A 57,671-nucleotide genomic window follows, 5' to 3' on the forward strand; every position below is an offset into this window, starting at 1 on the left:
GCCGGGAGCTATTGCAAAAGCAATTGCGCTAGGGAAAGAAGTGGAAAACAGCTTTATTCCACAGCAATTTGAGAACAAAGCGAACCCTGACATTCACCGCACTACGACAGCTCTTGAAATTATGGAGCAAATGGAAGGGAAGCTGGACGTTTTCGTTGCTTCTTCGGGAACAGGTGGTACGATAACTGGAACTGGGGAAGTGTTGCGTGAGCAGCTTCCAGATATTCGTATTCTAGTTGTTGAGCCGCTGGGCTCACCAGTGTTATCCGGTGGAAAGCCTGGACCGCATAAGCTGGTTGGAACCAGTCCGGGCTTTATACCCGCCATTCTGAATACAAAGGTCTACGATGAAATTGTTCAAGTTTCGGATGAAGATGCACTGAATACCGTGAGAATGCTGGCAGCACAGGAAGGGATTCTGCTTGGCCCATCAGGTGGAGCCGCAGTATGGACAGCATTGCAGGAAGCACGGCGCCTCGGGGCCGGCAAGCGAGTGCTATGTATTGCACCTGATGCGGGGGAACGTTACCTGAGCATGGGAATATTCTAACTTCGTTTGGAGGAAAAAGAATGAATAAGCTTAGGGTAATTTTCTTTATTGTTCTTATGTTGGTGGGTTGTTCCAGCAACAACTCTTTGACCAGTGATGGCGATCACGTTGAGTCTACACCGGAAAAAAGTGCGGAAACTGTACTGCCTTCACCAACTCTTCCTCCAAGCGCAGAGCCATTACCAACTCCAAGCAAGCAGAAGACTGAAGCATATCTAGATACTGAGAAGCTGAAGACGAATTTTGGCTTTGCGGATGCAGAGGGGCGGAATATTCTAGTCACTGGGCATGAAAAAGGGCTGGATCAGGAGATGGCACAATTAAATGAGGCTATTGGTGATCAGGGGAATGTGTTAAAGATTAAATTTAATAAATGGCAGGATGGAACAGAGAACAGCAATGGCCGGGAGATGGCACATAATTTTGTAAATCTGGCGGGTTATCTTTTTACGGTGGAAGAAGCAAGTGCGACTCCGGATGAAACCTACTATTTGACGGATCAAACAGACTTTAAGGTTGATGCGCTTTTGCCTATTGAATCCTTAGAGGGTCAAGAAGCTTTATCTACTGTGGAGGAAAGTGTTCGACAGCGTATTGTAGATACGAAAAAACGTGAAATTCAGAAAATATGGAAGCTGGCAGACCTATCTACAGATCGACAGCTGTATCTCGTTCAATTCGTAAGGCTGGATCAGGATATGTTATTTAGTCTCGTTTGGAAAGAAAAAGATGAATTTACCTTCATGGACTATCCAGCGGTGATTCAAGGAGATGAATATTCGGTCTGGCGGGTGGATGATGGCGGAGAGGTTATGCCTGAAATGTTCTCCATCCTTTTTGCTGCTGAAACCTCAGAGGGCCCACTACTGGGGCTGAATTGGTGGGGCTCAGAGGGAGTAAATACGTTTTTTCTGAAAAAAGAGGGAGATTCGTTTAAAGAAATGGATATCCAATATGGACGTTATACTTCACCACTTTAGGTAGGATTTCGCAGTAAAAGTAGAAATGATTGGGTGCATCGTAAGATGTATCTTTTTTTTGCTACAATATAAGAATATTGCTTATGATATTATAAATGTCGGTAATCTCCTTTTAAAATACTTAAATTTGTAACATTAATGGGTCTATATAGCCCGATCGAGTCATGTAGCTTAGATGAGACGGTGATATTGTTAAGCATAAGATGTGCAGGAGGGGACGGCAACGTATAAACAAATAAAGTATATGATCCTGTTACTGCCAACGCTAATGGTGGGGATCTGGGAGATTGTGCGTCACCAGTTTCTAATGCCTTATATTTCTATGGATTTGGGGAACTATTTGACGCCAGTCCTGGTGTTTTTAGTCAGTCTTGTGTTGCTCGTCCCTTTGTTCTCTCTTATGGAGCGGAATCAGCGGGAGCTGGAGCAGGAACGTGCGCTTAAAGATGCAATGAAGGCTCGGGAAGGACTTGCCAAAGAACTGCATGATGGAATGGCGCAATCCTTATTTCTCTTATCTGTCAAAATCGACCGGCTAGAAGCAAGCCGCAAGAATGGTGAGGTCAGTGAGGAAAATGTGGATCAGATCAAAAAGACGGTCCATGAGGTGAACCGTTATGTACGGCAGGCCATTGCCAATCTGAAGATTCCGGTCTCAGAGCAGAGTTCTTTTTCATTGGAACAGTCGGTAAAAGATCAGCTAGCTCAGATGGCGAACGAGATTATGATCGAAGCCTCTCTCGAATGGAGCCTGCAAGATGATGCGCTCTCCCCTTCGGAAAAATCAGAATTGTTATCCTGTATTCGCGAAGCGATCATTAATGTTCGTAAGCATACACGAGCTGGACTGGTTTCAATTACTGGCGCTGGCGATGAGAAGAACTGGAGGGTAGTTGTTACAGACAATGGAGAAGGATTTCAGCATGATCCATTTGAAGTGAGTGGCAGCTACGGACTTCAGATCATGAAGGAACGTGTCGAGGGGATGGGCTGGAAGCTTAGGCTGACTTCTGGTGACACAGGCACCCAGGTTGAAATTACGAAAGGGGAAGTCAGTCCATGAGCCGATACCGGGTTTTAGTTGTAGATGACCATGCGCATGCACGTGAGGCGATGTGCGAGATTTTGTCCATGGATGATAGTTTTGAGGTCATTGGAGTAGTGGAGAGTGGTGCTGAAGCGATCGCTTTTACAGCCCAGTGGATGCCTGATCTCATCCTAATCGATATTCAGATGCCGGAAATGGACGGGCTGGAGACTACTCGCCGGATCAAGCAGGAATATCCTTATGTCAAAATCGTTATCGTTACCGTATCGGACGAAATTTCCCACCTCCTCGAAGCGCTAAAGCAAGGAGCACAGGGGTATTTGCTAAAGAATCTGGCACCTTCCACCTGGATTCAATATTTGCAGGCCATTGTTAATGAAGAAGCACCACTTAGTCGGGAGCTGGCTTTTCAAATCTTGAAGGAGTTCACCGTACCCTCTGTAACGGATGAAGGGGAGTCGTTGACGGCTAGAGAGAAAGAAATTTTAAGCTGTGTATCTTCTGGATCAAAAAACAAGGAGATTGCAGTGAGCTTGGGGATTTCGGAGCATACCGTAAAAAACCATTTGAAGAACATCCTCCAAAAGCTGCAACTCCAAAACCGAACGCAGCTGACGCGTTATGCCTTGGAGCAAGGGCTTGCTTCGCGTAAACGAGATTTTTCAAAGGATATATAGTGGGTTGTTAAATGACAAAATTTATATGATTACTTATGAGAAGAGGCTAACCATGAACAGATTATCTCGCAAAATAATGACGCTATTCGCACCAGCTGCAGCAACACTGTTATTGTTCGCAGCAGTGGCTAGCGCGCACGTAACCGTGGCACCAGCACAATCTAGCACGGGGGCATGGGAGACTTATACATTAAAGGTTCCTTCGGAAAAAGACGTGGCAACTGTACAAGTTGATCTACGAGTTCCAGCAGGTGCCGAGTTTAAACAATACGAGGCTACACCCGGATGGGATGTTACCATTGAGGGGAATAAGGTTAGCTGGATAGCTAATGGTGAGGGCATTCAGAAGGGGCAATTCCAACGCTTCTACTTTACGGCCAAGAACCCTGATGCCGCTGGCGACATTGCATGGGATGCTTATCAGCACTACGCCGATGGAAGCTTGGTGCAATGGTCCGGTGAGGCTGGAACTGAGAATCCGCATTCGATTACTACAATTGTACAAGCTTCCGGTGGGGATGAACATTCTCACGGTTCCAATGTGAAGAGCGATTCCATGAGCATGGAAGAGCATAATGCTATTATGAAAGATGAGGAAAAATCAAACAGTGTCAATCCAATGGTCTACATCGCAGTCGGGATATCTTTACTTGCCTTTTTAATAGCGGCTATAAGTATATTGCGCGGGCGGAAAGAGTAAGCGGAGATCGTTGGATTCCGTGATCTGAGTTGGATACTTTGATAAGAAAAAAGTTTGAATTTATAACTGTGAACAGTCTCAAGTGAAGTTTGAGACTGTTCACAGTTTTTTTGTGGAGATTTGGCAATATGATCTTTAGGACATGAAAGAAGCCCCAGCCGATAAATGACGGGAGCTTCTTTTATGTTTTTTTGTTTTGAATTACTTTTACTTATCTACAGCCGTTTCCGCTTATAGAAGGTCACAAAGACTGCAGTCAGCAGTAAGAGAAGTATCGCGACCCCAGTAGTGATGGCTTCACTCGTGCTGCCTTTTTGCTGCATAGCGCCAGCACCGCCGCCAAAGTTACCACCCATGCCAGCACCCATTCCGCCACCGCCAGGGCCATTTCCACCTTCAGGGATAGCTGGTCCACCCATGGCACCCGGTGCACCGCCAGGCCCTCCAGTGAATCCACCTTGAGCGGCTTGCCCATCGGTGTTGGTCTGCGCACCCTGAGCGGCTTGCTCGTCGGTGTTGGTTTGACCACCTTGAGCAACTTGCCCGTCAGTGTTGGTCTGAGCAGCTTGCCCGTCAGCTGTTGCTTGCGTGTTACTGCCGGGACCCGCGCCGGCATCAGGGATAGCCGGTCCGCCCATGGCACCGGGCTCACCGCCTGCACCGCCCTGAGGAGCCTGCCCATCCGTGGCAGCTTGCCCGCTTTCGGCGTTCGGTGCAGCACCACCCGCGCTCTGTTCCGCCCCCGCGCCAGTCTGCTTGTTACCCGCGCCGTTCGTGCCTTGTCCAGCACCAGAAGCACCAGCACCAGTGCCATTCCTAGCGCCACCACCAAAGCCGCCGCCCATGCCACCACCCATACCGCTTCCCGATCCGTCACCGGAGGAAGGGATGGTTCCGTCGAGCTGTTGCTGGATATTTTTAGCCATGTTCGACATGAAGGTCTTAACAGACTTAATCCCTTCTTCATATTGCTCGAAGGTGTAGAAAGCTGAAGGATCTGCTTTGACATAGCTGGAAATCATCATGTCCAGCTGATCCATTCTAGTTTGGAACGTATCATCAGCTAGATAGCCATTAATCATTTCGCTGACGATTTCGTGATATTTCGCTTTGTATTCGTCGTTAGCAAGTAGCTTCGCAATCAGAGGACGTTCAGCCAGCGCGCCTTGTGTAGGCTCGTCAATCAGTACGTCTGCGCTGCCCATGCCGCCAAAAGCCATATTATAATCCCACGGCAGGATCGAGAAGACGCCTTCGTCTTCATATAAGTAATAATTTTGTTTATTACCACCTAAATAACTGTCCATATTTGCCGTGACCGCATTTAGAGCGATATATTTCAGCGATTCCTCTACGTCGATGTATTTTTCATAATCGGTGCCGTTATTAAGCTCATTCAGCATATCGATCAGAATATCATCGTTAGATTTATCCGACTTCATTACTAATCCGGTATAGAGGGAAGGGTCCTCACCAAGCCAAGTTAAGTCACTGCCCTGACCAGTCATTTCCCCTTTATAAAGTGCACCATAAGAGTTTCCGAAGTTACGTTCCAGATAAGCATCGCCAATCTGTTCTACCGCGAGGTAGAAGCCCTTCAGTTCATCGTTGACGTATACATTAACGAAGGAATATTTCGGCGTCGGAAGTCCGACACTTTCAGCGAGCTCGTAGGTCAGAAATTCACGCATATAAGAAGCATCGCTGTAATTGTTATTCAGGTTGATCTTAGTGATGCCAAATAAGTTCTGGTTCACATATTCATCAAAAGAAATTTTAAAGCTGTACCGATCAGAGTCTGTCATCTGTACTACACTTCTGAGACTAAGATTTCCTTTGGTCCGCACGGCAACGTTATCGAATTTAACGCCGTTGTACTCAACCGATGCGGTTTTATATTCTTCCGCGCTGGCATTATCCAGCATATCCTGAAAATCATCCGGGTCCAAAGTGATTTTGACATCGACGACCTTATCTTTTGGAAAGACCTGCTCGTCTAGATTTTTCTCGTCGCTCGAGACTACCTTATCCTTAGAATCTGTTGCAGTTTCGTTTGTTGCCGATGGACTTGCGTTCTGGCACCCAGCTACAGCGATGACCAGCAGCAGGCAACAAAGACTCAGCAGGATAGATTTACCTCTTGCTTTCATCTGGGGCACCGCCTTTCATCTTATTATGTTTAGGATACATAGTCACCGCTGTAGCTGATCAGAAGTGCGTTTTTAACGCCCTTTAAGTCGGAAACAGTATTGACAAAGCCACCTACTTTATCATCCAGACGAAGCTCCAGTGTTAATTCGATATTGTTTGCAGATACTGTTTTTTGCTTCACGTTGTAGCGTTTCACGGATTTGGTGATATGGTTGTGGACTTCACGTTCACTCTCATCGCCATCACAGTTAATGACCAGCAAGTATGGTGTTTCGATAGAAGAATGCTTGATGAACAGAAACAGAATTAGACCAATGATGATTGAACCCACAATAGCCAAAGTGAAGAAGCCTGCGCCAGTTACAATCCCTGCGACTGCTGCCCAGAACAAGAAGATCAGATCTGTTGGATCTTTGATCGGCGTTCTGAAACGAACGATGGACAATGCGCCGACCATACCGAGGGACAGAACCAGGTTAGAGTTGATGGCGATAATGACAGTGGCTGTAATCATGGTCATGCCCATTAGCGAGACGTTGAAGCTTTTGGAGTATAACACTCCGCTAAACACACGTTTATAGAGCAGATAAATAAAGTATCCGATCAGAAAAGCCACACCTAAGGTGATGAGCATTTTCGAGATGCTTATATCGGAGACGAAGTTGTCTATCACCGAGTTTTTAATGATATCTGAAAAAGTATTTGTGGTTGTATCTGTTGTTGCGGTTGCTGCCATTGTTGCTAGTGATGAATTCATAATCAATAATCCTCCCAAGTGTTGGTTTTTAAGAATTTGCGGCAGATCACATATTTGGATGCGGACTGTCTGTTCAGCCCCTCTAACTGCAGTGCGATTTTAATGTATTCCGGAATGTACTCATCGAATTTCACCTCAAAAATAATGAAGTTCTCATCAATCGCCCGAATCGGATGCAAATCCTTATCAAAAATATCCGTCGAATGCAGACCGGTACGTAATTCTTTGTCAAACGTGATCCGCACGTTGCCGTTGTGGCAAACATAGGGCTCGCGAACATAATCCACGATGACCTTCGGCCGAAGAAGGTTATGGCGCATCTGATTGTATAATTCCATGAACAGTGGACTGTCCGGGACATTCAGGACCTCATAGTTACCTGCCATGATCTCGTCGTACATTTGACGGGTCAGTGGCTCTTTAATTTTGGCGATATAATCGTCCATTTTGATTTTTTTCTCAAAGTGAATGATGTTGTCTTGAATGTTGTAGATACGAATACGATATTTGGCGCGTTCTCTGAGACCTCCGAGTTTGTCGGCAAGTGCCGAGTTGTTGATGTCGTCAAAATACAAACTGCGGATATGATATTCGCCACTTTCATTGGCATGCTGGTCTGTATCAATCAAACTCTGTAATCGTTGGCGTAATACAAGGTATTGATGATAGTTAATGAAGAATTTTAGCTCATGCCGGAATTGAAGCTTGTTACTCATTTTCCCACCTCGTTTCTATCTCTATCTCTGTCGTTGGCTAACCTTCTTGCACAACTAATTCTAGGAGACAGACCTTATGCTTAACTTAAAATAGACTGAATGTTAGCTGAATGTTTTACACTGCGTTAACAAAAGTATAGATCTATAGATTTGACTTCTGACTTTCTGGAAGGCTATCTTAGTTAGAAGACTAGAGAGAAAAATGAAGGAGGAGCCGTGATGAAAGACTATAAATTCGCCATCATCCTAGGGATTGTAGTGATTGTTCTGATCTTGGTGGCTGTTGGGATGGAGTGGTCCAAATCCGGGAGCTCCAAGAAATCATCAGCCCCGTATGATCTTGTTACCACCTTTAAGGGAGATGCGGGAACGAGTCGTGCGTTTACTTGGTATACTAGCGATTCCAATGCCGCAGGAGTTCTGGAGTTAGTAAAGGGACAGATGTCCTCTTTTGTAGAATCGGATGTACTAAGGATAGAAGCAAATAGTAGCATCATAAAAACGGACCATGGTACCAGAGGTGTTCACAAAGCGGAGGTTACAGGACTTGAACCTGGGACGTTATATTCTTACAGAGTGGGCAGCGGGCTTGAGGGAGGATGGAGTTCAGTTGCGGAATTCACCACGGAAGAGGTTGGACTAGATAGTGTTACGTTTATCAACGTCGCGGATTCTCAAGGGGAGACAACGAATGATTTTAAGCTGTGGGGGAAGACATTGAGCAAGGCCGTTCAGACCTTTCCAGAGGCGAAATTTATTGTGCATAATGGTGACTTAACGGAGAACCCGGAGGATTCGGCGGGCTGGGATCAATTTTTTGGTAACGTGCAAGGCTTGCTTTCGGGGATACCCTTAATGCCTGTTACGGGAAATCATGATCAGGTTGATGACGATGCGACGGACTTTACTTCTCATTTCAACCTGCCAGATAACGGGGCAAAAGGTTCTATTGCGGGCACCTCGTATTCCTTCGATTACGGTCCTGTACATGTGTCTGTATTGAATACGGAGAGCAATTTGAAAAAGCAAGCTGAGTGGCTGAAGCAAGATTTGAAGAGCACGAATAAGGAATGGAAGATTGTTGCGATGCACCGTCCGGCATACGGGGGCAATTCATATAAGAAGGTTGAAGATTGGACGAATATTTTTGATGCATATGAGGTCGATCTGGTGCTGCAGGGTCATAATCATGAGTACTCCAGATCCTACCCTTTGCGGGCTGGAAAAATCGTTCCTGAAGGTGAGAATCCGGTAGGTGCTAAAAAAGGTACGGTATATGTGGTGACCAATGCTTCCGGAGCGAAATTTAACGAGAAAAAAGAGGATCAGTTCTATCATGCGGTGCATTTTCAAAACTACAAGCAAATGTTCGCAGGGATTAGTGTTACCAAGGATAGTTTGACTTATCAGGCTTATGATGTGGATGGTAAGATGCTGGATGAATTTGTGCTTACGCATTAACCAGTAGTAGCTTTCTTCACCGTTAGGGTGGAGAGGGCTTTTTTGGGATTCTTCTGGATTTTTGATTTGACACTCCTCTTAGGGGAGGCATTAATACTTGTGAAATGTAATCTAAGGTGTGAAAATGGTACGATTTTCAGAGACAAACTTCATGAAAATACAACCATTTTCTCTCGATAATGAAAAACATTGCCATTATAATGAAAGCGTTATCAGAAAAATTTAAATAGTCGAGTTTAAGGGGGGAGGGAAAAAGCAGGGATACAGAGTAGGAGGAAAACAAAAGCAAACCAATAAAATTGTAGGAGGCGTAAAACGTGATTCGTAATCGTATCCGAAAAACTGGATTGTTAATCCTGCTTGGCGCGATGATAGGCTCTTTATTCTCTGCATTCCCAGCTACTACTCATGCGGCTGCAAGTGAACCTTACAATTGGAAGAGTGTTGTAACGGGAGCCGGCGGTGGTTTTGTACCCGGAATTATTTTTAATCAGTCCGAACCCAATTTAATTTATGCCAGAACAGATATTGGTGGTGCGTATCGATGGAATCAGGCTACCTCTAGTTGGACTTCGATTAGTGACTCCGTAGGCTGGGTCGATTGGAATAAGAATGGTGTAGATGCCCTTGCTACAGATCCTATTGATCCGAACAAAGTCTATATGGCAACAGGTACTTATACTAACTCCTGGGATAATAACGGTCAGATCATGCGCTCTAGTGACCGGGGAAACACCTGGCAAACCACTCCACTGCCTTTTAAAGTAGGTGGCAATATGCCGGGCCGCTCTGCGGGTGAACGCCTCGTCATCGACCCGAATAAGAATAATATTTTATTCTTCGGAGCCAGAAGTGGCAATGGGCTCTGGAAAAGTACGGACTCCGGTGTTACTTGGTCGAAGGTAACCTCCTTTACGAATGTAGGAACATATATTCAGAATCCGACACTGGATTATGGAAATGATCTCGTTGGCTTATCCTGGATTACATTTGATAAAAGCACAGGAACACTTGGCAATGCGACTCAAACGATATATGTAGGGGTTGCCGACACAGCAAGTAGCGTGTATCGCAGTACAGATGGAGGCGTGACTTGGACAGCTCTGGCAGGACAACCTACAGGCTACTTGCCACATCATGGCGTGCTTTCATCTACAGGCGATCTGTATATTACTTATAGCAATGGTGTAGGTCCTTATGACGGAAGTAAAGGTGAGGTTTGGAAATACAATAAAACAAGCGGTGCTTGGACGAATATCAGTCCTTCAACCGGAACGGATAATTGGTATGGCTTCGGTGGTTTAGCTGTGGATGCTCAGAATCCTAACACAGTTATGGTATCCAGTTTAAACGCTTGGTGGCCTGATGAAGTGATTTTCCGCAGTACTAACGGTGGTGCAACATGGAGCCGAATTTGGGACTGGGGCAACTATCCAGAACGAACTTATAAGTTCAGTATGGATATCACAGCAGCACCTTGGCTCGATCATGGAACGACTTCGACCTCGCTTGATCCTTCACCGAAACTGGGCTGGATGATGGGCGATCTGGAAATTGACCCTTTCAACTCTAACCGGATGATGTATGGTACGGGGGCCACCATTTATGGCTCGAACAATTTGACCTCATGGGATACCGGAGGCAAGGTGAATATCTCGGTTATGGCCAAGGGTGTGGAGGAAACGGCTGTGCTCGGACTGATAAGCCCGCCAACGGGAACCTCCCATTTGATCACTGCACTTGGTGACGTTTCTGGTTTCCGTCATGAGGATTTGTCGGTAGCTCCAACTAAATTCCAGACCAGTCCTTCATGGGCAACAACAATGAGTATCGATTATGCAGAGTTGAGTCCATCTTATATGGTACGGGTAGGCAGTGCAGATAAAGAGAAGACACCAAGTATGAAATCCATTGGTATCTCTAACGATGGTGGTGTGAACTGGTACATGCCAAATTCAGAACCGTCAAATGGCACCAAAACAACAGTAGGGCATGGACAAGTAGCTGTGTCTGCAAGTGGGAACTCTATTTTGTGGAGCACCTCGGATATTGGTGTGTACTACTCCAAAACAACAGGTAACTCTTGGACAGCAAGCGCCGGATTACCTGCAGGAGCAAAAGTAGCATCTGACCGAGTGAATGCTAACAAATTTTATGGTTTTTTTGCTGGGGTCTTCTATGTTAGTGTGGATGGCGGAGCTACATTTACTGCCACTTCAGCTTCAGGTTTCCCAACCAATAATGTAGCTGGATTACAGCCGAATGAAGCTCAGATCAGCATGAAGGCAGTACCAGGTATTGAAGGTGACATCTGGTTTGCAGGAGGAAATACGACTGAGAATAAGTATGGTTTGTGGCACTCCACGAACTCTGGTGCGAGCTTCACGAAGTTAACCAACGTACAAGAAGCTGATCTCATTGGTTATGGAAAGGCTGCGCCGGGTCAAACTTACATGGCACTGTACACGGTAGCGAAGATTGATGGCGTGCGGGGTGTCTTCCGTTCCGATGATGTTGGCGCAACTTGGGTTCGTATTAATGACGATGCCCACCAATACGCCAAGATTAATATGGCGATTACTGGTGACCCAAGAATTTACGGACGTGTATATCTCGGAACGAATGGCCGAGGCACATTGTATGCTGATCCTGTCAATCTACCAGCTACAGGCTCAACCATTACTCCAACAACTGCAAGCTTCGATAAGAAAACAGAGAATCAGGCCGACGTTGCAGTAACGCTGACACTGAATGGAAATACGCTCAGCACGATCAAGAACGGAACGGCGACATTGGTTGCAGGGACAGATTATACGGTCAGTGGATCTACTGTGACCATTAAAAAAGCGTATCTAGCGACGCAAGCGGTAGGAACAACCACGCTGACGTTTAGCTTTAGCGCAGGGGTCAATCAATCATTGGCGGTTGCGGTGACGGATACGACAACACCAGTAACTAACTCCACGATAACACCAACAACCGCAAGCTTTGATAAGAAAACAGCGAATCAGGCCGACGTCGCAGTAACGCTGACACTGAATGGAAATACGCTCAGCACGATCAAGAACGGAACGGCGACATTGGTTAGTGGTACAGATTACACGGTCAGTGGATCTACTGTGACCCTTAAAAAGGCGTATCTAGCGACGCAAGCGGTAGGAACGACCACGCTGACATTCAGCTTTAGCGCAGGAGCGACGCAATCCTTAGCGGTTGCGGTGACGGATACGACAACACCAGTATCCAACTCCACAATAACCCCAACAATAGCAGGCTTTGATAAGAAAACTGCGAATCAGGCCGACGTCGCAGTAACCATGACGCTGAACGGAAACACGCTAAGCACGATCAAGAACGGAACGGCAACATTGGTTGAAGGGACAGATTACACTGTCAGCGGATCAACAGTAACCATTAAAAAGGCGTATCTAGCGACGCAAGCGGTAGGAACGACCACACTGACATTCAGCTTTAGCGCAGGAGCGACGCAATCCTTAGCGGTTGCGGTGACGGATACGACAACACCAGTATCCAACTCCACGATAACACCAACAACCACAAGCTTTGATAAGAAAACGGCAAATCAAGCAGATGTAGCAGTAACGCTGACACTGAATGGAAATACGCTCAGCACGATCAAAAACGGAACAGCCACCCTCGTAGCAAGCACAGATTATACAGTGAGTGGTTCTACAGTAACGATCAAGAAAGAGTATCTGGCAACCCAAGCGTTGGGAAACACTACGCTGACCTTTGAGTTTAGCGCAGGAACCACACAATCCTTGGTTGTCACGATTGCGGATACGACAGTAGCTCCTACTGCAGCATTGAAAGTACAGATGTATAATAGTTCATTGTCTGCTTCCGGAAATACGTTGAATCCAAAGTTCAAGCTGGTGAATACGAGCACAAGTGCTGTGACACTCTCCGATGTGAAATTAAGATACTATTACACGATTGATGGAGAGAAGCCACAAAGCTTCTTCTGCGATTGGTCACAGGTGGGAAGTGCGAATGTAACAGGAACATTTATAAAATTGCCAACAGCTAAAGCGAATGCGGATTATTATCTAGAGGTTGGCTTCTCGAGTGCAGCGGGTTCACTTGCTGCGGGTGCGAGCATCGACATCCAGGTGCGGGTGGCTAAAGAGGACTGGACGAATTACACTCAAACCGGAGATTATTCCTTTAATGGAGTAGATACCAACTATGTGGACTGGAGCAAAGCACCAGCATACGTGTCAGGAAATTTGATTTGGGGTAGTGAACCTAACTAAAGACATCACCAATATTTATGCAATAGAGGCTGTCCTAGAAGTAGAGAATTCTACTTTGGGGGCAGCTTCTATCTTTATAAAATAGCCCACACGACGATCGAGCGGGCTAGAGAGGAATTAGGGAAAAACTCCCTGAAAATAGCCGAGTTTAGCCTTAAATGAACGAAAACAAGGAATTCCTCCCTAAAAATCAGGGGGATTTCTTTATTTTCCAGCAAATCAGCTAAATTATAGGGAGGTTTTCCGTAATTACTATTTGGATGAGTAGATATGTCAGAATTACAGGGAGAAATGCCCTAATTATTCTATCGGCGCTTCAATTGATATGCTATTTGTTTAGTTGTTACAACGTTTGTCCACTATCTACCGTAATGATCTGTCCGGTCATTGCTTCCTGTTCGAGTGTTGCGCAGACGAATTGAGCGATATCCTCAGTGGATGATAGACGCTGGAGCAGCAGATTAGGTGCTAATTTATGCATCTGTTCTTCTCGCCCAGACCACCATCTAGTAGCAACAGCTCCCGGTGCGACACAGTTCACTCTAATAGTTGGAGCTAGCGCATGGGCTAGAGATTTCGTGAGGCCATGAACAGCAGCTTTGGAGACCGCATAAGGAAGGGAAGAGCCTAAGCCAGTTTGTCCGGCGATGCTGCCGAGATTGACGATGGTGCCTGAACCGCTCAGGTTCATATATGGTGCAACTGCTCTGGCGCAGAAAAACATTCCTTTCACATTTACATCATAGAGTTCATCCCAGACTTCCTCCGTTGCTTTTTCCAGATCACCCAGCGCAATATGTTTAGTAATACTGGCGTTATTCACCAGCAGATCTACCGTTCCAAAATGCTGAATAATCGAATGGACCATACTTCGCACTTCCTGATCCTTAGAAACATCGGCTTGTACTGCTATCGCTTGCCCACCTTGATTTATAATCGTATTCACGGTTTCATTAGCTTCTGCCTCGGATCTAGAAAAGTTCACTGCAACAAGGGCTCCGCGTCGGGCTAATTCCAGACTTACAGCCTTGCCAATTCCAGTACCTCCACCAGTTACTAAGGCTACTTTATTGTTAAGCTCCATCCTTATTCACTCCTTTGGTTGGCGTATGTTGTTGATATAGAGTATTCTATAGTCATTATTGGATTTCGTATAATTGAATTAATTGAAGGTTTGGTTCAATTTATTTGAATTAAGTAGTGGAGGGCTCAGGAATGGATCTAAAAACAATAAAAACCTTTCAAACCATTGTGAGTTCAGGAAGCTTTAACCGTGCAGCAGAGGAATTGAATTATGCCCAATCCACGGTCACGATGCAAATGCAGAGGCTTGAATCCGACTTAGGATGTCAACTGCTTGAGCGGGGAAAACAAATCAGCTTAACTGAAGCTGGCAGATTGTTTTATGAAGAGAGCTTACATATTGTTAAGGATATGGAGCGGCTACAGAGCCGTTTGGCTGATTTAAAAATAGGCGAAGCTGGCAACATCCGCATAGGGGTAACGGATCCGACGGCGAGCTATCGTTTGCCGCAGCTGTTAAGCAGCTTTATGACGCAGTTTCCGAAAGTGAAAGTCTCCGTGGAGATCGCGGGAACCGCTGCACTCAGTGAACTGCTTTTGCGAGGCGAAATTGATATGGCTGTATGTTCAGCGCCAGAGCTGGGTAAGGAGCTTTATTTTGAACCCTTATTTACGGAGGAATTTGTGTTACTTATGCCAGAAGAGCATCCACTAGCTTCCAAGGAGAATATCACGCCAGAGGATTTACAGGATCATCGGTTACTTATTACGGCAGCAAACTGTCCTTATCGCAAAAAATTAGAAAGTGTGCTACAGGAATCAGGTGGTGCACCGTTCGATACTATGGAGATTGGAAGCATGTCGGCTCTAAAATATTTTGTGGAAAGTGGCTTAGGCGTCGCTCTTGTCCCTGAGATAGTCTTGAATCCGGTCCCTGCAGGAACGATAGTGCGAAAACTGGAGGGAAAGGTTATCGATATGACCTGCGGTATCCTATGTAAACTTTCGGATTATCCCTTGAAGCTGGCGAGCTCCAGATTGTATCATTTTTTAAAGCAGGAGCTATCCGCGACAAGGATATTTTGAATTTTAAACGAATTGTATGTATTAGGAAAAAAAAGAGAGGGCGGTGCTTGATGTTTTTAAGGAGAAAATTCAGTTTCTGGTTTTCGATTATTAGTATCATCATCTGTCTGGGTGATTATTTGGGGATTGAGATCGCAAACATCATTCTTGTACGACTTAATCCAATTATAGATACGCTGATTTTCATGAAGCCCTTTGCAAACTGGATGGTTGATGTTAATAATACGGAATGGGCTGCAAGCAGTATATTAATCAGCGTCAGATTTCCCACGTATGTAATTCATTTTGGGTCGTTCCTGATTCTAGGACTTCTTATAGATTATCTTATACATATATTTAAACAGAAGTAAAAAGCGAGCAGTATTAGCCGAGATGAGGAAAGGTGAGATGAGATGAGCGGAGCAGAGGGAAAGCTTGAGTTGGAGAGGATTGTTTTTATAGGAAGGACCTTTGAGGAATATTTACAGATGTTCAAATTGAAAGAAGCGGATCTTGTAGGCAGGCGGATTTTGGATTGTCCTGCAGGTGCCTGCTCTTTTACAGCGATATCGAATCAGTTAGGGAGTGACGTGACTGCTGCGGATATCGCTTATTATTACTCTGCGGATGAGCTTGAAGATAAAGGTGTTCAAGATATTGAGCATGCTATGTCTGAACTGGTTAAGGTACAGGGCAATTTTGTATGGGACTACTTCAAGTCTATAGAGGATTTGACACAAGCGAGGAGTAGGGCTTTAAACGATAACATCAGGGATCAGAGACAAACCCCGGAGCGATATGTTCCTGTGATTTTACCTAATCTGCCGTTCAATGATGAGGATTTTGATCTGACTTTGTCTGCGCATTTTCTATTTATGTATAGTGATCGGCTGGACTATGATTTTCATCTAAGGACTGTTAATGAACTTATGCGGGTGACTAGAGGAGAGCTTCGTATTTTCCCTTTAGTTGATCTGTCTTGCAAAAGATATGAGCATCTAGATCGCCTTATAGATGAGATGGTTCAACAAGGTTTCGCTGTGGAGGAGATGGAGGTTCCTTATGAATTTCAAAAAGGGGCAAATCAGATGCTGAGCATTAGAAGAATGAAGCCATAAGATAGTAGATAGCTATAGTTTGTAAAATGAAAAACGAGGGTGTCCCTAAGCCGTTTTCATCGCTTTGGAGACACCCTCGTTTTTTAATATAAGCCTATAAAAAATTACGCCACTTTCTCTTTACGTTCTGCTACATAACAAGCAATCCCCAGAACCAGACCGAGTCCTACCAGAACGGCACCGACCCATGGCAGCGAAGTAATCGCAAGATGAGAAATGACCCATCCGCCGATGAAGGCACCTGTTGCGTTTCCGAGATTACCTGCAGAATGACTGGTTGTAGAAGCGAGGGCAGGAGCGGCCTGAGCCAGACTCATGATCCGTATTTGTAGTCCTGGCATGACCGCAAAGGATACCAAACCCCAGAAGAATATTGTGATGACCGCAGCTACTGGACTATGCATTGTGAAGGAAAAGATCGTAAGAATGACACTAACCGCGAAATAAAGTCCCACGATAGAAGGCATCAGCTTCCAATCTGCAAGCTTCCCGCCAACGATATTCCCGATGGTAACACCACAGCCGAAGAGAACTAGAATCCATGTCACACTATGCTCGGCAAAGCCGGTAACTTCCATTAGCAGTGGCGCTATATAAGTGAACACTGTGAACAAGCTGGCGTTACCAAGCGCACCGATCAGTAAGAATAGAAGCAGTTTAGGATTAGCTAGCGCAGAAATTTGCTGGATTACACTAGCAGGTTTGTCTTGTTTAATCTTTGGAATGAAAATAAGAATGCCGATTAGTGCAGCGACTCCCATGACTGCTATCGCAGCAAATGAGGCGCGCCAGCCCATGTTTTGCCCAATAAATGTTCCTAAAGGAACACCGATGATATTAGCAATCGTTAGACCAGCCATCATAATGGATACGGCTCCGGCCCGCCTATTGGGCTTGACCAGATTAGAAGCGATCACTGCACCAACGCCAAAGAAAGTCCCGTGTGTTAAAGCTGTGATGATACGAGCAACCATAAGAATGGTATAGTTTGGAGCAAATACAGAGATTCCGTTGCCCAGAATAAATAATACCATGAGCAGGCATAACAGTTTCTTTTGCGGAATTCGTTGTGTAAGGATGGTTAGAATAGGAGCACCGACAGCTACCCCAAGGGCATACATCGTGATGAGCTGACCTGCAGTAGAAATACTAACCTGTAAATCTTTGGCGACATTTGGTAAAATACCCATGATGACAAATTCAGTCATTCCAATGGCAAAAGCGCCTACCGTAAGCGATAGAATAGAGATGGGGAAAGGTTCTTTGCGTGTTTTTTCCACACTGGCTGGTTCCTTGTTGAGGTTTGGAATTGCGTTCATGGTGCCGATGTTCAACCTTTCTTCTGTCTGTAATGAAGCTCCACCCTTATTAAGATGATAGATCCGACATGTAGTACTGCTTTATATTATTTAGTTTTCTGAAATTATTTTCAAGAGAAATATTTATTTCAAATATTTTCATTTTAAATAATCATAGAAGGGATGAATTATTCATGATGGATGAAGGTGTAGTCCAATTGCTAGAATTACCGGAAATGAAGCTAATAGGCTTGAGTATTACTTCTTCCTTTGTAGGGCACGAGACGGAAAGGGTAGAAGCGATGAAGCGAGAGCAGTATGTTCATGTAAAATCCAAAGGTGATCCCTATGAGGTTCTTAATAGTTATTTAAGGGAAAACGAATTGCAAAGTAATGATCGTGCACTGGCTATTGAAGTTTATCAGTTTGCTAATCCTACGTGGCCTGATGAGGTTGATGTGTACATTCCATTGCGATGAGAAATAATTATAAGCAAGCAGCTTTAATGGCGCTCCAGCACTTTGACCTCGATTGGACACAGATTCGTTTTAACCAACGATCGGACACCTGCACTTTTGTAATAGAGACTAATAAAGAGGGGACTTTTTTGCTGCGTCTTCACTCGGGGAGATCTAAAGAAGAAATTAACTCCGAAATCGCTTGGCTGGAGCTTTTGAAGAGCAAAATCGATGTCCCCCTGCCGAAAGGCGTTCATGATCGAACGGGTTCTGTTACGTTCAAAGTGGAGCAAGGTAATGAGGATGGTATATATGCATCGTTAATGCGCTGGGTTGAAGGCGAACATGCGAACGAAAGACTTACCGAAGAACAAATTTACAAAGAAGGCGTTCTATTAGCCAAGCTACATAAAGCGGCACAGCAGCTTGAGTTACCTCCAGGCTTTAATCGTCCTGTGTGGGATGAACATAGCTTTAGAAAAGCAATGCTCCGATTAAAGCTGCACTACCATAGTTTTCTTTCGGATGATGAGTTCGTGCTGTATCAGTCTGCGGCTGAGAAATTATACGGCTGGTTAAGCAAGCAGCATAAAAATAAGAACAGAAGGACTTATGGGGTTATCCATGGTGATTTACATCAAGGGAACATCATATTTAAAGAGGGTGAACCTCGACCGATTGATTTCGGAAGATGTGGCTGGGGATATTATCTTTATGATGTGGCACATACCATTCTAGGGTTGTATCCTTTACAAAGAGAACTGGTCATTAAGGGTTACGAAAGTGTGGCCAAGCTTGATGGGGAGTGGGTTCAGACTTTAGAGAATTTTACGGTCATGGTTATGATCGAAAATTATTGCCACCACGCACCTGACCCTAGAGAAACCGAGGGACTGAAAGCAGAACAGCCTTATGCACAAGCGATTCTAAGGAATTATCTTAGGGGAGATCCCTTTCTTTTTAACACAATTGAGATTTAGCGTATAAAAATAGGGCCTCATTGGGGAATTTATAAAAAGTTCCCTAAGGAGGCTATTTTGATGAAAAAAAGCTGGATTGCTCCTCTTCTTATCGCAGTTATGTTCTTGTTGGGGCAACAACCTTGCTCCGCTAATGGGTTAGTTCAACCGGTAGCCGAGGCACCGTCCAGAGCTGATTCGGAACCGAAGCTTCCAGATCAGGATTCCCGCGAGCTCATGTACAAAGACACTATGATGCTCTTTCTTTTACCCCATATTGAGAAAAAAATGGCTGAGATTTATGCGCCACTTCTGACGGTAACTCCGACAGTGTATCCTTATTTAGTAGATGTTACAGACATAAAGCGAGTGAATGGATTTCGTCGGTTTGATTTCTTAATTACACTCAATATACACCCTACAGTGGGTCCACATCTTTCCGTTGGAGAGGATACTATGACTTTTAGAATCACGCCTGGTCCTAAGGTGAAGTTAGAATCATTCAAGCATTTGAGAGACCCGCGAAGGTCTGACCTTACACCAAATTACCAGAATATCTTGAGATAGTGCGGTAATTAACTCTTTCAATCACAATTTCGAACGCTTAGCCAGTTAACCACACACTCCGATCTATGGGGTGTTTTTTTTGTGTCTAGAATGGTGGTGGATTATTGGCATGTATGGTATTATGAAAATAGTGGATTTATTGATTTTAGTTACTAAATTCAAATTATGAGGTGTGAGGATTGAGTGATCATAAATTCGAAGACGAACACAGAGATGTAATTTCAAGTGAATTCAATTCTAAAATCACAAGCGATATCACAAGTAGCTCTAAGGATAAAGTTAAGGTAGGCGTAGCTACTAAAGACGGGCAGTTAGGGTTTCTTTTTACGAGGGGAGGTCTTCGGGAAGGGGCTGGCAGAAAAAGCACCGGTATAACTAAAAAGGTATCTTTGACGTTACCAGAAAACATCTGGCAGGAGATAGAGCAGGCTTGTGAGGAACAGGACGTATCTCGCTCCCAGGTATTTCGGAACATTATTGAGGCACATTTTGCAAAGGAATCTAAGGAGAGTTAGGTGAGGTCTTTGCTAATCCATGTGTCAAAAGATTCTCTTAGCACTGCACTACAAGCAGCCTTAAAAGCTATATCCGCGAATAGTTCCTCCCGTGTTCTTTCCGGAATACATATTCAGGCGCAAGCGGAGGGTCTGACTTTAACAGCCAGCAATATAAGTATGACCATTGAATATAAGCTTCCTGTGAAGATGGATTCGATGATTGTACACAAACCAGGTGAGATCGTAGTGCCCGCACGTTATTTTTATGAGATCATCCGCAAGCTTGACCCTGGATTAATTAGGCTGGAAATCGCAGAGACATTGATTCTAAATATCCAATCGGGCAATACTCAGTTTCGTTTATGCGGGATGGACACTGCAGAATTTCCGAGAATCCATTACGTGGATCATCCAAACACCCAAAAGATACGCATGAAGAACACACTTTTGAAGCAAATATTTAAACATGTGGTTTTTGCGGTCTCTTCGTTGGAAACAAGACCTGTGCTCACAGGTGTTTCACTTCAAATAGATAATCAAAATATTCGCGTAGTCGCCACTGATGGCATACGCCTCGCTCAGCATGTTGTTGAAAACGTAGAAGATTACGGAGCAAGTCCTTTAAATGTTATTATACCGGGCAGCACCCTTGAGGATCTTTTAAAAATAATAAACGATGATGAGGGCAGCAGCACCCAAATCGAGATAGGTCAGAAACAAATCAGATTTATTTCTGATGGCTTGAGGGTTCAGTCTGCGCTACTTGAGGGCACTTATCCCTATGTTGATAATTTAATTCCACAAGTATATATATCCGAAGTGATCGTTAAGACAGAGCGTTTGTTGCGTGTGGTTGAACGTATTGCTATATTGGCTGGTGAAAGTGTAACGCTCGGTGTATATCCCTCCGGTATACTTCATTTAATATCCAGGGCCGCCGACGTGGGTGAGGCAAAAGAGGAAATTCCATTGGAGTATCTAGAAGGTGAATATTTTCGAGTAGCTTTTAACGGAAAATATTTCAGAGACATCCTTCGGGCGATCGATAGTGAGACGCTTAGAATAAGGTTTGCTGGAAAAGAAAGACCACTGGTGATACAGCCTGTAGACATGACTTCGTCCACACTTTTTTTAATTACACCAATGAGGACGCAGGATGGAGGATAGGTATATGAGCTTGCTAAGAAGAGTTCTCTTTGCTGAAAAATATTATATTAATTACTTGGAGGAATGATCTATGAATCTGTTTCAGATGGGATCAAAGCCGCTTGGGACCGAACGAATCACAACATTTTTAGAGGATAATTATGTGAGTATCGGATATCCCGGAATAGGGGATTTGGAGAACATCAGTAAAGTGGAGCTCCGTGATCGGATGATTCATACATACCAATACAGTGAGTTGGAGCTTACAGAACATTTACAAGCCATTCATCTGTTCGTACATACGATGCAGGATGGCGATTATGTGCTGGTGTGTGATGGAGATTGGGTACATTTAGGTGATCTAGGCGATTATTTTTACAATGAATTATTTGACGCACCAGACATCGGTACATGCCATCGACGTGGTGTAACTTGGCTGAAAAGTCTTCCTATAACCGATCTAAACGCAGGGATAAAAGAGTTTCTTAGCAGTAGTGGAGTGGTCAAACAGTATAAGGGGCCGATGCCTAGTGCTCGTGTGGATCTGTGGATTACAGGTACTTCTGATTCAGAGCAAGCGGTGAGTAATCGAATGCATGTGGATGAAGAGACATTATCAATGGCGCTCGATATTTTGAAGGAAGCTCTTGTTAGTGAGAACGCCGAACGACGGGAACGAGCAGCAATTGCAATTCTTCAGTATGCTAAGTAGTGAAGAAAGATTTAAGCTCCATACCCTTAGTAAAAAAGCGTTCCATCCGAACTTCAAATATCGGATGAAACGCTTTTGTTATATCTATCGATATCTTCCAATAACCCTCAGATAAATTCAACGAATTCATTGACCGGTTTACGATAGCCACGTGGTCTGATTTTATGTTTCTTGTCTTTGCCGATAGTGATCAGCATAACCGGTACCATATGATCGGGTAGATTTAGAGTGGATTGAATCGCTTCCGGATCAAAGCCGATCATCGGGCAGGTATCCCAGCCTTTATCTTTGGCAATCAGCATGAAGTGCATGGCAGAGAGTGAAGCATTCCGAATAGCCTCATCTCTTTGGAAAGCATCATTTCCTTTGTATGCATTGTTAATCGTTTCTATTTCTGCATCATAATCCTCTTGACTCATAGCCCCTAAAGCTTTAAGTCCTCCGAAGATTTCTGGGGCTTTCAGATAAGCATTCTTATCCCCAAGTACCACTATTACCGCTGAGGCGGAGTGGATTTTATATTGACCGTAAGCCGCTTTACGAATCTCTTCTTTTAAATTCTCATCAGAAACCACTTTATAATTGGCATGTTGAAGATTATATGCAGATGGAGCCAATCTGGCGTAAGAGAACATTTCCTCTAGTTCATGCTGAGGGATCTTCACCCCTTCAACAAAATTCATAGCAGACCTGCGGGATTCAATCAAATCTGTAAAAGAGCTCATGAGTTATTCCTCCATATGTTATGTATTTGCTTGTTAATTATAAATAAGTGATATTTATAAATGAACTAACTATTAGTTACTAACTCAAAATAGCACAGTTAATTATATTCGTCAATGATTAAATTCACTTCATTTACATTCAGCTCTCTAAGTCCTTTGGAGTGTCAAAGAATAAATACTGCGTTGTAAAATATTGGGATGTAAATTAGGATATTAGGATACGAAAAATTTAAATTGCTTTTATTAATGAAAGGGTGGGAATGTTGAACGATACTAGAGAGCAGTTGATAATTGACCTGCAAAGAATTGAAGAGAACGATTACGAGCTTAGAAGTGGGGAGCAATTAAGGGATTATGTGAAATTGATGCTTGAGTACATAGGAGATCCACAGCCGAAGCTACGAGATGACTTGATCTATTCCACCTTCTACAAATGGATTAACGAGAAACAATGGTTTAGTGATGCGGAGCTTCGTGAACTACTTTTGATTCTCCTTGACGAGCAGCATTTGTTCTATCACATTGGCAGCAAAGAAGATCAGGCTGTGTTTACAAGAACGTTTTCGGTACTGATCATTGCGCTGATTCTTCAACGGCATAGGGAACAGGCTTTTTTAGATAGCGCAGAGTTTACAAATGTGAAGGAAGCGCTGATTAGATATTATGAGGAAGAACAGGATTTACGAGGATTTATGCCAGAAGAAGGCTGGGCACATGCTGCAGCCCATGGCGCAGATGCCTTGGATGAACTGGTACTCTGCTCGGAGAGTGATGCTGCAATAAGGGAAGAGGTTTTGGCAGTCATCCAAAGGATGCTTTACAACGATCACTACATATTTAGCGACGAAGAAGATGAACGGATCGCTACGATTGTAGCTACAATGATAGATCGTCATTTACTTCCACAGCAATCTATTGTCGACTGGATTCGTAACTTGGAGCAATGTGGGGGGTGGCGGAGAAGCCGCGGCCAGTACGTTGCTTATGTGAACACCAAAAATTTCGTTCGTTCTCTGTATTTTAGATTGCTGCCATCAAAGAACAATCCGGCAATGGTTGAGGCTTTATTGAAAGCGGAGATGAATTTGAATAAATTTACACAATAAGCATTTAATCATCTATGCATGTATAAACAATATCGAAAATTATGACTAATTTATTTTAATGTAATAAAAATCACAAAACTTTAGAAAAAATCAAAAACTTTGTGACATTTATAACTTGATAAGTGCTATAATAGAAATATGGCGTTATAAGTTTTTATTTTTTTATTACTATTAAGCAGCAAAGCTTATTTGCAGAGGAGATTCGGATATGTCAGAAACAATCACTCAAACACAACCTGAGCAAGAATCACCAAAATTAGCTGTCACTCAAGAACAAATGAATGTTCTAGAGCAGCTATTGAAGCCTGAAGTTCAGGAGTCGTTAACTGTCTTAGTGGAACAGTTGCCAAAATTAACAGAGCTTGTCGGCGTGCTCACAAAGTCATATGACTTTGTTCAAACTGTTGCTGCGGATGAAGTCTTGAAAAGTGATACGGTAAGTGCAATTAAAGAACTTGCTGAACCAGTGGTGCATTCGGCGAAGAATATGGCAGCTACAGTGATCGAAGCGCAAGATCGTGCGAATGAAAATAGCGATGTGATCGGTGTATTTGGTCTTATGAAGATGATGAAAGATCCACAAGCACAGAAGCTTTTCCGTTTCGTAAATGCTTATCTTCAAGTTGCCGGCGAACGCAGTCAACAGAAATAATATTTTTTATATCTCATTCGTAAGGACGGAGGAAACATCATGTCTAAACATATTGTCATTCTAGGAGCAGGTTATGGTGGTCTACTAAGCGCCTTAACTGTACGCAAGTACCTAAAGAAGGACGAAGCTAAAATTACAGTCGTTAATCAATATCCTACACATCAAATTATTACAGAATTGCATCGTCTTGCAGCGGGTAGTGTTGCAGAAGGTGCTGTTGCTATGCCATTAGCTAAGCTTTTTGCAGGTAAAGATATCGACCTGAAAATTGCAAAGGTGAATTCTTTTTCTGTTGAGAACAAACAAATTACACTATCTGATGGTGTGACATTGTCCTACGATGCTTTAGTTGTGGGTCTTGGAAGCACTACGGCTTATTTTGGCATTCCAGGTCTTGAGCAATACAGTATGGTATTGAAATCGGCAGCAGATGCTAACAGAATTCATCGTCATATTGATGAGCGTATCCGTGAATATGCGAAGTCTAAAAATCCAGCGGATGCAAGCATCCTAATCGGTGGCGGTGGCTTAACAGGTGTTGAACTTGTTGGTGAAATCGCTGATGTGTTGCCAACACTCACTAAGAAATATGGCGTGGATCCTAAAGAAATTAAACTGATGCTGGTTGAAGCAGGTCCTAAGATTTTACCAGTATTGCCAGATGCATTGATCGAACGCGCAGTGGCAAGCTTAGAAAAACGTGGTGTTCAATTCTTGACAGGACTACCTGTTACGAATGTAGCGGATAATGTCATTGACTTGAAAGATGGTCAAAAAATTATTGCTAACACCTTCGTATGGACTGGCGGCGTACAAGGAAATCCACTGATTGGTGAGTCCGGTCTTGAAGTGAACCGTGGTCGTGCAACGGTAAATGAATTCTTGCAATCCACGTCACACAAAGACGTATTCGTTGCTGGTGACAGCGCCGTTGTCTTTGCCGAAGATGGTCGTCCATATCCACCAACTGCACAAATCGCTTGGCAAATGGGCGAATTGATCGGGTACAATCTTTATGCATACTTGAAGGATAAATCATTTGAATCATTTAGTCCGATCAACTCAGGTACGCTTGCGAGCTTAGGTCGTAAAGACGGTGTAGCCATCGTTGGTGCTAGCTCAACTCCGCTAAAAGGATTACCTGCAACCTTGATGAAGGAAGCAAGTAATATTCGTTACTTGTCCCACATTAAAGGATTGTTTAGCTTAGCTTATTAATTGTATTATTGGAAAACCTGCTCTAATTTGAGCAGGTTTTTTGTTGATCTCTAGTAGTTTCTACCATGAATTGTTAATGATTGTCCTAGTACGTAGTATTCATTTTTGATATACTATATTGGCTAATATTAACAGGGGAAAATAGGGGAGGATTACGTGATGTTATTCCGACAAAACGATGTCATTCTGTTTCAAGGCGACAGTATAACGGATTGGGGTCGTAATTATGAAGATGCTTCATCGCTTGGTGTAGGTTATGCATTGATGGTCGCCGCTCGTCTGGGGCATTTATATCCTGAGAAGAATCTTACGTTCTATAATCGTGGAATTAGCGGCAACCGTGCAGTAGATTTGCAGGAACGCTGGGAGAAGGATTGCCTGAATCTGAAGCCGACTTGGGTGTCCATATATATTGGGATTAACGATACTTGGCGCCGCTTTGATTCTGGTCAGGAAACAACGCCTGAACAATTTGAAGCTGTGTATCGTGACCTGATCGAACGCACGCAGCATTCGCTGGCTGCTAATTTAGTCTTAATCGAGCCATTTGTGTTGCCTGTCCCAGAAGATCGTAGAACTTGGCGCCAGGATTTGGACCCTAAAATTCACATTGTTCGTGAACTGGCACGTGAATATGGTGCATTGCTTGTTCCGTTGGATGGCCTGTTTGCTGCGGCATCCGTGAAAGCAGAACCTGCTTATTGGGCTCCGGATGGAGTACATCCATCACCTGCGGGCCATGCACTTATTGCAGAGGCTTGGCTTAAGACGGTAGGCGCAATTCAAGCTTAATCGTCTGATCATATCACTACATATTTACTTGATTTTATAAGACTAGAACCACTCATTAAAGGAGCAGGTTATAGTCTTTTTTTTAAATATAAGAATTTATATGTTCCATGCTATAAATTATCCTTATATTTCTCGCTTAAACACTTCGGAAAGTCGATTTCTTTATATTTATGGACGCTGTTATAATTAGGTTATGTTTCTTTTCTTGGAGGCGGTTCGCATTAGGAAATTACTATGGGTTGTACCCTTGTTCTTGGTTGCTCTTTTAAGCGGGTGTAAGAATGATGTGGGCTTCATCAATGCAAGGTGGATCGCCGGAGTGTCTTTAACTCCTGTAACAACTAGTGATCAGAACCAAGTTGATCGACCCGAACATTTTGAGACCCTAATACTGAAGGACTCCGCTCTGATTAAGGCGCTTTCGGAGGCTATGAACAAGAGTGAAAAATTATCAGGTGAGCTGGATTGGGCTCCTGAATTTAAAATGAAGCTTGTTTATGGTGATGGCTACTCGAAGGATTATTACATAGCAATAGGTGATGAACCCGGCTATAAAGGAGTATTTACTACAGCTGAGAATGGTGGTCAGGGCTACTCTATTCCGGTGAAGAATTCGGACCAATTAAGGAAACTCATTTTTGGGACAGTAGATCAGGCGAACATAGAACAGACGGAGTCGCTGGAGTCTTCTGTTAAGGTTACAGGGCCAGTAACGATATCACATAATGATCTCTATCCCTTAACTACTAGAACTGGATTCTTGAATCTGCAGCTTTTAGATGGAACCTACAGTGAGGATTGGACAATACCAGGTCCGTTGATGGGAAGGAATTGGAGTGGCAGATTTGGGCTTGTGCTTATCGATAATCAAGGGAGAACTTTGAATAGCTTTCCACTCAGTGAACATTTTGAGGATCCCATAATATTTAATGATTTTTTTCAAATTCAGTTTGAGGATTATAATGGCGACGGCGATCCGGATTTTACGATTGGTCAGTACGGATCCAGTAATGGTTACTTCTACAAGCTATTTACGCTTAGAAAAAATAACGTTATAGAGGAATTAGGGATCAAACTCGGCTCTGATTTATTTATCAGCAGTCCTAAGGGGTATTCGATAAAGCTTGATAAAGTGGATGATCATAGCTTCAAGAGAAGTTATTACGATAATGTAGCGGGTAGACAGATGGAAGATATTTTTCAGTGGAATGGAAGTGCATTTCAGAAGTTAGACAAGTGATTCATACCAGAAGTGAGAGGAATGTGTGATAGATGACGAGTGATACCATACAAGATTTAGAAGGGCTAAAAGCCATAGGGAAAGTAGTAGGACATACCATCGCCGAGATGAAAAAGAAAGTAACTCCAGGTATGACAACAGCGGAGCTTGATAAGATTGGAGCTGAAATTCTAGCGGAATTCGGAGCATCTTCAGCCCCGATGATAACGTATAATTTTCCAGGCAGCACCTGCATCAGTGTGAATGAAGAGGTTGCTCATGGGATTCCTGGTCCTAGAGTGATTAATGCTGGTGATTTGATCAATATTGATGTATCTGCTGAACTGAATGGTTATTATGGGGACGCCGGAGTTTCTTTTCAATTACCACCTTATAATGATGACATTCTTCGTCTATGCCAGAGTGCAGAGGAAACTATGATGAGCGTGATCAATCATCTGAGAGCAGGGATGAAGGTCAATGAGATTGGCAGAATGATGGAACTCGAAGCTCGGAAATGCGGCTATAGAGTGGTACGTAATCTGTGCAGCCACGGGATTGGCAAATCACTCCATGAGAAGCCTTTTGAAATCTTACCTTTCTACAATCCAAGAGTGACTACAGTGTTAAAAGAGGGACAGGTGATAACGGTTGAGCCCTTCCTTTCTACTGGAGCAGATTACGTGGAGCAGCAGTCGGATGGATGGACACTCAGTGTCGTAGACAATGGCCGGGTAGCACAGTTTGAACATACGATTATTGTGACTAAAGGTGAGCCTATTATCCTAACCAAGCCATAAAGAGGAGAGTGCGAAATTGAAAATCGCCTTTATACTTTTTGACGGGATTACGTTCTTAGATTTTGCGGGGTTCTATGATGTTATTTATCGATTGGGGCAATTTGAAATCGGCAAAAATTTGTCTTGGGATATATGTGCAGCGTCGGAGGAAGTGACGGATGAGGTAGGTTTCACAGTTAAAGCTGGAAAAGTGCTGCCAGAGCTCTCGGAGTATGACATGGTATTTGTACCTGGAGGGATGGGGACACGGAAACTTCGTTATGATGAAGGTTTTGTCTCGTGGATTGCTGGTGCTCACAATGTTCCTTATAAGGTATCCGTCTGCACAGGCTCACTGCTGCTTGGGGCTGCGGGGTTACTAGAAGGTAAAAAAGCCACTACCCATCCATCTGCCTATGAATTACTAAAACCTTACTGTGAAGAAGTTGTGGAGACCCGTATTGTGCATGATGGTAATGTGATTACAGGTGGTGGAGTTTCCACTTCCATTGATCTAGGGTTATATCTGATTTCACACTTGGCTGGAGAAGCAGCAATGATTTCGATAAAAAAGCAGATTGATTATCCATACGAGATGCAGGGGATTGTTCAAATCTAAAGGTAAATACCGGAAGGACCAGAGAGGACTGGACAAAAAATGATGGTTATGCTGTTTCAGCAATGGGTAAGCGATAAGGAGCAGTGGGTACAGCTTAGAGATTTGCTGATGAAGGAGAGCAATCTTCCCGGACCACGAGTAAATTTGGAGCTCTCAGGCAAATTTGCCAAACATTTTGCCCATCCTAAACTAACAGAAACAGACTGGGAGTTTCTTAATTCATGGGCTAATCTTACAGAGGCAGAAGCTGGGGTGAATGATCCCCGTGAGTTTCTGCCGTTTTGTGCGGTTAGAGCGCTGGGCGCTTATTACAGCTACGCTGAAGAAGTGCAGCGAATTGTGATTCAGAGCATCATTAAGACAGCTATGAACGACTCCAGATGGAGGATGCGTGAAGCGTCTGCTATGGCGCTGCAAAGTATAGGGGAGGATGGTTTTTCTCTTGTCAGGCAGCTGATCGACATGTGGGAGAAAGGTGCGAATAGGCTTGAACAACGAGCCTTTGTAGCAGCGTTAGCGCATCCTCCTCTTTTAAAAAAGAAAGAGAATACGCTTTATTGTCTTCAGTTGGCTACTCGAATTATGGAGAGTTTGGGTAGTGGGGAAGTACAATATGAGGACGCTGAGCATTTTCGTGTATTATCTAAGGGACTTGAATACAGCTTAAGTGTATTTGTGGCTTGTGAACCTGAAGCGGGTTTTGCCATGCTTGAGAAATTCGCTAAGAGCCGAGATACCCGAATGATTAAGATTGTGAAGAGTAATCTTGGTAAGTCACGATTGAGTAAAAAGTATGCTCTACAGGTTGCTGAGGTCCTTAAGAGTTCGACAATACAGGAGAGGACATGAGGATCAGCTCTCCATTGGAATTATGAAGTGTAGTTTTACATGCATTTAACATGCCACATATGCTTAAGTGATATAACAGAAGGAACTAGGTGAAAAGGTGGCTGTTAGATGAAACTAAGTAAAGAGGAAAAATCATGGATTTTATATGACTGTGGAAATTCGGCGTATTCGATGGCGGTTACAACGGCTTTACTGCCTATTGTATTTGGGATGTTTTCGAATGTTAACAACAGCATGGATTTGGGGTATTTTAATTCCATAGCGAGTATTCTGGTAGCCATCCTTAGCCCGATTTTAGGGACGATGGCAGATTATAAGGATAAGAAAAAACGCTTCTTCATATTTTTCTCATTGATCGGCGTGATAGCTACTGCTTCGCTGGCTTTCGTTGCACCTGCGAGTGGGCAGTGGCAGTTATTGATTGTATTTTATATTTTGTCAGTCATAGGATTTGCCGGGGCTAATATTTTTTATGATTCTTTTCTGGTGGATGTAACCACGGATGAAAGGATGGATAAGGTATCCTCAAAAGGGTTTGCTTTTGGATATATCGCCAGCGTTATTCCATTCGGTATCAGCCTACTGCTGATTCTGTTTATGGGGATGGATAAATCAATCGGCTATCAGATTGGATTTATAATCACTGCCCTTTGGTGGGGACTGCTGACCATGCCTATGATCAAGGATGTGCAGCAAAGATATTACATAGAACCTGAACCCAAACCGATCATTAATAGCTTTAAAAGACTGGGAGACACGTTTAAAAATGTCAGACAGCATAAAGTAGTATTTGTATTCTTGATCGCCTACTTTCTCTATATTGATGGGGTAGATACGATTATTAAAATGGTAGTGCCATATGCCACATCGGTACTGGGTGCGGATGCTTTTGATACCTTTACTTTACTGGGGATCTTATTAGTTATCCAGATCATCGCATTTCCGTGTGCTATCCTGTACGGTAATCTTGCCAAAAAATACTCAGCTAGAACGATGATCATCGTGGGGATTTTTACATATATCATTTCTTGTATCGCGGCTTACTTTATTACTTCAGTGTGGCATATATTTATTCTGGGAGCGCTAATTGGATCTGCCCAGGGAGGGATTCAAGCGCTTAGCAGATCTTATTATGCGAAGATTATTCCGAAGGAAAAATCCAATGAATTCTTTGGCTTTTACAATATCTTTGGCAAGTTTGCAGCGATTGTGGGCCCTGCTGTAATGTCATTAACAACTACCCTAACAGGCAACGCTAAATTTAGTATTTTAGCGATTATCCCACTATTCATTATTGGATTCTTCGTATTTATAACTTTACCAAAAGAGAAGCTTGAACAAGATGAACCGAAGGGACTTATCCTATGAAGTCAAGCAAAGAACAAACGGCAATGGCCAAACATCTGATTGTCATCTCTTACGATGCCTTTTCAGAAGACCAATGGGAAATGGCCAGCCGTCTTCCAAACCTATCGAAATTGATTAAGAACGGAGCGCATAGTAATCAATTAAAAAGTGTATATCCCACGCTCACTTATGTGGTACACACTACGATAGCAACCGGTGTATATCCAGATAAGCATGGTATCCACCATAACAATCCATTTCAGCCGTTTGTGAAGGAAAAGGAGCAAAGCTGGTTCTGGTTCAGAAATGCGATAAAGGTGCCCACGATTTATGATGCTGCGCGCGAGCATAACATGAGTACCGCAGGAATCCTCTGGCCGGTATCAGGGAAATCCTCAATCCAATATAATATCCCTGAAATCAGAGCCATCAACAACGAAAATCAGGCACTGAAGGTGTTAAAAAGCGGGAGCCCGTTATATTGCATTGAAATGGAGCTGAAATATGGACGGCTTCGAAAAGGGATTGAACAGCCTTATCTGGATGACTTCACGACAAAGTGTGCGATAGAAACGATTAAGCGTAAAAAGCCTAATCTTCTTATGATGCATTTGATTGATCTGGATGACGCCAAGCATGTCTACGGCACTGACAGCGATGAAGTGAAGCGGGTAATCACACGTATGGATAAGCGGTTAGGTGATATTATACAAGCAGTGGATGAAGCCGGGATAAAGGATGACACGGTTTTTTTAGTTTTGGGTGACCATGGCCAGTTCAATGTTCGGTACAAAGTGCATTTGAACAACCTTTTGCAGGAAAAAGGGTTGATCTATAAAGAGAACGGCGAAATGAAGTGGAGAGCTTACTTTCAGTGTGGGGGCGGATCCGCTTATCTGCATATTAAAGAAGGTGATGAAGAAGCTGAACAATTAGCGTTAGCTGTTATTCAGGAATATATGGATGATGACGCTTCAGGTATAGAGGAAATGTATACTAGAGAGCGGCTGAATCAACTTCATGTGGGCCCATCTACTAAATATATGCTTGAAGCTAGGAGAGGCTATTGTTTCGATGAGAGCATGGATGAACCTACGATTGTTGATTTGGACAAACAAGGGATTAAATATGCTACGCATGGCTACTCTCCCGATAAAGAGGATTATAGATGCAACTTGGTGATCTCAGGGAATAAGGTGAAAAGTGAGTTTCCCATAGGGGATCTCAAAATGGTAGATATAGCTCCTACGATGGCAAAGATTTTAGGGATTGATTTTAATCCTTGTGACGGAAGACCTTTAGATGAAATTTTCATTTACTAAAGCAAGCTGTGAGAAAAGCATTCATAATTACTAGATAACGCGTTGGTAGAGAAGAGCCGTACTCTCGCCAGCGCGTTATTTGTTTACCTAGGAGGAGGAGAGCTTGTGCTTGGTATAGATTGAATATATATAAAGTCGGAATACTTACTGGAGCTATATCCATATACAATGGAATTAAAATGGATTAAGAGGAGAATTGGATATGGATGCTGATATTAGACAAAAAATTCTAAATAAAAATGACAGACTTATTAGTATGGTTATTGAACGTGCTAAGAGAGATTTTCCTGATGACATTGCAATCATTGGGCTTACAGGTTCTTTCAGTACCGGAGATTTTCATGAAAAAAGCGATCTAGATCTAATTATAATTAATAACACAGCCCAAGGCTGGGGGATATCTTCGTGTTTTATTCTGGAGGATGTTGGATACGACATATATTGTACGCCATGGGAAACAAGGATAGAAGATCAAGCGAATCTGGAGAGCCCAATGATTTCGTGTCTGATAGATTTAGAGCTGTTATATTGTGCGAAACCCGAATATCTGGAAAAGTTAAATTTATATAAACAGAGAGCTCTCGATGCTTTGGCAAAGCCTATAGGGAGTGAATGTATTAGTAGAGCGAAAAAGAATATAGACATAGCAAAACAAGAATATACGAATACATTACTTTCTGAAGATATCGGAGCAGTGAGGTATGCTTCATGCGAAGTTGTATACAATTTGGTAAATGCTCTAACACATTTGAACAATACCTATTTTAAAAGGGGACTTAAGAGATATCTGGAGGAAATAGCAACGTATCGTTATGTTCCTGATGATTTTGAAAATATATATATGGCTGTGATCGATGCGAAGACAATCGTTGAAATCAGAAGTGCATCATATAGATTTTTAGAAAGCGTCAATGATTTATATAATAAAATGTATAAGGATTTTGTGATTCAGCCTGTCCCAACCTATGATAATCTTGGTGGCACCTTTGAGGAATTATGGTGTAACTGCCGCAATAAGGTTATAGCAAGTGTAGAATTAAATGATAAATCTTATGCTTATTATGCAGCCATGGGCATACAAAATTTTCTTGATGAAATGACAGAATCAAGGGGAACAAAAAAGTTTGATATTATGCAGTATTTTGATTCAGATCATCTGCATTTATTTAAAGAGCAGTTCCTGCAGGTCATGGATGAATATCTGGAAGAATATAATAAGGTGGGAAGGAAAGTTGAACGATACGATACTTTTGAGGAATTATATAACGAATACATGAAGGTGTGATAGAGATAGAGAAGATTACCAGATTACGAATTTTCGTAGTCTGGTTTTTTCATTTTTTATGGAACGATAAGATTATTTTAAGTCATATGGGTAAAATAATAGATATCAAACTAGCGGCGTCTGATTTGCAAAAGTGGTGACATTTATTATAGACTGTTTTTTGTCGGCTTTTGTCCAGTGGATGTTTTTCACTTGCAGTGATATAAAAAACTAATTTGAAGTGGGGAAATGGAATGCATGGAATAAGACAGCATCAAAAATCAAATAAGTTAAAGATATTTTCAAAAGTCATATTAATTATTATAGGGGCACTTATAACTTCATATGGCCTGGAATCCGTATTAATACCTAACAATGTTTCAGATGGTGGTGTAACAGGCCTAAGTATCGTTGGCTCACAGCTGTTTGGATTACCGTTAGGGCTGCTAATTGTTATAATTAACATCCCATTTGTTTGGTTAGGATATAAGCAAATTGGTAAAAGCTTTGCTATTTATTCCATTATCGGTATTGCCTCACTAGCCATTGGTACAAGCCTAATGCACCATGTGCCAACGATTATTGAAGGAGATACATTATTAATTACTGTTGTAGGCGGGATTATCATCGGTTTTGGTATGGGTTTAGCGTTACGTAATGGTGGGGCGTTAGATGGGATCGACATGTTGGCTGTATTGCTTTCACGAAAAATACCTTTTGGGACAAGTGATCTAATCTTATTCCTAAACATGTTTGTCTTTATTGTTGTTTCAACTGCATTTGGGCTACAAGGGGCGATTCTATCCGCACTTGCTTATTTTATTGCTTCTAAAGTGATACATATCGTTGAGGAAGGTTTGAGCGGCTCTAAAACTTTCAAAATCATCACCGTTCAACCGGAAATTATGGTGGAAACGATTCGTGACCGATTGGGACGTGGGGCAACCTATACTGATGCATACGGTGGTTACTCTAATGAACAATTCAAAGAAATTACCTGTGTAATTAACCGTCTGGAAGAAAGCAAAATCAAGGAAATCATTCATGAAATTGACCCTAACGCTTTTGTCGTAGTATATGATGTAGCAGAAGTTAAGGGCGGTAATTTCAAAAAGCATAATATTCACTAATTACGATCCTGAAGTGCATCTCCTTAAGTGTTTGACAAATGCATAAAATGTAACTATTATTGTTGCATCTGATTAATGCACTTGTTGCTAGCCGGGTAGTATGGCAAAAGGAGAGATTTATAGTGAACATCAGCACCCGTTTTGCGGTAGCCATTCATATATTAACGTTAATCGACAGTAATAAAGAGGGTAAAAGTACCTCGGAGTGGATAGCTGGTAGTGTGAACACCAACCCTGTAGTTATCCGCCGGCTAACTAGTATGTTGCAAAAAGCAGGACTGGTAACGGCCCGCCCCGGAGTCGCAGGAGCCTCACTTTCACGTAGTAGCGCTGAGATTACACTACTTCAAATTTACAAGGCAGTAAACGCGGTGGAGGAGGATTCGTTGTTCTCGGTTCATGAGCACCCTAACCCGGATTGTCCAGTCGGCAAAAATATAGCCAGCGCCATTGTTCCGGTATTCTCGCTCGCGCAAAAGGCGATGGAGAATGTCCTTCAGGAGGTTACTTTGGAGCAGATTGTGAATGAAATGCCTGAAATATAACCACTCCATATCGCAACGTAGAATGAAGACCACAACATGTGCTAACGTGATTGTGGTCTTTTTTTATTGGAAACATATCAAGAGGCTCCGAATGGCTTGGGTCAGGAGAGTAGTGCTTAAAGAAGGGAAGTAGGGCGTAATCATAGAATCTGTATTTAGAAGGCAGAAAACAGATAATACTTCATATAGGGAAACTCTAATATGCTGAAGTGGACAATGAACGGAGGATTTACAGTGGAACAAATCGCATTAATCTCAGATATTCATGGAAATATCCCGGCTTTGACAGCCGTATTAGAGGATATTAAGCAGCGTGGAATTAGCAGGATATTTTGCCTAGGTGATATTGTTGGTAAAGGACCAAATTCAGATCTAGCCGTTGATATCATTAAGAACAATTGTGAAATCAGTGTTATGGGAAACTGGGATGATTTAATGAATCAGGATGTTGATTTTGAAATGGCCCGGTGGAGTCGGAATTTGTTGGGTAAAGACCGCCTTGCTTATTTAGGTACATTACCGTTCTCGATTGAGTTTATGATGAGTGGTAAGTTTATCCGATTATTTCATGCTTCACCGCGAAGCTACTATGAACGGATTCAGCCTTGGGACGATTATGAGAAGCGGCTGTCTATGTTTGGTTGTTCTGATCTCTGCCAGGAGAAACGACAAGCGGATATCGTAGGTTATGGGGACATTCACAATGCTTTTATACAACATTTAGAAGGGAAGACTTTATTTAATGTTGGCAGTGTGGGGAATCCTCTAGATGTCACTCAGGCATCTTATGTGATTTTGGAGGGGGAATATGGAGGCCTGACAACAGCATCTTTGAATATACAATTTGTAAGAGTTCCTTATGATATTGAGTTAGCCATTCAACAAGCCATAGATGCAGTTATGCCAGCTACAGAGCCCTATATTCGAGAGCTTAGAACTGCGCAGTATAGAGGGAATGCGCGGGGATAGAAGATGAGCTTTCGAGCGGTAACCTTGATTCACAACATCAAAAAGTAACGGAGGGAACGAATTGAAGCTTAGTCATGTATTTGAGCAATTCCCTACTTTGGAAACCGAACAACTAACACTGAAAAAAATTGAAGTTAGTAACCTTGAAGAGGTATTTGGAATTTATAGCAATGATCAAGTGTTTGAGTACTGCGGAATTATTCCGAAACATAATAAAGATACAGTAAAGAATATGATCGGACATTTCGAACGTGATTTTAATAAAGGGTTAAGAGTGAAGTGGGGAATTTTCCGTAAAAATAATCCGTACATACTGCTAGGTATCATCGAAGCTATGGATTTTAATCAAAAAGTGGATATGGTCACGATTGGTTATTTTTTGGCGGAGTCTTATTGGGGAAAAGGGATTGCAACTCAGGCCGTTGAAATGGTGAAAAAATATTTATTTGAGACGGCAGAGGTCAATCGAATCCAAGCTGAAGTCATGCCTTTTAATGAGCGGTCCAAACGGGTCCTTTTGAAAAGTGGCTTTATGAAAGAGGGGACGTTAAGACAAGCCCATGTATGGTCAGGTAAAGGGCTCATTGATTTGGAGATTTACAGCATTCTTGCAGAGGAATACGGAAAGGGAGAAAACAGATCCTAGTGAAAGTAGGGGAGATTATGGGGACTATCGTGGTAATCGGTGGGGGAGAGCTAATCGATTTAGAAACGCTTGAAATGGATCGTGAAGTTGTGAAGTTAACCCAGAAAGTTAATCCGAAAGCGTTATTTATTCCAACAGCTAGTAGTGATGCACCAGGTTATTGTGATACGTTCAACAAAGTGTACGGCGAGATTCTAGGATGTGAAACAAGTCATTTATTGCTTGTGAGCCAAACCTATACCCATGAAGAAATCGCAGAGTTAATTATATCCGCTGATCTGATTTATGTTGGTGGTGGTAATACCCGAAAGATGCTGGAGATTTGGAAAAATACCGGCGTAGATGATCTTCTAAAAGAAGCGTACAACTCGGGGACTATTTTGGCGGGGCTGAGTGCAGGTTCCATTTGCTGGTTTGAATATGGGCATAGTGACTCTGAAGCGTTCGACGACCAAGGGAACTGGCAGTATATTAAGCTTGAAGCGATGGGGATTCTGCCAGGTATTCATTGTCCACATTATAATGAGGATATTCGGGTTGAGGATTTTTCGCGTATGGTAAAAGACGGAGGTTTGCTCGGAATCGCAGTGGATAATAACTGTGCCATCATCTACAAGGATAATGAATATAAGGTGATGTCGACCAGAGAAGAAGCTAAAGCCTACCGTGTGATGGACTCAGAGCAAGGTGTTGTCGTTACGCAAATCGAAGAACACCCAAGCTACAGACCTCTTCATGAAGTGTACGGTGGAGGTGATCAATGAAGGCTAATCAAATCTCAATTATCGTGGCGAGTCTTATTCTAGGGATTTCATTTATTATTGGATGTTCAATAACTAATGGCGATAAAGAGTTGGAAGTTGATCAAGACCAGACTCCATCCATAGTAACGGCAGATAAGCTTTTGATGGATATTAAAGAGACGGCCTTATACTTAAATCTGACTGAAGATCAAGTAATGAATATTATTAAAACGGAGCATGAGAATTTAAGTAGATCGGGCATTTTTCAAGGAACTATGTTTCCTTATATCAGAGTTGGTAATGAATATCTTTTTAATAAAGACTTATTAACAACATGGGTTTCGGATGCTTCCTTAAATAGGAGAGTTTATCTAAACCGACAAACGAAATAAGGTTTTACTCGGATAAGGAAGGTGCTCTTTATTAAACTACTGTTTGTCTGCAGCCAGAATCGCTGGCGGAGTCTAACTGCGGAGAAGATATTTCAAGGAATTGATGGTCATGAAGTGAGATCTGCTGGGACAGAGGAGCATGCGAGAATCAAACTTTCTGAAGGGCATGTGGGCTGGGCGGATGTTATTTTTGTGATGGAGAAGAAGCATGTGCGAAGAATTCAAGATAAATTCAGAGACGGTGTAATCGGCAAAAGAATAATTTGTTTGAATATATCAGATGATTATAAGTATATGGATGAAGATTTAATTGGACTTCTTGAATCCAGTGTAGCTGAATATTTACAGGAATGGCACTCCTAAGGATGAAGTGTTCTTATGAATCATGTTTGGCTGTGAATCAGTCAGCATGATTTTTTTGTTGGTAATTGACAAACATATAGAAGGTAACTATACTAAAGATAGTTAATTTGTAACTGATAAAGTTACAGGAATAGTGGGAGGAAACATAATGACAACTAAAACAACACTTCATCCGGACGTAGAGATTGGTCTGGTACAAATTAGAGTAAGTAATTTAGAGCGTTCGCTCACATTTTATCAGAACGTGGTGGGGTTAAGTGTCTTGCGACAATCTGGCCGTGAGGTGGAAATGACTGCTGACGGTCAGAATGTGTTATTGATTCTGCGGGAGATTGAGAATGCAAAGGTTCTACGTCCGAACTCAGTGGCTGGATTGTATCATTTTGCTATCCTTGTTCCGGATCGTCCTAGCTTGGGACTCGTTGTACGCAATTTGATCGCGTCGGGAATTGAAGTGGGTCAGGGAGATCATTTGGTGAGTGAAGCACTGTATATTCAGGACCCGGATAACAACGGAATCGAAATTTATAGAGATCGTCCTAGGGATACATGGAAGTATGATGCGGAAGGGCATGTAATGATGACAACGGACCCAGTGGATGTAGATGGTTTGTTGGCGGCTTCTGAAGGTTTACAATGGAACGGGCTGCCAGCTGGAACGGTGATCGGACATGTACACTTTCATGTGGGTAATTTAACTAAGGCGAAGGAGTTCTACGTTGGTTTGCTTGGTTTTGATCTAGTAGCTAATTATGGCAGTGCGGCAATGTTTATCTCAGCAGGTGGGTATCATCACCACATTGGATTGAATATATGGGCAGGGCAAGGCGCACCTGTGGCACCTGCTGATGCAGTAGGAATTGATTATTTCACCTTACTTCTTCCGAATGAAGAGGAGCGTACGTCTGTAGTGGAGCGTGTTAAGCAGGCGGGTTACACCGTTGTTGAAGAGAATGGAGCCCCTACATTCAAAGATCCATGGAACATTGGAATCAGACTTATAGTGAAAAGTCATACGAAATAACTAATCACCAATCGAATTCACCTTTTTCTGGATAGAAAGAACTATCCATTTTTGTCCATTTATTTTATAATATTTGGAAAAAGATGGGCGGAAGGGTGAAGGTTGTTGGAATCATTCAAAATGGCGTATGTGATCCTTTGTCACAAAAATCCTGAGCAGATCAATATGCTAATCGATAGTTTAACTAATGACTCCGTCGGGTTTTTCCTACATGTCGATCAGAAGAGTGGTATTGAAGCTGATATTACTCACCGTAACGATATTCATTTTGTCAAAGAGCCTATTGATGTACGGTGGGGACATTACAGTCAGATTGAATGTGTTTTGAAGTGTTTTGCGCTGATCAAAGAACATGGGAAATTCAATTATATCCACATCATAAGTGGTCAGGATCTGCCCTTAGCTTCTAACGAAGTTATTCTTGATTTCTTTGAGAAGAATCAGGGGGACGAATTTGTGAAGTATCAGCAATTACCGAATACTTCTGAAACGTGGGGATGTTATGAGAGGGTGTCGGTTTATTATCCTAGATTCCTGATCTCAAGAACCAGGCGTATGGCTGCCATTAGGATGAGGTATATTAAAGCAGTAATGAACGTTCCATTCTTGCAAAGAAGGTTGGGTGTTCTGCCAAAATCGCTGTATAAAGGCTCTAACTGGATGTCTATTACAGGTGAATGTATGGAATACATCATGGAGTTTACTTCTACTTCTCCAGAGTATGTTAGATTTTTTAAGAACACATTATGTGGAGATGAAATCTTCTTCCATACGATTATTTTGAATAGTGGGTTTAAGAACAATGTACGGAGTGAAATTAAGAGGTATACAGACTGGGAAACAGGACCGGATTATCCAAGAACACTAACGATAGAAGATTATGACCGGATCACTCGTATGGGTACAGAATGCTTTTGGGGGAGAAAGTTTGATCTCGATATCGACAGAAGCATCGTTCAGGATCTCCTTGATATAAATACTAAAGTAAAAACATCGTAAACATATACAGGAGGAAATTATATGAAAATCGCAGTTGTAGGAGCAAGTGGAAAAGCCGGAAGCCGAATCACTCAGGAAGCGCTAGATAGAGGCCATGAAGTTACAGCCATTGTACGGGATGCATCGAAAGTTGCAAATCGTAAGGCAAAGGTCATCGAAAAGGATGTATTTGCACTTACCGCTGAAGATTTGAAGGGTTTAGATGTTGTTGTGAATGCTTTCGGAGCACCATTTGGACAAGAGCATCTGCATGTGGATGCCGGAAATGTGCTTATTGAAGCATTAAAGGATGCCCCTAATACAAGATTGATTGTAGTTGGAGGTGCGGGAAGTTTATATGTAGATGAAGCTAAGACGCTCAAAGTGGTAGATACCCCTGATTTCCCTGACTTTATCAAGCCAACGGCTACGAATCAAGGGAAGAACCTGGAGATCCTGCAAGGTACAGACTCGCTGTCTTGGACCTTCGTTAGTCCATCCGCTAATTTTGCAATTGGGACTAGAACGGGTTCTTATGTGAAAGGCAAAGATCATCTGCTTGTGAATTCCAAAGGTGAGAGCTATGTCAGCTATGAAGATTATGCGATTGCTATTGTAGATGAAATTGAACAGCCGCAGCATATTCGTGAACGGTTTACAGTTGTTTCGGAATCATAAGTGAGTATAACGAGTAGGGACTATATATAAAAAGAAAGCAGAGCCAGATAAGGGCTCTGCTTTCTTGCATCAGTCTATTCTCTTGCTTCTGCAATTTCAGCAATCCGTTTGTTTGCGTTTCCGCGATAAATTCCGCCATGATAGCAAATGACCGTTTCAATCTCATACTCGGCGAACTTCGTTAGAGAGGATAAAGCTTGCTTCATGTCAGGCGTTGCCGAAGGAGTGGGGCCGTGCAGCTCACCGCCTTGAACGGTAAGAGCATCCGCGGCAATTAGCGTACGGCTATCATGATGGTATAGACTCAGATGTCCAGGGCTATGTCCTGGTGTATGGATAATCGTAATTCCACCGGCAAGAGACAGTATTTCCCCGTCCACTATGGTTCGATCTACTCTTCCTTTAGGGGGATGAGATAACACGGATAGGAAAGCGCGGCGCCATTCCTCTGGTACATGAGGGGGGATCATGGCTTCTGCCGCAGCTAAAGCTTCAGGGGTGTGTTTAAGGAGCATTCGCTCTCCTTCAATATAAGGCTGCTCGATTTCGTGAGCCAGAACTGTCAGTTCTAGACATTCTTCTGACAGTAAATCAGGTAAGCTCCCGATGTGATCTAGATCTTGATGTGTGATGATTACGGTGCGTAGTTGTTCCCAAGGCACGTGGGTTTCTTTTAGAGCTTCTTTGTATTTTGGGAGCAGGCCCGGAAATCCAGTGTCTACGAGTACAGCAGAATTTTGATCCCAGAGCAGCGTGGGGTAAATCGTGTCATTCCCGCCCATAACCTGTGCTGTAATCTCTAACATTTCTATTCCACTAGCAATATGCATAAGATCCCTCCATGATTGATGATAAGAGCGATGCCGTTAGGCTAATGCATATAATACTTAAAATAAAATGTAATTTCAATAGCGTAATTCTTTATTATAACATAAATAAATATTTTTGTCAATATATATCTGATGTATTTTTTGTGTGATTTCTAGGGGACATTATTGTTAAGAACTTCTATTTCTATATTTTTCCCTTACCCGAAGCTTTACGATATAATAACCAAATAAAAAAGGGAGTTGATGTGGTTTGGAGACTTTTCTAGTTGTACTCGTCCTACTGGGCCTTATCGCAATTTCCAACATCATAAACCGATTTATTCCCTTTGTGCCAATACCGTTAATTCAAATTGGTCTGGGTGTAATGGTTGTGTTAATGCCTTTGGGAATACATATGACATTGGAACCAGAGCTGTTTTTCGTATTGTTTATTGCACCGCTTTTGTTCAATGATGGGAAACGGACGCCAAGAAATGAATTATGGAACTTACGGGGTCCGATATTAATGCTGGCGCTGGGATTGGTTTTTGCTACGGTGCTTATTGCTGGATATTCGATAAACTGGATGATTCCAACGATCCCGCTAGCAGCTGCATTTGCTCTGGCAGCGATCTTGTCACCTACAGATGCGGTCGCGGTCAGCGCAATCGCTGGAAGAGTGCATCTTCCTAAGAGTATTCACCGCATTCTAGAGGGCGAATCATTAATGAATGATGCCTCCGGGCTTGTTGCCTTTAACTTTGCCATTGCTGCAGCAGTTACGGGTATGTTTTCTTTACCGAAAGCCTCCATTAGCTTTGTAGTTATAGCTGCAGGCGGGTTGATCGTTGGGGCATTATTGGCTTTTCTTCTGATTCGGCTAAGCGTAATTATTCGCAGACTGGGGATGGAGGATATCACAGTGCATGTGCTGCTGCAAATCCTAACTCCTTTTATTATTTATTTGATCAGTGAAGAGATAGGGGTATCTGGCATTTTGGCAGTGGTTGCAGGGGGGATTATTCATGCGGTTGAGAAGGACCGTGCCGTATCTCCGCAGTATAAGCTACAACTGGTATCCGCTAGTACATGGTCTGTTCTGCTCTATATATTGAATGGCCTGGTCTTCCTTATTCTTGGCTTATCTATTCCAGACGTTATTGAAGTGATCTACCGTGATACGGCCGTGGATAATCTTATAGTTGTAGGTTATGTATTAGCCATCACTATGCTGCTGTTTGTATTACGGTTTGTATGGGTGTATGTGTTCTCTTTAGTAGGATCTCGTCTGCAAAAAATGGAGAAATCATCTGTTAAGTCACTATTAATCCTCACGATTTCAGGAGTGCGTGGAGCGGTTACCTTAGCCGGTGCGTTCTCGATTCCCTTTTTTCTTGGGGATGGATCACCATTTCCTGAGCGTGATTTAATCATCTTTATCGCCGCAGGTGTTATTCTAATGTCGCTGCTGATCGCTAGTATCTTTTTGCCAATTTTAGCAGGTAAAGAAGAGCCAGTTGCCGAATCAGGTGAGACAGGAGCCGAGCAGGCGGCCAAGTCTAAAGTTATTGCTGCCGGTTTAACCATGCTGCAAAGTATGATGACAGAAGAAAGTAAGGAATCCGCGCAACCGGCTTTGAGTGAATTTAGAGAAAAGGTTTATAGTCTAAACCGTGAGGACCAATCGAATGATCCAGCACTCGAGAACTTCCGCCGACTAGGTGTTGAAGCGAGGATTGTGGGTCTGCAAGCTGAACGTAAAGAACTAAACCGATTACTAGAGAACAATGAGATTCCCGCTTCAGTGGCTCAGAAGCTGGGAGAATTCTTGGATCATAGTGAGGTCTTTCTAGCCAGAAGTCTAAATTCACAAATCAGAATATCGATTACCGAGATTAGACGGCTGTTTGCGGGAATGTTCTCAGGTCAGAATGAAGGGGAAGCTAGCCAACAAATGCTGCAACAGGCTGAGTGTGCTAGAGAAGCGAAAATTGCCATGGCCCAAGCTGCTATAGCTGCTATTAATGTCAGTAAGAACGAGAACAACCGAGGTGCAGCCGAGAAGGTTGCATGCAGTTATGAGCAGTTAATTTCTCGTCTGGAGCAAGGGAAAGGCTGGACAAAGGATGGTCTTGTGGATGATCAAAAGCTTGAAATGAAGCTGAAAGCCATTCAAGAGCAGCGGGATAAGGTGCAGCAAATGTATCAGGATGGAACCATTAACCGCAAGCTAGCCGGTAAATTACGCAAGTTCGTAGATCATTTAGAGACATCGATTTGGGAGGATTAGCTGTACTGAACACCACGGCATCTCTTCACACGAGCTTTATTCGCTAGCTATCAGAAAATTTTAGGGGGAACCCAGATATGAAACTTGCGGAAGCGTTAGTGAATCGAAGTGATCTAACCCGTAAAATCGCGCAGCTAAAGCAGCGGCTGGAGCGAGTCGTTAAAGTTCAAGAGGGTGAGGAGCCGGCTGAGCAACCTGAAGCTCTTTTGCAGGAGTTAGAAAGAGCTGTGAATGAACAGACGATTTTGATCCGAGCGATTAATCGAACGAATTCATCCGTGGCTTTCAATGAGAATTGGAGTATCTCCGATGCGCTAGCGGAACGGGACAAAATGTTACAGCTACGGAAGCTGTTTAGCGATTTGCTCGAACAGGCTTCTATTACTCAGGAACGTTACAGTCGCTCGGAGGTTCGTTTTCAAAGAACGGTGGATGTCACTCAGATTCAGAAGCAGATGGATGAGCTGTCCAAGTCTTACCGCGAGTTGGATTTTAAGATTCAGGAGAAGAACTGGACGGTATCCTTGACTACACCATAATAAGATTTACCACAGTAGAAGGTAACTGATCTTCATAAAGGTGAACGCAGCCCGCCAACAGGGGAAGTTGGACAATCGACAGATGCCGGGCCATATCTGACCAAATTATAATTTAGCCCCGTACTGTTACAAATGTAAAGTGTACCTATTAATGTAACTACCGCGCGTTGATTTATGGAAGAACAGTGAGGGTGGGGACGGGGATATTTTTGCTGTGGTTTTGCTTTTTCATAACATGAAGTGGCGCTATTAGGATAGGTATATTCGTCATATATAATGTGAAAAAATGTCGAATAATGTTGAATTAAATAGATTGAAATTTGCATGAAAGGCCTGTTTTGCCTATATTAACGCTTATTATCCTGTATAATTTACGAATACGCGGATTACTTAACCGCTGTTCAATTCTTAAGTTGATTATTCAGGGTGAGCGTGTGATTCACTGGTCTGGAATTCTTGGCCCTTGTCTCCTCATTCATTCTACTATTCCTTTTTATGAGAGAGAGAAGTGACAAATGACCATGAAATCAATTGCCTGGGTAACCGACAGTACAAGTATCATAGATCCGGAGTTCGCTAAGAATAATCATGTATATATTATTCCGTTACGGATTATTATCAACAACGAATGTTATAAAGAGAATATAGATATTACGATCGATGACTTCTATGAGAAAATGCGCCAGCATGAAAAGGTAGGCAGTTCACAGCCTCCAATCGGTGAGTTTATTGAGCTATACGAACGGTTGAAGGAAGAATACGATGAAATTATTGCTGTACATCTTTCTTCAGAGCTCAGTGGCACTTACAATGCTTCGATGCAAGGCGCCGAAATAGCGGAGGCCAATGTAATTGGAATTGATGCCAAGGTTGGCGCTTATCCTATCCGAGAAATGATCATGCGCGGTATACACTGGCAGAAGAAGGGTCTTTCTGGACTGGAAATTAAAGCGAAGATTGAAAATATTATTCAGAATATGTCCTTTTACTTAATTCCTGCAAGCTTGACACAGCTTCATCGCAGTGGACGTGTTTCTGGATCACAATTTGTACTTAGCCAATTGCTGCGTATAAACTTGCTGCTTCGTTTTGACGAAGGGAAGGTCGTTGTTGTCGAGAAAATCCGTACAATGAAGAAAACGCAACAGGCGCTTTTGGAGATATTTAAACAGGATGTAGGGCTTGTTAGTGATGTATGTATCATGCATTCAAATAATTTAGAGATGGCACTCAAGCTAGAAGAGGACATAAAAGCAATGGCGCCTGACTTACGAACTGAGATAATGACCTATATTCCTGCTGTGGCTGTTCATGCGGGTGAGGGCACTGTAGGGCTGTCCTGGATCAAGAACACTAGCATCAATAGTATTCATCCGGGTGCTGCGCCTTTAGCCTTCCCTGAAGCGTTATTTGCATAGAGATGAACAAAGAAATCGCTCCTTGGGAGATGGATGGGTGACCACCATTGTACCAACAGGCGATTTCTTTTTTTGAAGAAGGATGCTGTTATTTGATTGCACGACGACGGAACATTTGTCCAATTACATCACTTAGCACGAGTCCAGCTGCAATGGCTCCAGAGAGCATTAATGCCCGAACAGCGATTTCTACAGCCAGAGTATAGTCCTCTTCCACAAATTTACGCATAGCATCATAAGCGAGACCACCCGGAACAAGCGGGATAATACCACCTACACTAAAAATAATAACCGGCATTTTGAAGGATCGCGCAAAAAATTGGCTGACGATGCCCACTATTACACTAGCTGCGAACGTAGCTACAACAGGTCCGAACTCTACATTAAGAAGCACATACACCATCCAGCCCACCATTCCGGCAAAACCACACTGTAGTAGTGAGCGCTTAGGCGCATTAAATAGAATACAGAAGGTTGCCGCGGCGATAAAACTGGTTATAAGTTGCAAAATCATGAAGGGCTAACCTCTTTCACATGGATATTAAAATAGTGATAGTACAAGCCCGATACCTGTACCGATCGCAAATGCAGTTAGAAAGGCATCGGCTCCCTTGGATATGCCTGAGACCAGATGACCGGCCATCAGATCACGAACGGCATTAGTAATGAGTAGTCCGGGTACTAGAGGCATAACGGAGCCGATAATGATTTTGTCCATCTCTTGACCAATCCCCAGCTTTACAGAACAGAAGGCTAGAAGTCCGATCAGGAAGGAAGCGGAAAACTCTGCAAAGAATTTAGTCTGCACTAAACGATGCAGATAAATGACCGCAGCGAAGCCTAGTCCGGAAATCGGTAAGGCGGGGAGAGCATCCCACAAACTGCCTTTAAACATAACGGTGAAGCAAGCACCAGTAAGGGCGGCTGCTAAGATCTGCAGCCATACGGGATAGACAGGTGAGGCTTCATCGACTTCTCCTAATTTTGCACGAGCTTCCTCAGCTGTAATCTGACGTTCGCTTAGACGCCGAGAAATGTCATTGACCTCCGATACCTTCTGCAGATCTGTTGTTCGCTCCGCAATTCTGTATAACTTAACAGGTTCTATTCTATTTGTGGTGAACATTATAACGGTTGGCGTCACATAGCTATGTGCTCCTGGGAACCCGAGAGATCCTGCCATTCGTGTCATCGTATCTTCAACTCTGGATGTTTCTGCACCATTCTGCAGCATGATCTTGCCAGCAAGAAGACAGAGATCAACGATTTCATAATACGTAGTGTTAGTGTTGCTCGTGCTATCCAACTTCTCCGGTCCTCCTCTGGAATGTGATTATCTATGTTTACATATTTCGATTGTCGCTTCATCTACGTGAAAATAACAACCCCAATATAGCATTATAAACGATATGGTGTGTATTTTAATATAGTTTTTATTTATAGTGTCCGCCGATCTTTCCAGATCTGTCCTTAAGCTGCCCGGCATCTGTAAAAGAAGCTGCTCGCCCAATGATCGTCTCCCCATATTTATTCTTGAGGGCATCGGTCGCACGTTCGAGTTCACGATAGCGAGGGCGAGACTCAAATAGGGTTAGCTGGTACTGGCTTTCGTCAGATAGATTGGACAGGTTTAAGTGGACTCTACGCACAGGCTGACCGTCCCAGTGGAGTTTGAAGAGAGAGAGAGCTGCCTCATATACCAGCAGGGTGGCATTCGTAGGATCGCTCATTGTAGTCTGTCTTGAGAAGCCTGTGGGGTCATCAAAACTGGCACCTTGGCAGCCGATAGACACGACTGCACCATGCACTTTCAATTTGCGGCAACGTCTACATACAAGCTCAGATAGCTCAAGAATGATGGTCTTAATATCTTGCAGCTTATAGTAATCCCGTGGCAGCGTCATTTGGTGCCCGACACTCTTGGGTGCGACTTCATAGGTGCTTGGGCTCACGGGGCTGTCATCGATGCCATTGGCTATCTGCCAATATAGCTCGGCGTCGATATCACATTTTTTATGAAATTTCTCCCGCATGCGCCATTTTAGCTCGCTTAGCGGCATCTGTGCCAAATGGCCAATCGTCGTAATACCCATACTTTGGAAATGGGCGGACATGCGGCGACCTACCATGAACAGCTCGCTAATGGGGAGAGGCCAGAGCACATTCGGAAGCTCCTCGTGAGCGAGGGTGAATATACCATCCGCGTTCTTCTTGGCCCACAGGTCGCAAGCCATTTTGGCGGTAACCTTGGAATATCCTATGCCGATGCGCGCACGCACACCTGTGTTTCTACGAATTAGATCCTGAATGGCGGTAGCGATCTCCCTTGGACTGCCAAATAAGCTGAGGCTACCGCTGACATCAATAAACTGTTCATCGATAGAATAGGGCTCTACCTGGTCGCTAAACTTACGTAGAATATCTGTGATTTGAGAGGAGACATCGATATATTGCTGCATATGTGGTCTGACCACGATGACTTCGGGGCATTTTGCCAGCGCTTCCTTCAACGTCTCAGCGGTAGTAATGCCATAAGATTTGGCTATAGGGCAGGCAGCCAGCACAATACCGCTCCGTCTAGCTGGGTCTCCAGCAACGATCAGCGGCTTATTGCTGTACTGCGGATTAGAGGCTTTTTCCACGGAGGCATAGAAGCTTTGGCAATCAGATAGCATAATGATACGCTCTTTATTCATAGGTTCACACGCTCCAGGTGAGGTAGAGATACCTTATATTTTTTCTCTTTATTATAATACGAACATATGATCGTGTGTATTCGTATTTATTTCCATTTATTTCGTCTCAAGTGTGCATAGACCCGTAGCCACGCCCCCAGAGATAATCGTGAGGATGGAGTGGAAGAAGGTTTCCTTGGAAATCAGGAGTCCCCCCGCGCCGATAATCATAAAGTCGGTCAAAAAAATGATGAATCCAAGGTTCAGCGGGACATACCTTTTTATAAATTGAGCGAGCAGATCGGTGCCACCCGTACTAGCTTTAAACCTCAGCATAATCCCAAGTCCCGTTCCCATCAAAAAACCGCCAATAATGGCGCTAGAAATGGAACCAAACTCAAAATAATATAGAAAGTGATATTGGAAAGGACCGAGAAGCTCGATCAGAAATGATGAGATCAGTAGGCCGAGTACACTGTTGTAAAAGATATCGCGTTCCTTTAACCAAGCGAGCAGAAAGATAGGAAAGCTGCAGAGAATTATAGCTACGCCAATTTTAGCGTCGGATAAATAATTAATAATGAGGGCTATCCCTATTATTCCCCCATCCAGGATTTTATATGGTACGAGAAAAAAATTAGTTCCCGCAGCAACGAGTAAGCTTCCTAAAAGAATGATAAGGTATCTTAATGGCCGCATATTTAACATCTCCACATTAAAGGCATGTCTATAAATATGCTTGTCACTTCCAAAAAATTGCAGTTGAACAAAAAAACCTGATTATGAATCAGGGTTAAAAAGTCTTATATTACATAGTGTGTGAGGAATAGGGGTATGGAGGAAGGAGCACGTGTCCAATAATCGGAGACGTGCTGCTTGTGTTTTAACGGGAGTAACGCTTACGAAAGCGAAGCGGAGAGATTCCGATCTGCTGAGCAAATCGACGCGAGAAGTAGGCGGCACTCTCGAAGCCGGTACGTTCTGCGATTCCGGCTATAGAAAGCTCAGTCTTAAGCAGCAATAGCTTAGCCTGTTCCAAACGGTAATCCGTCAAATACTCCATCGGAGTCAGCCCATACACTCTTTTCATGCAGCGAGTAAGGTAGTTATAGTGAAAATGCAGTGCGTCCGCTAGTGAGGCATTGGAGAGAGGCTCCGCATAATGATTACGGATATAAGTCTCCGTCTGCTCTGCGATTTCCACCGCGTGACTTTCTGAAGTATCATGCTGTGCCAGATCCATCATCCGCAGCATTTCTTCAAATATCCGTTGCTGCTGCCAAACTGCGCTGGAACGCCGGCCCGTAGACAGCTGTAATAGCATCTCGGCTTGTCCACTCCGTTCAAAAGGGTCAGGGAGGGGGCCGAACTGTGGCACTCGAATGGTATACGGATGAGTAAGAAACTGCCGAAAATGTGTTTCACGGTTGATATACACGGGTCCACCCTCAGAGCTAGACCAATCTGCAAGGGTATGAAAATGAATCCATATAAATGAAGTGGTCTCGTCACATGGCTTAACGGAGTAATGATAGCGATCGGGCAGCAATAGCAATGTATGTCCCGCCGAAATCTCCCATTGATTATGGTCCTCCCCAATAAATAGACAGCCTTGTTCTACAATAAGTAGATCAAACACTCCAATATGGCTTCTATTCGGATGCTGATCTCCGGGTTGATAAACCGTGCGATTGCATTCTAGAAAATAAGGAAATGGCGGCGCAGCGAAATGTATAAATGAAGGGCCCATTTTGTAATTATCCCTCCTTTCTAAAGTGTGAAATAGTACAAAAAAGGGGTTGCTTCTGATCGTATTTTTAATCTATTCTACCCCCTATAATTATTATTAGCGAGTATGAAATAAGGCTGAGGGGAAGATGAGGATGAACAAAATTATACAGGATCAAGAAGTTGTAAAAGATCAAACTGTTACCATTCAAGATGATTTCTGGGGTCGATACATTAAGCTTGTCCAGAACGTTGTTATCCCCTATCAATATGAGGCATTGCACGATAGAGCATTGGGAGCTGAACCCAGTCATGCCATTGCTAATTTTGAGATTGCTGCAGGCCGGAAGACTGGCGAGTTTTACGGCTGGGTATTTCAAGATAGTGATGTGGCTAAGTGGCTGGAGGCTGTTGGTTATTCCTTAAGCATCACACGTGATCCTGAGCTAGAGCGTCAAGCGGATGAAGTGATTGACCTCGTTGGCGAGGCGCAGCAGGAAGATGGATACTTAAATACTTATTTTACGATAAAAGAACCGGGTAAACGCTGGACCAATTTGAACGATTGTCATGAGCTGTACTGTGCTGGACATTTCATTGAGGCTGCCGTTTCTTATTATGAAGCTACTGGAAAAAGAAAATTGCTCGACATCATGTGCCGAATGGTTGATCATATCGATTCTGTGTTTGGACCGGAAGAAGGCAAAATGCAGGGCTATGATGGGCATCAGGAGATTGAACTCGCGCTCGTTAAGCTGTATCGATTGACAGGTGAGGAACGATATTTGAAGCTCAGCAGCTTTTTTATTAATGAGCGAGGTCAACAGCCGAATTTCTTAAAGGAACAATGGGATAATCTGGGGAAGATCAATTTTTTCACAGGTCGGAAGGAGGATCTTGATTTAAAATATTACCAGAGTCATCTTCCAGTAAGAGAGCAGAAGGTGGCTGTAGGCCATGCTGTACGTGCGGTTTATATGTATACTGCTATGGCTGATCTTGCCGCTATTACGGGAGATGAATCACTTCGTGAAGCATGCGAGAGACTGTGGAATAACATTACGAACAAGCAAATGTACATTACAGGCGGGATCGGCTCTACACATAGAGGTGAGGCGTTCACCTTCGATTATGATCTGCCTAACGATTCGGTGTACGCAGAGACTTGTGCCTCTATTGGGTTGATCTTTTTTGCACAGCGTATGCTGAGAATATCACCGGATGCACGTTATGCCGATGTCATGGAGCGGGCGCTTTACAACAATGTACTGGGCTCGATGGCACAGGATGGCAAGCACTATTTTTATGTGAACCCACTGGAAGTATGGCCTCAGGCATGCAGTTGCAACCCGGAGAAACATCATGTGAAGTCTGAACGTCAAGGCTGGTTTGGCTGCGCCTGCTGCCCTCCGAATGTCGCGCGTCTACTTACTTCGCTCAATCAATATATTTACACGGTTCATGGCGATACACTCTATACGAATTTGTATATTGGAAGTAATCTGAACACTAAGCTGAGTGGAACGGATGTTACGATTCAGCAAGAGTGCAACTATCCATGGAAAGGTACAGTCACGATGAAGATTAATCCGGCAGAGGAAGCGGAGTTCGGGATTGCTTTGCGGATTCCATCGTGGAGTCTAGGAATGGAGATCAGAGTCAATGGTGAAGCGCTGAACACTGCTGAGAACATCGAGCAGGGATACCTCGTTATTCGGAGAATGTGGAGAGCAGGAGACATAATCGAAGTGAATGACCCAATGGAGGCACATTGCATTTACGCTCATCCCAATTTGCGTGCAGATGCTCAAAAAGTAACGATTCAACGCGGACCGCTTGTGTATTGCCTTGAAAGTATCGATAATGGTGAGCCTTTAAGCTCTATTTCTTTAAAAGAAGACGGTGAACTTACGGCGGCTTTTGATGAGACTTTGCTTGGTGGCGCTGTTGTTGTCGAGGCAGATGGACTGTGTGTTGATCAAGAGAGCTGGAGTGGTGGACTTTACAGCAGAGAGAAAGCACCTCTTCAATCCGTTAAGGTCAAAGCTGTTCCATATTACTTGTGGGGTAATCGTGGCAGTGGTGAAATGAAGGTATGGATTCCGGAAGGTAGTATGTGAGTTATGGGACAGGCAAAGTAATTTAAGGTTTAGGATAGCTGGGATTTACGCTTTATTGTATGCTATATTTGATCGGGACAAGGTAGCTGATTATTTTACAGAAAATATTGGAGGCATCACAATGAGCAAACGTTATCGAATTACACGAGCTATGCAAAATGATGGAGGTTCAACACAAACCATATCTTTAGAAGAGTGCAAGCAGTATTTCGCATCCAAACCTGATTTCACCTATACATCAGTTTATACAGTAGCAGGCGCCACTACGATGTCCATTGAGGGAGATTTCTTTATGTGGAGCTTTGGTGATACTACAATCCCATTTAGGCATTATCAAGGGGATATTTACGTTTCTGGAAATAATGAAGCTGTGATCCCGAGAATGCTTGAGGTTGCGAGTGATTTAAGAGCAGATGTTGTGGAAGGGTAAAAAAAGACCCCTGAAGAGTTCAGGGAGTCATCCAGCGTTAATTATAGATCCGCTCAATCGTTCAAGCGAACGGTTGAGCGGATTTTTTTAACCCAGTTCTACAACTACGTGGTGTACTGCACCGTCTCCAACTGGAGCAATGATGTTACCTTCTACAGCTGTGCCATCCAGGGTAAGACTAACTACACCTTTGGATACATGGTTCGGGTTTTTGATTTGAATCACATAAGTATCTCCACGGAAGACGCGTGTGATTTCAAAGCTATCCCATTCAGTAGGAATACAAGGATCGATCTTCAGACCATTGAAATCCGCTTGGATGCCAAGGATCGATTGAGTGATGGCTACATAGTTCCAAGCAGCAGTACCAGTCAACCAGGAGTTTTTAGCTTCCCCGTGACGAACGGCATCTTTACCTGCGATCATTTGGGAGTAGACATAAGGCTCTGTGCGGTGAATTTCGCTGATATCCTCCAGGTAAGCAGGAGCAATTTTTGCGTAAATTTCAAACGCTCTGTCGCCATGTCCAAGTACAGTTTCAGCGATCATGATCCAAGGGTTATTATGGCAGAAAATACCGGAATTTTCTTTGTAGCCAGGAGGGTACGTAGAAATTTCGCCCAGGTTCAGATAGTACTTGGAATACGGTGGCTGTTGCAATACGATACCGTATTTAGTATCCAAATGCTCTTGTACGGATGATAGAGCTTTTTCAGCTTGACCATTTTCCACACCGATACCGGCCATTACGCAGATCCCTTGTGGTTCGATGAAGATTTTACCTTCTTCATTTTCTTTGGAACCGATCTTGTCGCCATAGTGATCATAAGCACGCAGGAACCAATCGCCATCGAAGCCGTGCGTCAATGTGATTTCTTTCATGTTGTCAATCTTAGCTTCTGCATCCACAGCTACATCGTTAAGTCCGCGCATCCGGCAGATTTCAGCATAGTCCGGTCCAACGAAGACGAACAGACCCGCGATAAATACAGATTCCGCAACTCGACCTTCGATGTTGGCAGTAGTTTGGAAAGATTCACCCGGCTCAGTAGAGAAGCAGTTGAGGTTCAAGCAGTCATTCCAGTCTGCGCGCCCGATCAGCGGCAAGCCGTGAGGTCCGAGATTGTTAGTCACATGCTCGAAGGAACGTTTCAAGTGCTCAAACAGCGTAGCGGTGTTATTCGGATCACTGTCAAAAGGAACCTGCTCATCAAGAATCGAGGTATCACCAGTTTCTTTAATGTAAGCAGCCGTTCCTAGGATCAACCAAAGCGGATCATCGTTAAAGCCGGTGCCGACTTCGTTGTTACCTTTTTTAGTGAGCGGTTGGTATTGATGATAGGCACTGCCATCTTCAAATTGTGTAGCCGCAATATCGAGAATACGTTCTTTAGCACGTTCAGGAATTTGATGAACAAATCCGAGCAAGTCTTGGTTAGAATCACGGAAGCCCATACCACGGCCAATACCGGATTCAAAGTAGGAAGCAGAACGGGACATGTTGAAGGTAACCATACATTGATATGGATTCCAGATGTTAACCATGCGATCCAGTTTCTCGTCACCGCTTTGGATTTGATATTTAGACAGCAGGTTATCCCAGTGAGCAGCAAGTGCAGCGAGTGCAGCATCTACTTGAGCATCTGTAGCAAATTGTGCGATCATAGCTTCTGCTGGTTTTTTGTTGATTACATTCAGGGATTCCCATTTATCTTCTTCAGGGTTCTCGATGTAGCCGAGTACAAAGATGAAGCTTTGTTCTTCGCTTGGTTCAAGCGTAATGTTAAGTGCGTGTGATCCGATAGGGGACCAGCCGCTAGCTACGGAGTTAGTAGGTTCACCTGCAACTACAGCTTGTGGGCTTTCCAGACCGTTGTACATCCCTACGAAAGCTTCACGATCAGTATCGAAACCAGCGATTTCTTTATTTACGGAGTAGAAAGCATAGTGATTTCTGCGCTCGCGATATTCAGTTTTGTGATAGATAACGGAATCCTTCACTTCAACCTCGCCGGTGCTGAGATTGCGTTGGAAGTTGGTCATATCATCTTGTGCATTCCAGAGACAGAACTCTGCAAAAGAGAACAGTTTCACGGATTTTTTAGCGGAGCCTGTGTTCTTCACTACAAGACGATGTACTTCTGCATTATGACCCATAGGGACAAAAGCAAGCTGGTTCACAGAAATTCCGTTCCGTTCGCCAGTAATGGAAGTGTAGCCAAGACCGTGACGGCATTCGTAGAAGTCGAGATCACGTTTTACTGGCATCCAGCCTGGGGTCCAGAAATCACCATCGTCATAAAGATAGTAGTAGCGGCCGCCAGTATCCAGTGGGATATTGTTATAACGGTAACGGGTCAATCTTCTGAGACGAGCGTCTCTATAGAAGGTGTAACCACCAGCTGTATTAGAAATAAGTCCGAAAAATTGCTCATTACCAAGATAGTTAATCCAAGGGTAAGGGGTTTTTGGGGTGTTAATTACATACTCTTTACGAGTGTCGTCAAAGGTTCCGAATTTCATGTGAGAAAGTCTCCTTTCGATTGTGAACGCGCGTTTATAAGTTTCAGAAAAAATTCCCTCGAGGGAAGGGAGTTTTTTCAATGCTTTTAAGCAGGACAATTAAAGCAGTAGTTTCGATACCGAATCCAATAGCAGCTTCACGGAAAAATATGTAGATTTCTTCAGCGAAGGATTGATCTTAAGCTATTTCTTCGGCGGTTGACAGGAATCTCTCTCCACTAAACGAGCTGGAAAGCTGATCGTGCTAAACGTCGGCTGCTGTGAATCACACAGCTCGATTACTTTTTCCACTGCAGCCTTAGACATTTCATAGATCGGCAAGCGTACAGAGGTCAGCTTAGGCTGAATACGGGATGCTAGCTGAATGTCATCAAATCCAACCATGGAGAGATCTTCAGGGACAATGATTCCGTGTTCGGAGAACGCTTCCATCGCTGATATAGCCATATCATCGTTGGAGGAGAAGAAGGCCGTTGGCAAAGGTTCTCCAGAAGCAAGGAGCTTCTTAACCTCTTCGTAAGCAGTCTCTTTTAGAAAATCACCTTTCAGAATAAATCTCTCATTTACAGGCAGGCCATGTTTCTTCAGCGTATCTTCATAAGCCGTATAACGCTCTCGTCCAGAGTACGTATTCATTTGCCCACAGATGATGCCAATCTCTTGATGACCCAGAGAGATCAAATATTCAATCGCTTCTGTGGTGCCCTCGTAATCTTTGGAGTTCACAATGGCCAGATGATTGCGGTCAAGATGCTCCGACATAATCTCAGAAATATCATAATCAATTAATACGAGAGGAGAGTCGAGCCCTACCATTTCTCGGACGATATTAATATCCTTCTGAGTGCCGACAATGATACCGCCGTCAATCCGTTTTTGAAGAAAAGCTTGCTTTACCTTGATGAAATCGTCGGGAGAGTAAACCGTATGAATCAGTACATAACATCCGCGGGCATTCGAGGTGTCGACTACGGCATCAACGAATGGAGCAAAGTAATTGTTCTGATAAATTCGGGTAGTATTCTCCTTCTCGTTCATACTGATGGCGAAGAGTCCGATCGTATCGGTCTTCTTACCGGCTAAAGCCCTTGCAAAGCTGTTCGGTTCGTACTGATGTTGCTCAATCACCCGCAGCACTTTGGCCCGGGTCTCTTCAGGGACGTTGGAATAATTGTTGATCACGCGGGATACCGTACTTCGGGAAACCCCGGCCAACTTAGCTATATCTTCGCTGCGCATGTTTCCCCTCTTTTCATAAACGCGCGTTTATGAGTTTATTGTAAGCGAAAGCATTGTATAAATCAATCGTAAATAATAAGAAATTTGTGAAGAAGGGAAGAAACTAGTTAATAGTTTGTATAAGATTTTTGCAGAGAAAGTGCATTGAAAGCTATAAAAGTCATGCTACTATTGTGATAATGATTATTGAGAATGATAATCAATGAAAATATAGCATTGGAGTGAAGGGATAATGGTAAGATGGGGTCGGAAGTTTTTATGGTCAGCAGTACTTATTATGGCATTGACCGCGTTGGCGGCATGCGGAACGAATAGCAATACTACGAAAGATAATGTTGCTAAAACAGAGAATGCAGAGGAATCAACCTCAGCTAGCAGCA

57 protein-coding genes and 2 pseudogenes (2 of these 59 cut by a window edge) are annotated in these 57,671 nt (G+C 43.3%); 45 read left to right on the top strand and 14 right to left on the bottom strand.

What is annotated here, in order from left to right:
* The 5 genes from cysK to PAENI_RS02160 form a co-directional block, all read left to right on the top strand.
* Nucleotides 1-550 carry the 3' portion of a cysteine synthase A gene (gene cysK / locus PAENI_RS02140; RefSeq protein ID WP_149644099.1) on the top strand. Its footprint begins 371 nt before the window's first position, so 550 of the gene's 921 nt are visible here — the last part of the coding sequence; its start codon lies beyond the left edge, outside the window; the stop codon is at nucleotides 548-550.
* 20 nt (nucleotides 551-570) lie between these two features.
* The gene (locus PAENI_RS02145; RefSeq protein ID WP_149644100.1) at nucleotides 571-1,530 is read left to right on the top strand and encodes a hypothetical protein; all 960 of its coding nucleotides are present in this window, start codon (nucleotides 571-573) and stop codon (nucleotides 1,528-1,530) included.
* A gap of 244 nt (nucleotides 1,531-1,774) precedes the next feature.
* The gene (locus PAENI_RS02150) at nucleotides 1,775-2,593 is read left to right on the top strand and encodes a sensor histidine kinase (protein WP_149644101.1); all 819 of its coding nucleotides are present in this window, start codon (nucleotides 1,775-1,777) and stop codon (nucleotides 2,591-2,593) included.
* Entirely contained in the window at nucleotides 2,590-3,255 is a 666-nt protein-coding gene (locus tag PAENI_RS02155) for a response regulator (RefSeq protein WP_149644102.1), read from the top strand. The genes PAENI_RS02150 and PAENI_RS02155 overlap by 4 nt, the downstream gene beginning before the upstream one ends.
* A 52-nt stretch (nucleotides 3,256-3,307) precedes the next feature.
* On the top strand, nucleotides 3,308-3,955 hold the full coding sequence (locus PAENI_RS02160; RefSeq protein WP_052404250.1) for a DUF1775 domain-containing protein: 648 nt from the start codon (nucleotides 3,308-3,310) through the stop codon (nucleotides 3,953-3,955).
* A gap of 215 nt (nucleotides 3,956-4,170) precedes the next feature.
* Here PAENI_RS02160 and PAENI_RS02165 read toward each other — a convergent pair whose 3' ends face one another.
* Genes PAENI_RS02165 through PAENI_RS02175 form a run of 3 tightly spaced genes read right to left on the bottom strand, consistent with a single transcriptional unit; the run spans nucleotide 4,171 to nucleotide 7,579 of the window.
* Nucleotides 4,171-6,105: a CotH kinase family protein gene (locus PAENI_RS02165; protein ID WP_149644103.1), complete on the bottom strand. Its 1,935-nt coding sequence runs from the start codon at nucleotides 6,103-6,105 to the stop codon at nucleotides 4,171-4,173.
* A gap of 29 nt (nucleotides 6,106-6,134) precedes the next feature.
* On the bottom strand, nucleotides 6,135-6,842 hold the full coding sequence (locus tag PAENI_RS02170; RefSeq protein WP_149644558.1) for a DUF4956 domain-containing protein: 708 nt from the start codon (nucleotides 6,840-6,842) through the stop codon (nucleotides 6,135-6,137).
* Nucleotides 6,843-6,865: 23 nt separating this feature from the next.
* A complete protein-coding gene (locus PAENI_RS02175; protein ID WP_076298420.1) occupies nucleotides 6,866-7,579 on the bottom strand; it encodes a polyphosphate polymerase domain-containing protein in 714 nt (237 codons plus the stop codon).
* Between the two features lie 219 nt (nucleotides 7,580-7,798).
* On the opposite strand from PAENI_RS02175, the gene PAENI_RS02180 reads away from it, so the two are divergent.
* The 4 genes and pseudogenes from PAENI_RS02180 (at nucleotide 7,799) to PAENI_RS32465 (ending at nucleotide 13,317) form a co-directional block, all read left to right on the top strand.
* Nucleotides 7,799-9,040 carry a purple acid phosphatase family protein gene (locus PAENI_RS02180; protein WP_149644104.1) on the top strand — a complete coding sequence of 414 codons (1,242 nt, stop codon included), beginning with the start codon at nucleotides 7,799-7,801 and terminating at the stop codon, nucleotides 9,038-9,040.
* A 368-nt stretch (nucleotides 9,041-9,408) separates the two neighbouring features.
* Nucleotides 9,409-12,294, top strand: a pseudogene (locus tag PAENI_RS02185) (X2-like carbohydrate binding domain-containing protein); the annotation flags it as partial.
* Nucleotides 12,295-12,306: 12 nt separating this feature from the next.
* Nucleotides 12,307-12,531: pseudogene (locus PAENI_RS33175) on the top strand (X2-like carbohydrate binding domain-containing protein); the annotation flags it as partial.
* A gap of 15 nt (nucleotides 12,532-12,546) precedes the next feature.
* A complete protein-coding gene (locus tag PAENI_RS32465; protein WP_262495511.1) occupies nucleotides 12,547-13,317 on the top strand; it encodes a X2-like carbohydrate binding domain-containing protein in 771 nt (256 codons plus the stop codon).
* 343 nt (nucleotides 13,318-13,660) lie between these two features.
* Here the strand turns inward: PAENI_RS32465 and PAENI_RS02190 are convergent, their stop codons facing one another.
* Nucleotides 13,661-14,401 carry an SDR family NAD(P)-dependent oxidoreductase gene (locus PAENI_RS02190; RefSeq protein ID WP_149644105.1) on the bottom strand — a complete coding sequence of 247 codons (741 nt, stop codon included), beginning with the start codon at nucleotides 14,399-14,401 and terminating at the stop codon, nucleotides 13,661-13,663.
* Nucleotides 14,402-14,532: 131 nt separating this feature from the next.
* On the opposite strand from PAENI_RS02190, the gene PAENI_RS02195 reads away from it, so the two are divergent.
* From PAENI_RS02195 to PAENI_RS02205, 3 genes are read left to right on the top strand one after another with little or no spacing between them, the layout of a single operon-like run.
* A complete protein-coding gene (locus PAENI_RS02195) occupies nucleotides 14,533-15,426 on the top strand; it encodes a LysR family transcriptional regulator (RefSeq protein WP_149644106.1) in 894 nt (297 codons plus the stop codon).
* A gap of 50 nt (nucleotides 15,427-15,476) precedes the next feature.
* Complete coding sequence (locus tag PAENI_RS02200) at nucleotides 15,477-15,776, top strand: hypothetical protein (protein WP_042187201.1); 300 nt, start codon at nucleotides 15,477-15,479, stop codon at nucleotides 15,774-15,776.
* A 42-nt stretch (nucleotides 15,777-15,818) separates the two neighbouring features.
* Nucleotides 15,819-16,523 (top strand): SAM-dependent methyltransferase, encoded by a 705-nt coding sequence (locus tag PAENI_RS02205; protein WP_149644107.1) that lies wholly within the window; start codon nucleotides 15,819-15,821, stop codon nucleotides 16,521-16,523.
* Between the two features lie 104 nt (nucleotides 16,524-16,627).
* On the opposite strand, the gene PAENI_RS02210 is transcribed toward PAENI_RS02205, so the two are convergent.
* Nucleotides 16,628-17,842 (bottom strand): MFS transporter, encoded by a 1,215-nt coding sequence (locus PAENI_RS02210; protein ID WP_149644108.1) that lies wholly within the window; start codon nucleotides 17,840-17,842, stop codon nucleotides 16,628-16,630.
* Nucleotides 17,843-18,015: 173 nt separating this feature from the next.
* Here PAENI_RS02210 and PAENI_RS02215 point away from each other — a divergent pair, with 173 nt between their 5' ends.
* The 6 genes from PAENI_RS02215 (at nucleotide 18,016) to PAENI_RS02240 (ending at nucleotide 22,160) form a co-directional block, all read left to right on the top strand.
* Nucleotides 18,016-18,300 (top strand): hypothetical protein, encoded by a 285-nt coding sequence (locus PAENI_RS02215; RefSeq protein ID WP_149644109.1) that lies wholly within the window; start codon nucleotides 18,016-18,018, stop codon nucleotides 18,298-18,300.
* Nucleotides 18,297-19,259: a phosphotransferase enzyme family protein gene (locus tag PAENI_RS02220; protein WP_149644110.1), complete on the top strand. Its 963-nt coding sequence runs from the start codon at nucleotides 18,297-18,299 to the stop codon at nucleotides 19,257-19,259. The genes PAENI_RS02215 and PAENI_RS02220 overlap by 4 nt, the downstream gene beginning before the upstream one ends.
* Nucleotides 19,260-19,319: 60 nt before the next feature.
* Nucleotides 19,320-19,805 carry a DUF3888 domain-containing protein gene (locus PAENI_RS02225; protein ID WP_149644111.1) on the top strand — a complete coding sequence of 162 codons (486 nt, stop codon included), beginning with the start codon at nucleotides 19,320-19,322 and terminating at the stop codon, nucleotides 19,803-19,805.
* 179 nt (nucleotides 19,806-19,984) lie between these two features.
* The gene (locus PAENI_RS02230) at nucleotides 19,985-20,320 is read left to right on the top strand and encodes a hypothetical protein (protein WP_262495478.1); all 336 of its coding nucleotides are present in this window, start codon (nucleotides 19,985-19,987) and stop codon (nucleotides 20,318-20,320) included.
* Nucleotides 20,321-21,469, top strand: coding sequence for a DNA polymerase III subunit beta (dnaN, locus tag PAENI_RS02235; RefSeq protein WP_149644112.1), 1,149 nt, complete (start codon nucleotides 20,321-20,323; stop codon nucleotides 21,467-21,469).
* 70 nt (nucleotides 21,470-21,539) lie between these two features.
* On the top strand, nucleotides 21,540-22,160 hold the full coding sequence (locus PAENI_RS02240; protein ID WP_149644113.1) for a hypothetical protein: 621 nt from the start codon (nucleotides 21,540-21,542) through the stop codon (nucleotides 22,158-22,160).
* Nucleotides 22,161-22,267: 107 nt separating this feature from the next.
* Here PAENI_RS02240 and PAENI_RS02245 read toward each other — a convergent pair whose 3' ends face one another.
* Entirely contained in the window at nucleotides 22,268-22,885 is a 618-nt protein-coding gene (locus PAENI_RS02245; RefSeq protein WP_149644114.1) for a nitroreductase family protein, read from the bottom strand.
* 263 nt (nucleotides 22,886-23,148) lie between these two features.
* On the opposite strand from PAENI_RS02245, the gene PAENI_RS02250 reads away from it, so the two are divergent.
* From PAENI_RS02250 to PAENI_RS02350, 21 genes are all read left to right on the top strand, one after another.
* The gene (locus tag PAENI_RS02250; protein WP_149644560.1) at nucleotides 23,149-23,991 is read left to right on the top strand and encodes a DUF2785 domain-containing protein; all 843 of its coding nucleotides are present in this window, start codon (nucleotides 23,149-23,151) and stop codon (nucleotides 23,989-23,991) included.
* 208 nt (nucleotides 23,992-24,199) lie between these two features.
* Nucleotides 24,200-24,643, top strand: a complete 444-nt coding sequence (locus tag PAENI_RS02255) for a helical membrane plugin domain-containing protein (protein WP_042187214.1) — start codon at nucleotides 24,200-24,202, stop codon at nucleotides 24,641-24,643.
* Nucleotides 24,644-24,682: 39 nt separating this feature from the next.
* Nucleotides 24,683-25,861, top strand: coding sequence for an NAD(P)/FAD-dependent oxidoreductase (locus tag PAENI_RS02260; RefSeq protein ID WP_042187216.1), 1,179 nt, complete (start codon nucleotides 24,683-24,685; stop codon nucleotides 25,859-25,861).
* 159 nt (nucleotides 25,862-26,020) lie between these two features.
* Nucleotides 26,021-26,653: an SGNH/GDSL hydrolase family protein gene (locus tag PAENI_RS02265; protein ID WP_149644115.1), complete on the top strand. Its 633-nt coding sequence runs from the start codon at nucleotides 26,021-26,023 to the stop codon at nucleotides 26,651-26,653.
* A gap of 319 nt (nucleotides 26,654-26,972) precedes the next feature.
* Nucleotides 26,973-27,893: a YhfM domain-containing protein gene (locus PAENI_RS02270; RefSeq protein WP_149644116.1), complete on the top strand. Its 921-nt coding sequence runs from the start codon at nucleotides 26,973-26,975 to the stop codon at nucleotides 27,891-27,893.
* Between the two features lie 32 nt (nucleotides 27,894-27,925).
* On the top strand, nucleotides 27,926-28,672 hold the full coding sequence (gene map / locus PAENI_RS02275; protein WP_149644117.1) for a type I methionyl aminopeptidase: 747 nt from the start codon (nucleotides 27,926-27,928) through the stop codon (nucleotides 28,670-28,672).
* A gap of 16 nt (nucleotides 28,673-28,688) precedes the next feature.
* A complete protein-coding gene (locus PAENI_RS02280) occupies nucleotides 28,689-29,270 on the top strand; it encodes a DJ-1/PfpI family protein (RefSeq protein WP_149644118.1) in 582 nt (193 codons plus the stop codon).
* 39 nt (nucleotides 29,271-29,309) lie between these two features.
* Entirely contained in the window at nucleotides 29,310-30,119 is an 810-nt protein-coding gene (locus tag PAENI_RS02285) for a hypothetical protein (protein ID WP_149644119.1), read from the top strand.
* Between the two features lie 108 nt (nucleotides 30,120-30,227).
* Complete coding sequence (locus tag PAENI_RS02290) at nucleotides 30,228-31,487, top strand: MFS transporter (RefSeq protein WP_149644120.1); 1,260 nt, start codon at nucleotides 30,228-30,230, stop codon at nucleotides 31,485-31,487.
* Complete coding sequence (locus tag PAENI_RS02295; RefSeq protein WP_262495479.1) at nucleotides 31,484-32,788, top strand: alkaline phosphatase family protein; 1,305 nt, start codon at nucleotides 31,484-31,486, stop codon at nucleotides 32,786-32,788. Before PAENI_RS02290 ends, PAENI_RS02295 begins: the two co-directional genes overlap by 4 nt.
* A gap of 202 nt (nucleotides 32,789-32,990) precedes the next feature.
* Complete coding sequence (locus PAENI_RS02300; RefSeq protein WP_149644121.1) at nucleotides 32,991-34,073, top strand: nucleotidyltransferase domain-containing protein; 1,083 nt, start codon at nucleotides 32,991-32,993, stop codon at nucleotides 34,071-34,073.
* Nucleotides 34,074-34,306: 233 nt separating this feature from the next.
* Nucleotides 34,307-35,182, top strand: a complete 876-nt coding sequence (locus PAENI_RS02305; RefSeq protein ID WP_179085712.1) for a YitT family protein — start codon at nucleotides 34,307-34,309, stop codon at nucleotides 35,180-35,182.
* Between the two features lie 122 nt (nucleotides 35,183-35,304).
* Nucleotides 35,305-35,727 (top strand): Rrf2 family transcriptional regulator, encoded by a 423-nt coding sequence (locus tag PAENI_RS02310; protein ID WP_042187235.1) that lies wholly within the window; start codon nucleotides 35,305-35,307, stop codon nucleotides 35,725-35,727.
* A 234-nt stretch (nucleotides 35,728-35,961) separates the two neighbouring features.
* Nucleotides 35,962-36,696 carry a metallophosphoesterase family protein gene (locus tag PAENI_RS02315; RefSeq protein WP_149644562.1) on the top strand — a complete coding sequence of 245 codons (735 nt, stop codon included), beginning with the start codon at nucleotides 35,962-35,964 and terminating at the stop codon, nucleotides 36,694-36,696.
* A 61-nt stretch (nucleotides 36,697-36,757) separates the two neighbouring features.
* The gene (locus PAENI_RS02320) at nucleotides 36,758-37,342 is read left to right on the top strand and encodes a GNAT family N-acetyltransferase (protein WP_042187237.1); all 585 of its coding nucleotides are present in this window, start codon (nucleotides 36,758-36,760) and stop codon (nucleotides 37,340-37,342) included.
* Nucleotides 37,343-37,359: 17 nt separating this feature from the next.
* Nucleotides 37,360-38,106 carry a Type 1 glutamine amidotransferase-like domain-containing protein gene (locus tag PAENI_RS02325; RefSeq protein WP_149644122.1) on the top strand — a complete coding sequence of 249 codons (747 nt, stop codon included), beginning with the start codon at nucleotides 37,360-37,362 and terminating at the stop codon, nucleotides 38,104-38,106.
* Entirely contained in the window at nucleotides 38,103-38,477 is a 375-nt protein-coding gene (locus tag PAENI_RS02330; protein ID WP_149644123.1) for a DNA-binding protein, read from the top strand. Before PAENI_RS02325 ends, PAENI_RS02330 begins: the two co-directional genes overlap by 4 nt.
* 30 nt (nucleotides 38,478-38,507) lie before the next feature.
* Nucleotides 38,508-38,840: a low molecular weight protein tyrosine phosphatase family protein gene (locus PAENI_RS02335; RefSeq protein WP_149644563.1), complete on the top strand. Its 333-nt coding sequence runs from the start codon at nucleotides 38,508-38,510 to the stop codon at nucleotides 38,838-38,840.
* 148 nt (nucleotides 38,841-38,988) lie between these two features.
* Nucleotides 38,989-39,864: a VOC family protein gene (locus PAENI_RS02340; RefSeq protein WP_076282982.1), complete on the top strand. Its 876-nt coding sequence runs from the start codon at nucleotides 38,989-38,991 to the stop codon at nucleotides 39,862-39,864.
* Nucleotides 39,865-39,984: 120 nt separating this feature from the next.
* Nucleotides 39,985-40,863 (top strand): beta-1,6-N-acetylglucosaminyltransferase, encoded by an 879-nt coding sequence (locus tag PAENI_RS02345; protein ID WP_223178893.1) that lies wholly within the window; start codon nucleotides 39,985-39,987, stop codon nucleotides 40,861-40,863.
* Between the two features lie 21 nt (nucleotides 40,864-40,884).
* Complete coding sequence (locus PAENI_RS02350) at nucleotides 40,885-41,520, top strand: NAD(P)-dependent oxidoreductase (protein ID WP_149644125.1); 636 nt, start codon at nucleotides 40,885-40,887, stop codon at nucleotides 41,518-41,520.
* Between the two features lie 74 nt (nucleotides 41,521-41,594).
* Here the strand turns inward: PAENI_RS02350 and PAENI_RS02355 are convergent, their stop codons facing one another.
* Nucleotides 41,595-42,350, bottom strand: a complete 756-nt coding sequence (locus tag PAENI_RS02355) for an MBL fold metallo-hydrolase (protein ID WP_149644126.1) — start codon at nucleotides 42,348-42,350, stop codon at nucleotides 41,595-41,597.
* A 250-nt stretch (nucleotides 42,351-42,600) separates the two neighbouring features.
* Between PAENI_RS02355 and PAENI_RS02360 the strand changes: the two genes are divergently transcribed.
* From PAENI_RS02360 to PAENI_RS02370, 3 genes are all read left to right on the top strand, one after another.
* On the top strand, nucleotides 42,601-44,619 hold the full coding sequence (locus PAENI_RS02360) for a Na+/H+ antiporter (RefSeq protein ID WP_149644127.1): 2,019 nt from the start codon (nucleotides 42,601-42,603) through the stop codon (nucleotides 44,617-44,619).
* Nucleotides 44,620-44,696: 77 nt separating this feature from the next.
* Nucleotides 44,697-45,158: a DIP1984 family protein gene (locus PAENI_RS02365; RefSeq protein WP_149644128.1), complete on the top strand. Its 462-nt coding sequence runs from the start codon at nucleotides 44,697-44,699 to the stop codon at nucleotides 45,156-45,158.
* Between the two features lie 515 nt (nucleotides 45,159-45,673).
* Nucleotides 45,674-46,576: a DegV family protein gene (locus PAENI_RS02370; protein WP_316502726.1), complete on the top strand. Its 903-nt coding sequence runs from the start codon at nucleotides 45,674-45,676 to the stop codon at nucleotides 46,574-46,576.
* A gap of 88 nt (nucleotides 46,577-46,664) precedes the next feature.
* Here the strand turns inward: PAENI_RS02370 and PAENI_RS02375 are convergent, their stop codons facing one another.
* The 5 genes from PAENI_RS02375 to PAENI_RS02395 form a co-directional block, all read right to left on the bottom strand.
* Nucleotides 46,665-47,090: a threonine/serine exporter family protein gene (locus tag PAENI_RS02375; RefSeq protein WP_042126727.1), complete on the bottom strand. Its 426-nt coding sequence runs from the start codon at nucleotides 47,088-47,090 to the stop codon at nucleotides 46,665-46,667.
* Nucleotides 47,091-47,117: 27 nt separating this feature from the next.
* Nucleotides 47,118-47,882 (bottom strand): threonine/serine exporter family protein, encoded by a 765-nt coding sequence (locus tag PAENI_RS02380; protein WP_042187254.1) that lies wholly within the window; start codon nucleotides 47,880-47,882, stop codon nucleotides 47,118-47,120.
* Between the two features lie 127 nt (nucleotides 47,883-48,009).
* Nucleotides 48,010-49,272, bottom strand: coding sequence for a DNA polymerase IV (locus PAENI_RS02385; RefSeq protein ID WP_149644129.1), 1,263 nt, complete (start codon nucleotides 49,270-49,272; stop codon nucleotides 48,010-48,012).
* A 96-nt stretch (nucleotides 49,273-49,368) separates the two neighbouring features.
* Nucleotides 49,369-49,959: a YitT family protein gene (locus PAENI_RS02390; RefSeq protein ID WP_076283375.1), complete on the bottom strand. Its 591-nt coding sequence runs from the start codon at nucleotides 49,957-49,959 to the stop codon at nucleotides 49,369-49,371.
* A gap of 175 nt (nucleotides 49,960-50,134) precedes the next feature.
* The gene (locus PAENI_RS02395) at nucleotides 50,135-51,001 is read right to left on the bottom strand and encodes a helix-turn-helix transcriptional regulator (protein ID WP_149644130.1); all 867 of its coding nucleotides are present in this window, start codon (nucleotides 50,999-51,001) and stop codon (nucleotides 50,135-50,137) included.
* Between the two features lie 133 nt (nucleotides 51,002-51,134).
* Between PAENI_RS02395 and PAENI_RS02400 the strand changes: the two genes are divergently transcribed.
* Both PAENI_RS02400 and PAENI_RS02405 read left to right on the top strand, forming a co-directional pair.
* Entirely contained in the window at nucleotides 51,135-53,099 is a 1,965-nt protein-coding gene (locus tag PAENI_RS02400; protein ID WP_149644131.1) for a glycoside hydrolase family 127 protein, read from the top strand.
* A 121-nt stretch (nucleotides 53,100-53,220) separates the two neighbouring features.
* Nucleotides 53,221-53,529, top strand: a complete 309-nt coding sequence (locus PAENI_RS02405) for a hypothetical protein (protein ID WP_042187261.1) — start codon at nucleotides 53,221-53,223, stop codon at nucleotides 53,527-53,529.
* An 87-nt stretch (nucleotides 53,530-53,616) separates the two neighbouring features.
* Here PAENI_RS02405 and PAENI_RS02410 read toward each other — a convergent pair whose 3' ends face one another.
* The gene (locus PAENI_RS02410; protein ID WP_149644132.1) at nucleotides 53,617-56,052 is read right to left on the bottom strand and encodes a glycoside hydrolase family 94 protein; all 2,436 of its coding nucleotides are present in this window, start codon (nucleotides 56,050-56,052) and stop codon (nucleotides 53,617-53,619) included.
* A gap of 183 nt (nucleotides 56,053-56,235) precedes the next feature.
* Nucleotides 56,236-57,291, bottom strand: coding sequence for a LacI family DNA-binding transcriptional regulator (locus PAENI_RS02415; RefSeq protein ID WP_042187264.1), 1,056 nt, complete (start codon nucleotides 57,289-57,291; stop codon nucleotides 56,236-56,238).
* A 232-nt stretch (nucleotides 57,292-57,523) separates the two neighbouring features.
* On the opposite strand from PAENI_RS02415, the gene PAENI_RS02420 reads away from it, so the two are divergent.
* Nucleotides 57,524-57,671, top strand: partial view of an ABC transporter substrate-binding protein gene (locus PAENI_RS02420; protein WP_256989875.1) — the 5' portion only. 872 nt of this gene lie beyond the right edge of the window; 148 of the gene's 1,020 nt are visible here — the first part of the coding sequence; the start codon lies at nucleotides 57,524-57,526; the stop codon falls past the right edge of the window.

It is taken from the genome of Paenibacillus sp. B2(2019) (genome assembly GCF_008370385.1).
GTDB lineage: Bacteria > Bacillota > Bacilli > Paenibacillales > Paenibacillaceae > Paenibacillus_AQ.

Coding starts and splice junctions, on each gene's coding strand:
- PAENI_RS02325 (WP_149644122.1), top strand. CDS start 37,360: ATGGGGACTATCGTGGTAATCGGTGGGGGAGAGCTAATCGATTTAGAA.
- PAENI_RS02260 (WP_042187216.1), top strand. CDS start 24,683: ATGTCTAAACATATTGTCATTCTAGGAGCAGGTTATGGTGGTCTACTA.
- PAENI_RS02405 (WP_042187261.1), top strand. CDS start 53,221: ATGAGCAAACGTTATCGAATTACACGAGCTATGCAAAATGATGGAGGT.
- PAENI_RS02340 (WP_076282982.1), top strand. CDS start 38,989: ATGACAACTAAAACAACACTTCATCCGGACGTAGAGATTGGTCTGGTA.
- PAENI_RS02145 (WP_149644100.1), top strand. CDS start 571: ATGAATAAGCTTAGGGTAATTTTCTTTATTGTTCTTATGTTGGTGGGT.
- PAENI_RS02410 (WP_149644132.1), bottom strand. CDS start 56,052: ATGAAATTCGGAACCTTTGACGACACTCGTAAAGAGTATGTAATTAAC.
- PAENI_RS02285 (WP_149644119.1), top strand. CDS start 29,310: ATGATGGTTATGCTGTTTCAGCAATGGGTAAGCGATAAGGAGCAGTGG.
- PAENI_RS02160 (WP_052404250.1), top strand. CDS start 3,308: ATGAACAGATTATCTCGCAAAATAATGACGCTATTCGCACCAGCTGCA.
- PAENI_RS02175 (WP_076298420.1), bottom strand. CDS start 7,579: ATGAGTAACAAGCTTCAATTCCGGCATGAGCTAAAATTCTTCATTAAC.
- PAENI_RS02385 (WP_149644129.1), bottom strand. CDS start 49,272: ATGAATAAAGAGCGTATCATTATGCTATCTGATTGCCAAAGCTTCTAT.
- PAENI_RS02215 (WP_149644109.1), top strand. CDS start 18,016: ATGATGGATGAAGGTGTAGTCCAATTGCTAGAATTACCGGAAATGAAG.
- PAENI_RS02195 (WP_149644106.1), top strand. CDS start 14,533: ATGGATCTAAAAACAATAAAAACCTTTCAAACCATTGTGAGTTCAGGA.
- map (WP_149644117.1), top strand. CDS start 27,926: ATGACGAGTGATACCATACAAGATTTAGAAGGGCTAAAAGCCATAGGG.
- PAENI_RS02350 (WP_149644125.1), top strand. CDS start 40,885: ATGAAAATCGCAGTTGTAGGAGCAAGTGGAAAAGCCGGAAGCCGAATC.
- PAENI_RS02245 (WP_149644114.1), bottom strand. CDS start 22,885: ATGAGCTCTTTTACAGATTTGATTGAATCCCGCAGGTCTGCTATGAAT.
- PAENI_RS02205 (WP_149644107.1), top strand. CDS start 15,819: ATGAGCGGAGCAGAGGGAAAGCTTGAGTTGGAGAGGATTGTTTTTATA.
- PAENI_RS02295 (WP_262495479.1), top strand. CDS start 31,484: ATGAAGTCAAGCAAAGAACAAACGGCAATGGCCAAACATCTGATTGTC.
- PAENI_RS02400 (WP_149644131.1), top strand. CDS start 51,135: ATGAACAAAATTATACAGGATCAAGAAGTTGTAAAAGATCAAACTGTT.
- PAENI_RS02355 (WP_149644126.1), bottom strand. CDS start 42,350: ATGCATATTGCTAGTGGAATAGAAATGTTAGAGATTACAGCACAGGTT.
- PAENI_RS02370 (WP_316502726.1), top strand. CDS start 45,674: ATGACCATGAAATCAATTGCCTGGGTAACCGACAGTACAAGTATCATA.
- PAENI_RS02210 (WP_149644108.1), bottom strand. CDS start 17,842: ATGAACGCAATTCCAAACCTCAACAAGGAACCAGCCAGTGTGGAAAAA.
- PAENI_RS02375 (WP_042126727.1), bottom strand. CDS start 47,090: ATGATTTTGCAACTTATAACCAGTTTTATCGCCGCGGCAACCTTCTGT.
- PAENI_RS02155 (WP_149644102.1), top strand. CDS start 2,590: ATGAGCCGATACCGGGTTTTAGTTGTAGATGACCATGCGCATGCACGT.
- PAENI_RS02395 (WP_149644130.1), bottom strand. CDS start 51,001: ATGGGCCCTTCATTTATACATTTCGCTGCGCCGCCATTTCCTTATTTT.
- PAENI_RS02220 (WP_149644110.1), top strand. CDS start 18,297: ATGAGAAATAATTATAAGCAAGCAGCTTTAATGGCGCTCCAGCACTTT.
- PAENI_RS02415 (WP_042187264.1), bottom strand. CDS start 57,291: ATGCGCAGCGAAGATATAGCTAAGTTGGCCGGGGTTTCCCGAAGTACG.
- PAENI_RS02255 (WP_042187214.1), top strand. CDS start 24,200: ATGTCAGAAACAATCACTCAAACACAACCTGAGCAAGAATCACCAAAA.
- PAENI_RS02290 (WP_149644120.1), top strand. CDS start 30,228: ATGAAACTAAGTAAAGAGGAAAAATCATGGATTTTATATGACTGTGGA.
- PAENI_RS02300 (WP_149644121.1), top strand. CDS start 32,991: ATGGATGCTGATATTAGACAAAAAATTCTAAATAAAAATGACAGACTT.
- PAENI_RS02390 (WP_076283375.1), bottom strand. CDS start 49,959: ATGTTAAATATGCGGCCATTAAGATACCTTATCATTCTTTTAGGAAGC.
- PAENI_RS02180 (WP_149644104.1), top strand. CDS start 7,799: ATGAAAGACTATAAATTCGCCATCATCCTAGGGATTGTAGTGATTGTT.
- PAENI_RS02150 (WP_149644101.1), top strand. CDS start 1,775: ATGATCCTGTTACTGCCAACGCTAATGGTGGGGATCTGGGAGATTGTG.
- PAENI_RS02170 (WP_149644558.1), bottom strand. CDS start 6,842: ATGGCAGCAACCGCAACAACAGATACAACCACAAATACTTTTTCAGAT.
- PAENI_RS02305 (WP_179085712.1), top strand. CDS start 34,307: ATGCATGGAATAAGACAGCATCAAAAATCAAATAAGTTAAAGATATTT.
- PAENI_RS02330 (WP_149644123.1), top strand. CDS start 38,103: ATGAAGGCTAATCAAATCTCAATTATCGTGGCGAGTCTTATTCTAGGG.
- PAENI_RS02345 (WP_223178893.1), top strand. CDS start 39,985: ATGGCGTATGTGATCCTTTGTCACAAAAATCCTGAGCAGATCAATATG.
- PAENI_RS02240 (WP_149644113.1), top strand. CDS start 21,540: ATGAATCTGTTTCAGATGGGATCAAAGCCGCTTGGGACCGAACGAATC.
- PAENI_RS02265 (WP_149644115.1), top strand. CDS start 26,021: ATGTTATTCCGACAAAACGATGTCATTCTGTTTCAAGGCGACAGTATA.
- PAENI_RS02165 (WP_149644103.1), bottom strand. CDS start 6,105: ATGAAAGCAAGAGGTAAATCTATCCTGCTGAGTCTTTGTTGCCTGCTG.
- PAENI_RS02190 (WP_149644105.1), bottom strand. CDS start 14,401: ATGGAGCTTAACAATAAAGTAGCCTTAGTAACTGGTGGAGGTACTGGA.
- PAENI_RS02365 (WP_149644128.1), top strand. CDS start 44,697: ATGAAACTTGCGGAAGCGTTAGTGAATCGAAGTGATCTAACCCGTAAA.
- PAENI_RS02225 (WP_149644111.1), top strand. CDS start 19,320: ATGAAAAAAAGCTGGATTGCTCCTCTTCTTATCGCAGTTATGTTCTTG.
- PAENI_RS02200 (WP_042187201.1), top strand. CDS start 15,477: ATGTTTTTAAGGAGAAAATTCAGTTTCTGGTTTTCGATTATTAGTATC.